The organism is Streptomyces sp. NPDC029466 (assembly GCF_055574515.1).
In genome coordinates this window covers 1-56759 of record NZ_JBVHZH010000051.1, presented here as the reverse complement: position 1 = coordinate 56759, position 56759 = coordinate 1, and the positions used below count along the sequence as shown (strand labels likewise).

50 protein-coding genes (1 of these 50 running past the window's edge) are annotated in these 56759 nt (G+C 71.5%); 18 read left to right on the top strand and 32 right to left on the bottom strand.

Going from position 1 to position 56759, the window contains the following annotated elements; genetic code table 11:
* On the bottom strand, window positions 1-672 hold the 5' portion of the coding sequence (locus ACZ4XD_RS31180) for an MFS transporter (RefSeq protein ID WP_468047579.1). The gene continues 636 nt to the left of window position 1, outside the view; 672 of the gene's 1308 nt are visible here — the first part of the coding sequence; its start codon is at window positions 670-672; its stop codon lies beyond the left edge, outside the window.
* Window positions 673-1056: 384 nt separating this feature from the next.
* Complete coding sequence (locus tag ACZ4XD_RS31175) at window positions 1057-1632, bottom strand: TetR/AcrR family transcriptional regulator (RefSeq protein ID WP_468047578.1); 576 nt, start codon at window positions 1630-1632, stop codon at window positions 1057-1059.
* Between the two features lie 93 nt (window positions 1633-1725).
* Between ACZ4XD_RS31175 and ACZ4XD_RS31170 the strand changes: the two genes are divergently transcribed.
* Window positions 1726-2895 carry an agmatine deiminase family protein gene (locus ACZ4XD_RS31170; RefSeq protein ID WP_468047576.1) on the top strand — a complete coding sequence of 390 codons (1170 nt, stop codon included), beginning with the start codon at window positions 1726-1728 and terminating at the stop codon, window positions 2893-2895.
* 45 nt (window positions 2896-2940) lie between these two features.
* Here ACZ4XD_RS31170 and ACZ4XD_RS31165 read toward each other — a convergent pair whose 3' ends face one another.
* The 4 genes from ACZ4XD_RS31165 to ACZ4XD_RS31150 are packed head-to-tail and all read right to left on the bottom strand — an operon-like array spanning window position 2941 to window position 8498.
* On the bottom strand, window positions 2941-3762 hold the full coding sequence (locus tag ACZ4XD_RS31165; protein WP_468047574.1) for a class I SAM-dependent methyltransferase: 822 nt from the start codon (window positions 3760-3762) through the stop codon (window positions 2941-2943).
* A 22-nt stretch (window positions 3763-3784) separates the two neighbouring features.
* On the bottom strand, window positions 3785-5113 hold the full coding sequence (locus ACZ4XD_RS31160; RefSeq protein ID WP_468047572.1) for an MFS transporter: 1329 nt from the start codon (window positions 5111-5113) through the stop codon (window positions 3785-3787).
* Window positions 5110-7125 (bottom strand): PEP/pyruvate-binding domain-containing protein, encoded by a 2016-nt coding sequence (locus ACZ4XD_RS31155; protein WP_468047570.1) that lies wholly within the window; start codon window positions 7123-7125, stop codon window positions 5110-5112. The genes ACZ4XD_RS31160 and ACZ4XD_RS31155 overlap by 4 nt, the downstream gene beginning before the upstream one ends.
* Window positions 7122-8498 (bottom strand): ATP-grasp domain-containing protein, encoded by a 1377-nt coding sequence (locus tag ACZ4XD_RS31150; protein ID WP_468047568.1) that lies wholly within the window; start codon window positions 8496-8498, stop codon window positions 7122-7124. The genes ACZ4XD_RS31155 and ACZ4XD_RS31150 overlap by 4 nt, the downstream gene beginning before the upstream one ends.
* 341 nt (window positions 8499-8839) lie before the next feature.
* Here ACZ4XD_RS31150 and ACZ4XD_RS31145 point away from each other — a divergent pair, with 341 nt between their 5' ends.
* The gene (locus ACZ4XD_RS31145; protein WP_468047566.1) at window positions 8840-10123 is read left to right on the top strand and encodes a PAS domain-containing protein; all 1284 of its coding nucleotides are present in this window, start codon (window positions 8840-8842) and stop codon (window positions 10121-10123) included.
* 164 nt (window positions 10124-10287) lie between these two features.
* Complete coding sequence (locus tag ACZ4XD_RS31140) at window positions 10288-10689, top strand: hypothetical protein (protein WP_468047591.1); 402 nt, start codon at window positions 10288-10290, stop codon at window positions 10687-10689.
* A gap of 85 nt (window positions 10690-10774) precedes the next feature.
* On the opposite strand, the gene ACZ4XD_RS31135 is transcribed toward ACZ4XD_RS31140, so the two are convergent.
* From ACZ4XD_RS31135 to ACZ4XD_RS31120, 4 genes are all read right to left on the bottom strand, one after another.
* On the bottom strand, window positions 10775-11146 hold the full coding sequence (locus ACZ4XD_RS31135; RefSeq protein ID WP_468047564.1) for a hypothetical protein: 372 nt from the start codon (window positions 11144-11146) through the stop codon (window positions 10775-10777).
* 177 nt (window positions 11147-11323) lie between these two features.
* Window positions 11324-12196, bottom strand: coding sequence for an HpcH/HpaI aldolase/citrate lyase family protein (locus tag ACZ4XD_RS31130; RefSeq protein ID WP_468047562.1), 873 nt, complete (start codon window positions 12194-12196; stop codon window positions 11324-11326).
* A 5-nt stretch (window positions 12197-12201) separates the two neighbouring features.
* Window positions 12202-13263 (bottom strand): HpcH/HpaI aldolase/citrate lyase family protein, encoded by a 1062-nt coding sequence (locus ACZ4XD_RS31125; protein WP_468047560.1) that lies wholly within the window; start codon window positions 13261-13263, stop codon window positions 12202-12204.
* 214 nt (window positions 13264-13477) lie between these two features.
* Window positions 13478-14779 carry a glycosyl hydrolase family 28-related protein gene (locus ACZ4XD_RS31120; protein ID WP_468047558.1) on the bottom strand — a complete coding sequence of 434 codons (1302 nt, stop codon included), beginning with the start codon at window positions 14777-14779 and terminating at the stop codon, window positions 13478-13480.
* A 41-nt stretch (window positions 14780-14820) separates the two neighbouring features.
* Between ACZ4XD_RS31120 and ACZ4XD_RS31115 the strand changes: the two genes are divergently transcribed.
* A complete protein-coding gene (locus ACZ4XD_RS31115; RefSeq protein WP_468047556.1) occupies window positions 14821-15552 on the top strand; it encodes a CDP-alcohol phosphatidyltransferase family protein in 732 nt (243 codons plus the stop codon).
* Window positions 15553-15596: 44 nt separating this feature from the next.
* Here the strand turns inward: ACZ4XD_RS31115 and ACZ4XD_RS31110 are convergent, their stop codons facing one another.
* The 5 genes from ACZ4XD_RS31110 to ACZ4XD_RS31090 all read right to left on the bottom strand — a co-directional run bounded on the left by ACZ4XD_RS31110 (window position 15597) and on the right by ACZ4XD_RS31090 (window position 22421).
* Window positions 15597-16025, bottom strand: a complete 429-nt coding sequence (locus tag ACZ4XD_RS31110) for an FAD synthase family protein (protein ID WP_042158396.1) — start codon at window positions 16023-16025, stop codon at window positions 15597-15599.
* A 22-nt stretch (window positions 16026-16047) separates the two neighbouring features.
* The gene (locus ACZ4XD_RS31105; RefSeq protein WP_468047554.1) at window positions 16048-17586 is read right to left on the bottom strand and encodes a fibronectin type III domain-containing protein; all 1539 of its coding nucleotides are present in this window, start codon (window positions 17584-17586) and stop codon (window positions 16048-16050) included.
* A gap of 88 nt (window positions 17587-17674) precedes the next feature.
* On the bottom strand, window positions 17675-19246 hold the full coding sequence (locus ACZ4XD_RS31100) for an oligosaccharide flippase family protein (protein WP_468047552.1): 1572 nt from the start codon (window positions 19244-19246) through the stop codon (window positions 17675-17677).
* Window positions 19243-20919 (bottom strand): polysaccharide biosynthesis tyrosine autokinase, encoded by a 1677-nt coding sequence (locus tag ACZ4XD_RS31095; protein ID WP_468047550.1) that lies wholly within the window; start codon window positions 20917-20919, stop codon window positions 19243-19245. Before ACZ4XD_RS31095 ends, ACZ4XD_RS31100 begins: the two co-directional genes overlap by 4 nt.
* Window positions 20916-22421: a hypothetical protein gene (locus tag ACZ4XD_RS31090; protein ID WP_468047548.1), complete on the bottom strand. Its 1506-nt coding sequence runs from the start codon at window positions 22419-22421 to the stop codon at window positions 20916-20918. Before ACZ4XD_RS31090 ends, ACZ4XD_RS31095 begins: the two co-directional genes overlap by 4 nt.
* Before the next feature lie 186 nt (window positions 22422-22607).
* Between ACZ4XD_RS31090 and ACZ4XD_RS31085 the strand changes: the two genes are divergently transcribed.
* Window positions 22608-23819, top strand: coding sequence for a glycosyltransferase (locus tag ACZ4XD_RS31085; RefSeq protein ID WP_468047589.1), 1212 nt, complete (start codon window positions 22608-22610; stop codon window positions 23817-23819).
* A 38-nt stretch (window positions 23820-23857) separates the two neighbouring features.
* On the opposite strand, the gene ACZ4XD_RS31080 is transcribed toward ACZ4XD_RS31085, so the two are convergent.
* From ACZ4XD_RS31080 to gmd, 3 genes are read right to left on the bottom strand one after another with little or no spacing between them, the layout of a single operon-like run.
* The gene (locus ACZ4XD_RS31080) at window positions 23858-24982 is read right to left on the bottom strand and encodes a glycosyltransferase (RefSeq protein ID WP_468047546.1); all 1125 of its coding nucleotides are present in this window, start codon (window positions 24980-24982) and stop codon (window positions 23858-23860) included.
* Window positions 24979-25515: a DapH/DapD/GlmU-related protein gene (locus tag ACZ4XD_RS31075; RefSeq protein WP_468047544.1), complete on the bottom strand. Its 537-nt coding sequence runs from the start codon at window positions 25513-25515 to the stop codon at window positions 24979-24981. Before ACZ4XD_RS31075 ends, ACZ4XD_RS31080 begins: the two co-directional genes overlap by 4 nt.
* Window positions 25512-26525: a GDP-mannose 4,6-dehydratase gene (gene gmd, locus ACZ4XD_RS31070; protein ID WP_468047542.1), complete on the bottom strand. Its 1014-nt coding sequence runs from the start codon at window positions 26523-26525 to the stop codon at window positions 25512-25514. The genes ACZ4XD_RS31075 and gmd overlap by 4 nt, the downstream gene beginning before the upstream one ends.
* A 178-nt stretch (window positions 26526-26703) precedes the next feature.
* Here gmd and ACZ4XD_RS31065 point away from each other — a divergent pair, with 178 nt between their 5' ends.
* Window positions 26704-27648: a GDP-L-fucose synthase family protein gene (locus ACZ4XD_RS31065; RefSeq protein ID WP_468047540.1), complete on the top strand. Its 945-nt coding sequence runs from the start codon at window positions 26704-26706 to the stop codon at window positions 27646-27648.
* Between the two features lie 70 nt (window positions 27649-27718).
* Here the strand turns inward: ACZ4XD_RS31065 and ACZ4XD_RS31060 are convergent, their stop codons facing one another.
* From ACZ4XD_RS31060 to dapA, 3 genes are all read right to left on the bottom strand, one after another.
* On the bottom strand, window positions 27719-29188 hold the full coding sequence (locus ACZ4XD_RS31060; RefSeq protein WP_468047538.1) for a sugar transferase: 1470 nt from the start codon (window positions 29186-29188) through the stop codon (window positions 27719-27721).
* Between the two features lie 489 nt (window positions 29189-29677).
* Complete coding sequence (locus tag ACZ4XD_RS31055) at window positions 29678-29830, bottom strand: hypothetical protein (protein ID WP_468047536.1); 153 nt, start codon at window positions 29828-29830, stop codon at window positions 29678-29680.
* Between the two features lie 133 nt (window positions 29831-29963).
* Window positions 29964-30878 carry a 4-hydroxy-tetrahydrodipicolinate synthase gene (dapA, locus tag ACZ4XD_RS31050; RefSeq protein WP_468047534.1) on the bottom strand — a complete coding sequence of 305 codons (915 nt, stop codon included), beginning with the start codon at window positions 30876-30878 and terminating at the stop codon, window positions 29964-29966.
* 71 nt (window positions 30879-30949) lie between these two features.
* Here dapA and ACZ4XD_RS31045 point away from each other — a divergent pair, with 71 nt between their 5' ends.
* Window positions 30950-31888, top strand: a complete 939-nt coding sequence (locus tag ACZ4XD_RS31045; RefSeq protein ID WP_468047532.1) for a LysR substrate-binding domain-containing protein — start codon at window positions 30950-30952, stop codon at window positions 31886-31888.
* A gap of 100 nt (window positions 31889-31988) precedes the next feature.
* Here the strand turns inward: ACZ4XD_RS31045 and ACZ4XD_RS31040 are convergent, their stop codons facing one another.
* Window positions 31989-32558 carry a GNAT family N-acetyltransferase gene (locus tag ACZ4XD_RS31040; protein ID WP_468047530.1) on the bottom strand — a complete coding sequence of 190 codons (570 nt, stop codon included), beginning with the start codon at window positions 32556-32558 and terminating at the stop codon, window positions 31989-31991.
* A gap of 115 nt (window positions 32559-32673) precedes the next feature.
* Between ACZ4XD_RS31040 and ACZ4XD_RS31035 the strand changes: the two genes are divergently transcribed.
* A complete protein-coding gene (locus ACZ4XD_RS31035; protein WP_468047528.1) occupies window positions 32674-33351 on the top strand; it encodes an AIM24 family protein in 678 nt (225 codons plus the stop codon).
* A gap of 76 nt (window positions 33352-33427) precedes the next feature.
* Window positions 33428-34153: a ribonuclease H family protein gene (locus ACZ4XD_RS31030; protein ID WP_468047526.1), complete on the top strand. Its 726-nt coding sequence runs from the start codon at window positions 33428-33430 to the stop codon at window positions 34151-34153.
* Between the two features lie 8 nt (window positions 34154-34161).
* Here the strand turns inward: ACZ4XD_RS31030 and ACZ4XD_RS31025 are convergent, their stop codons facing one another.
* A complete protein-coding gene (locus ACZ4XD_RS31025) occupies window positions 34162-35682 on the bottom strand; it encodes an MFS transporter (RefSeq protein WP_468047524.1) in 1521 nt (506 codons plus the stop codon).
* Window positions 35683-35785: 103 nt separating this feature from the next.
* Between ACZ4XD_RS31025 and ACZ4XD_RS31020 the strand changes: the two genes are divergently transcribed.
* Window positions 35786-36640, top strand: coding sequence for a helix-turn-helix transcriptional regulator (locus tag ACZ4XD_RS31020; protein ID WP_468047522.1), 855 nt, complete (start codon window positions 35786-35788; stop codon window positions 36638-36640).
* A 92-nt stretch (window positions 36641-36732) separates the two neighbouring features.
* Here the strand turns inward: ACZ4XD_RS31020 and ACZ4XD_RS31015 are convergent, their stop codons facing one another.
* A complete protein-coding gene (locus ACZ4XD_RS31015) occupies window positions 36733-37821 on the bottom strand; it encodes an RICIN domain-containing protein (protein ID WP_468047520.1) in 1089 nt (362 codons plus the stop codon).
* 268 nt (window positions 37822-38089) lie between these two features.
* On the bottom strand, window positions 38090-39313 hold the full coding sequence (locus ACZ4XD_RS31010) for a GDSL-type esterase/lipase family protein (RefSeq protein WP_468047518.1): 1224 nt from the start codon (window positions 39311-39313) through the stop codon (window positions 38090-38092).
* 92 nt (window positions 39314-39405) lie between these two features.
* Here ACZ4XD_RS31010 and ACZ4XD_RS31005 point away from each other — a divergent pair, with 92 nt between their 5' ends.
* Window positions 39406-40377 carry an NAD-dependent epimerase/dehydratase family protein gene (locus ACZ4XD_RS31005; protein WP_468047516.1) on the top strand — a complete coding sequence of 324 codons (972 nt, stop codon included), beginning with the start codon at window positions 39406-39408 and terminating at the stop codon, window positions 40375-40377.
* A 46-nt stretch (window positions 40378-40423) separates the two neighbouring features.
* On the opposite strand, the gene ACZ4XD_RS31000 is transcribed toward ACZ4XD_RS31005, so the two are convergent.
* Window positions 40424-42619 carry an FUSC family protein gene (locus ACZ4XD_RS31000; RefSeq protein ID WP_468047587.1) on the bottom strand — a complete coding sequence of 732 codons (2196 nt, stop codon included), beginning with the start codon at window positions 42617-42619 and terminating at the stop codon, window positions 40424-40426.
* Between the two features lie 468 nt (window positions 42620-43087).
* Here ACZ4XD_RS31000 and ACZ4XD_RS30995 point away from each other — a divergent pair, with 468 nt between their 5' ends.
* Complete coding sequence (locus ACZ4XD_RS30995) at window positions 43088-43624, top strand: DUF4232 domain-containing protein (protein WP_468047514.1); 537 nt, start codon at window positions 43088-43090, stop codon at window positions 43622-43624.
* An 88-nt stretch (window positions 43625-43712) separates the two neighbouring features.
* Here the strand turns inward: ACZ4XD_RS30995 and ACZ4XD_RS30990 are convergent, their stop codons facing one another.
* From ACZ4XD_RS30990 to ACZ4XD_RS30965, 6 genes are all read right to left on the bottom strand, one after another.
* On the bottom strand, window positions 43713-44669 hold the full coding sequence (locus tag ACZ4XD_RS30990) for a Rossmann-fold NAD(P)-binding domain-containing protein (protein ID WP_468047512.1): 957 nt from the start codon (window positions 44667-44669) through the stop codon (window positions 43713-43715).
* Between the two features lie 304 nt (window positions 44670-44973).
* Window positions 44974-45564 carry a hypothetical protein gene (locus tag ACZ4XD_RS30985; RefSeq protein ID WP_468047510.1) on the bottom strand — a complete coding sequence of 197 codons (591 nt, stop codon included), beginning with the start codon at window positions 45562-45564 and terminating at the stop codon, window positions 44974-44976.
* A 224-nt stretch (window positions 45565-45788) separates the two neighbouring features.
* On the bottom strand, window positions 45789-46460 hold the full coding sequence (locus ACZ4XD_RS30980) for a response regulator (protein ID WP_468047508.1): 672 nt from the start codon (window positions 46458-46460) through the stop codon (window positions 45789-45791).
* Window positions 46457-47827, bottom strand: a complete 1371-nt coding sequence (locus ACZ4XD_RS30975; RefSeq protein WP_468047506.1) for a sensor histidine kinase — start codon at window positions 47825-47827, stop codon at window positions 46457-46459. Before ACZ4XD_RS30975 ends, ACZ4XD_RS30980 begins: the two co-directional genes overlap by 4 nt.
* Before the next feature lies 1 nt (window position 47828).
* Entirely contained in the window at window positions 47829-48989 is a 1161-nt protein-coding gene (locus ACZ4XD_RS30970) for an acyltransferase family protein (protein WP_468047504.1), read from the bottom strand.
* Window positions 48982-49956, bottom strand: coding sequence for an alpha/beta hydrolase (locus tag ACZ4XD_RS30965; RefSeq protein WP_468047502.1), 975 nt, complete (start codon window positions 49954-49956; stop codon window positions 48982-48984). The genes ACZ4XD_RS30970 and ACZ4XD_RS30965 overlap by 8 nt, the downstream gene beginning before the upstream one ends.
* 281 nt (window positions 49957-50237) lie before the next feature.
* Between ACZ4XD_RS30965 and ACZ4XD_RS30960 the strand changes: the two genes are divergently transcribed.
* From ACZ4XD_RS30960 to ACZ4XD_RS30935, 6 genes are all read left to right on the top strand, one after another.
* Window positions 50238-51587, top strand: coding sequence for an MFS transporter (locus ACZ4XD_RS30960; RefSeq protein ID WP_468047585.1), 1350 nt, complete (start codon window positions 50238-50240; stop codon window positions 51585-51587).
* A 145-nt stretch (window positions 51588-51732) separates the two neighbouring features.
* Window positions 51733-52362 carry a dihydrofolate reductase family protein gene (locus ACZ4XD_RS30955; RefSeq protein WP_468047500.1) on the top strand — a complete coding sequence of 210 codons (630 nt, stop codon included), beginning with the start codon at window positions 51733-51735 and terminating at the stop codon, window positions 52360-52362.
* Window positions 52363-52680: 318 nt separating this feature from the next.
* A complete protein-coding gene (locus ACZ4XD_RS30950; RefSeq protein ID WP_468047498.1) occupies window positions 52681-53466 on the top strand; it encodes a thioesterase II family protein in 786 nt (261 codons plus the stop codon).
* Window positions 53463-55073: an MFS transporter gene (locus ACZ4XD_RS30945; protein WP_468047496.1), complete on the top strand. Its 1611-nt coding sequence runs from the start codon at window positions 53463-53465 to the stop codon at window positions 55071-55073. The genes ACZ4XD_RS30950 and ACZ4XD_RS30945 overlap by 4 nt, the downstream gene beginning before the upstream one ends.
* A 281-nt stretch (window positions 55074-55354) precedes the next feature.
* A complete protein-coding gene (locus ACZ4XD_RS30940; protein WP_468047494.1) occupies window positions 55355-55618 on the top strand; it encodes an acyl carrier protein in 264 nt (87 codons plus the stop codon).
* A partial coding sequence (locus tag ACZ4XD_RS30935) for a beta-ketoacyl-[acyl-carrier-protein] synthase family protein (RefSeq protein ID WP_468047492.1) occupies window positions 55618-56759 on the top strand: 1142 nt, incomplete at its 3' end. The genes ACZ4XD_RS30940 and ACZ4XD_RS30935, both read left to right, overlap by 1 nt.

Below are 56759 nucleotides of genomic sequence, written 5' to 3'. Positions count from 1 at the left end.
CCCGAAGACGAACCGCAGCCCCTCACCGATGTCCTGGCGCAGGGACGTCCCCGCGACGCGCTCCGGGCGGCTCTCGGGCTGCTTGATCCCCCACAGGAACAGCGCCGAGAGCACATAGCCGACCGCGTCGGCGACGATGGCGAGGGAGGCCCCGAGCAGCTGGACGAGACCGCCGCCGAGCCCGGGACCGGCCACCTGCGCCGAGGAACGGATGGTCTCCAGCGCCCCGTTGCCCGGTACCAGCTGGTCCTTGGGCAGCAGATGCGGCACGAAGCTCTGATGAGCCACGTCGAAGAAGACCGTCGCCACCCCGGTGACCAGGGCGACGAGATACAGCTGAGTCATCGTCAGCACCCCGGCGACGGCGGCCAGCGGGATGCTGGCCATCGCCACGGCCCGTACGACATCGGCCCGGATCATCAGCGGCAGCTTGCGCATCCGGTCGACCCAGGCCCCGGCCGGCAGTCCGACCAGCAGGAACGCGGCGGTCTCCGCGGCCGTGAGCAACCCCACCTGAAAGGCGGGGGCGTTGAGCTCCAAGACCGCGACGAGGGGCAGGGCGACCAGGGTGACCTGGGCGCCGAGTTGGCCGGCCGCGGCACCGGCGAGCAGAAGACGGAAATCGCGCAGGCGCAGCGGGCCGCTGGCCGCGGGTCGGGGTATGACGGGCATACGAAGGACCATCGCCGAGCGGCCGATCGATGGTCAAAAACCGATGCACACTTTCGGTCGCCTTTCTTCACTATTTACCCACCAAGACAGAAAATTTTCCGTCAGATACGGGCAACTGCCGGAGGACCGTCACCTGTCGCGCCCTTGGTGGGCGAGGGAACCCGTGGTGGGGCGCGGGCGGGAACGGGCGATCATGCGCAGAGCGTTACGTGCCGGACTCCGACCGAAAACAGTCGTTGATGTCCGCTTATTCACCGAAGCGCTGAGTTCATCCGCTATGGCGGCCGTGTCGACGCCGTAACCGTGTGGTGGCGGGGCCTCTCGCCGGTGCAAACATGCGGCTGCCCCCGCCGTGGGGCGGGGGCAGCCGGGGTGTAAGTCCGGTCACACTGGCCGGAGTTCCGTCTCGACGGCGCCGCGGAGCAGCTCATGGGCCCGCTGGAGCGAGGTGGTGCCGCTCAGCCAGCGTTCGCTCAGGCCCTCGACGAGCGCGGTGAGCCGCTCGGCCGCCGCGTGGGGGTCCGTCCCGGCCCCGTTCGGAACGGCTTTCTGAGCGCGGCGCAGCAGCCCGGCGAGGTCGTCCACCCACTCCTGGGTCGCGGCCGCCAGCAGCTCCCGCAGATCCGGGTCGAAGACGGCGGTGGCACGCAACTCGCCCCAGGCCGCGCTGTTCTCCCTGACCTGGGGGCTGTCCTGGAGCTCCAGCAGCAGCATCTCGGTGAGCTGCACCCGGGGATCGTCGGAGGTCTCCAGCGCGGCGTCCGTGTAGCGGACCGCGCGCCGGCTGATGAACTCCAGGGTGCGGCGCAGCAGTCCGGCGCGGTCCTTGAAGTGGTAGTAGATCAGCGCGGTCGAGACGGCGGCCTCCGCGGAAACCTCCTCGACACGCAGCCCGCGGACGCCCCGCCGGGCGATCAGCCGGGCGGCGGCTTCGAGGATCTGGGTGGGCCTGTCCGGCATCGCATGCTCCCGCTGTCCGAGGAAATCAAGGTGGCTCGGATCCGATCATGCCCTAACATCGTCCTGACCAAATTTTCAGTCAGGGAGCTGATCGTGGATATATCCCGACGTCAGACACTGCAAGCGGCGGTCGCCACCGCCCTCGGGGGAGCGCTGAGCGGCTGCGGCGAACCGGACCGCGACGGGGCCGCGGGGCAGGGGGCCGGTGCCGCCCCCGCGGCGGCGCGGACCGGTGGCGGATGGCGGCTGCCCGATGAGGCGCATCCGCACGAGGCGACGTATATGTCTTGGCCCAGCCGGCGGATCTGGGGGCCGTACACCGCCGGAGTGCGGGCCGACATCGCCCGGCTCGCCCGGACCGTCGCCGAGTTCGAGCCGGTGCTGCTGCTGGCCGGGGACCGGGACGCGAAGGCGGCACAGCGGGCCTGCGGGTCCGGGGTGGAGGTCGTCCCGGTACCGGTGGACGACCTCTGGATGCGGGACACCGGACCGGTCTTCGTGCTCGGCCCCGACGGCGTCGCCGGTGTCGACCTCAACTTCAACGGCTGGGGCGGCAAGCAGGAGCACGGCCGGGACCGCCGGGTCGCCCGCGAGGTCCTGGCCGACGCGCGGATCCCGCGGATCAAGGCACCGCTCATCGGCGAGGGCGGCGCCGTGGAGGGCGACGGCCGGGGCACTTTGCTGGCGGCCGAGAGCTCCCTCGTCAACGACAACCGCAACCCCGGCAAGACCCGGGCGGACGTGGAGCGGGAGCTCAAGGATCTGTTCGGCGCCCGGAAGGTGATCTGGGTGAAGGGCGTCAAGGGCAAGGACATCACGGACTATCACATCGACGCGCTGGCACGGTTCTCCGCGCCCGGCGTCGTGGTCCTCAGCACCCCCGCGCAGCACGCGCCCCGCAACGTCTTCACCGGTGCCTACGAACAGGCCCGCAGCGTCCTGGACCGGGCCGTCGACGCCCGCGGGAAGCGGATCGAGGTGGTCGAACTGCCCGAGCCGTCGGACTTCGGGCGGCGCGGAAAGGAGTTCCTGGCCTGCTACGTCAACTACTACGTGGCCAACGGCGCGGTCGTCATGCCCCGCTTCGGTGACCGGAAGGCCGACAGCAGGGCGGCCGCGATCCTGCGGGAGCAGTATCCGGGACGGAAGGTGGTGCAGGTGCCGGTCGACAACATCGCTGAGGGCGGGGGCGGTATCCACTGCTCCACCCAGCAACTCCCCACAGCGGACCGACCCGCACCGGACCCGGCGCGGTCCCGCTGACCGCGCCCCGCGGCTGACGGACCGTACCGTCCGGCCGGCGGCACGTCAGAGGTGCCCGTCGCGGACGGCCTCCTCGGTCCGCCAGCCCCAGGCGGTGAGCATCCCGGGGGAGAGCCCGGCGCAGTCGTCCGACGCCAGCTCGCGCCCGGCCCGCTCGATTCCATCCGCGTCCACCTGCCCGGTCGCCAGCATGGCGTCCCGCGCCCGGTCCCAGGTATCGGCCCAGAAACGGCTGAGGGGGCTGCCGGGCACCAACGGGGGAACATGGATCTCGGCGGCCACCCGGCTCAGGCCCTCCTCCCGCAACAGGTACGGACAGTCGGGCACCCAGGAGATGTCCGTGCCGATGGACTGCCGGAGCCCGTGCCACATCGCCCGCATGACCGTGGTGTACGGGGTGGCCGGCGCCCCGGCGGACGTCAGGTCCACGGCGTCGCTCAGCACCAGCACACCACCGGGCGCGACCAGCGAGGCCAGCTTGGTGATCATGCGGCGCCAGGAGCGCAGATGCATCAGTACGAACCGTGCGTGGACCAGCTGGAACCGGCCGGGGTCGAAGTCCGGCGCGGTGATGTCGGCGGTCAGCGTCGACAGCCCCGGTGTCCGGCCGGCGTCCAGGGACCGGGTGTCACGGTCGACCGCGAGGACCGCCGTGACACCCGCCGACTCCAGCAGCCACCGCGCGAGGGTGCCGGTTCCCGCGCCCACGTCCAGACAGGACCACCCGGGCCCGGCGCCCAGCGCCGCCAGCCGGGCCGTGCTCACCGCGTCATAGGCGAGCGCGCCCAGGTCGATACGGTCGGCCTCGCCGGTCTCCTCCGGACGGAACAGGCCGTCGCCGTAACGCCCGGCTTCGGTACCCCGCACGTCCCCAGTATGACCGTGCCGCTCAGGGGTTTCCTGCTGTGGTGACCAGCTCCGTTTCCGGCTCGGCCACCGGAGCGACCTTGCGGCGGCCCGGGGCACGCCGCAGGACCAGCTGGAGGACCACCATCACCACACCGGTGGCCAGCGCGCTGTGCCACAGCAGCGCGTCCAGCCGGCCCGCCGAGAGATAGGCCCCCGCGGCCACCGCCGCCAGCGCGCACACGCCCCGGTCCACGATGCTCTCGACGGACAGCAGGGTGGCCCGGGGCGCCCCCGCCGGGATGGCGTCGTTCACCAGCTTGCGCTGGAGCGGATAGGCGAAGCCGGTGACCGCGGCGAACACGCACAGCAGGGCGACCACGGTCCACGGTCCGCCCAGGGTGCTGCCCGCCAGCGTGCCCGCCATCGCCAGACTCAGCAGCGACACCCAGGCCACCGGGGACAGCCGCCTGCCGAGCCACTGCGGACGGGCCGAGGCCACCGCCTCCGCGACGGTCATCGCGGCCAGCACACCGCCGTGCGAGCTCTCCGGGATGCCATGGTCCAGCAGCACCGGCTGGAAGAGATTGACCTGGCAGATCCGGGAGAGCGTGAACACCGCGACGCCCTGCACCATGAGCAGCGCGAGCCAGGGAGTGGCCCACACCCAGCGCAGCGCGGAGACGGCATCGCGTAGGAACACCGGCCCGCCCGACGTCCCCTTGCCGCGGCCGGGGCCGCTGTGCCGGGCCGTCGCCTGCCGCGGCAGCACCACGGCACAGACGAGCGAACCCGCCGCGCTCGCGGCGCTCAGCACATACGGCGTGGGGTGCGCGACGGCCATCAGCGGACCGACCAGCGGCCAGCACAGCACCTTCGCCGCCAGCCCCAGCGCCCGCGCCTGACCCTCGGCCTTCAGATAGTGCTCGCCCGCGCCCTCGGCCTGCAGGCCGTCGTAGAGATAGGCGCTGGCGGCGCCGGAGGTCAGCGAGCGGCCCGCGGCGATGGCCAGGAAGTGCACCAGGAAGCCGGTGTAGCTGGGCGCGAAGACCGGCGCCAGGTTCGCCGCGGTCATCACGACCGCCCCGGCCCGCAGGCAGTTGCGGGCACCGATACGGTCGGCCACCATCCCGGTCGGGATCTCGAAGAGGCAGAACGCGACGTAGTAGATGCTCTGGATGCCGAAGATCTCCCCGTCGGAGAGCCCCGCCTCCCGCTGGTAGGCGTAGAAGACCGGCATCCACCACAGCAGATTGAACAGCAGCTGGAAGCCGTTGTTCAGCCGGATGATCCGTCGGGCCCGTGGTGGCAGCGGCGCACCCGCGGGCCGGGACCGGCGGGTGCGCAGCGGGCCGGTGAACCGGCGGATCACAGCGCGTAGGGGCGGATCTGGACCAGGCGGAAGTCCCCCTGATCGGTCATCAGCCATTCGATGTCGAGCGGATGGTCCACGTCGGAGTCGCTGAAGTGGGACTGGAGCAGCCGCCCGGTCAGCGCCAGCCGCGCCAGCTTGTCCCGGGTACCGACGGGCAGGTCCTCGCCGGACGAACCGAGCGCGACGGTACGGCCGCCGCCCTCCACCGTGTTGTACAGGTACTGGAGCGGCAGCGTCGTCCCGTCGACGACCGTCTCGGGTGAGCCGGGGGAGCAGTTGAGGTAGACGTTGCGGAAGTCCTCACGCCTGGTCGGATTGCAGGTGACCAGAACACCGCCGAGGTCAGCGGGCGCGTACTCCTGGATGATCACGCCCATATAGGTGTCGTCGAGGGAGATGCCCGCCTGGTGGCGCAGCCGGACGCTGCGCGGTGACAGCAGGGAGGCCCACACCTGGCGTACCGCGTCGAGGAGTTCGTCCGCGCCGTGGACCGTGGTGATCGACTCGTAGACCCCGGCCGCGGAGAACCCGGGCAGGTCCTCGGCGTTGGAGGAGGAGCGCACCACCAGACGCCTGCCGGTGGCCGGGCCGCCGGGCAGCGCCTGGGTGATCTGACGGCTCACGTCCTCGGGCAGCGGGGTGTTCCGGATGAGCTGCTGCAAATGCAAACAGAGCGCGTCCAGCACGTCGACGGCGTCGAGTTCGAGCGCCATCTTGAGCTTGCCCAGGCCCTGTTGCACGGCGGGCGAGGAGGTCAGGAAGCGGTGCTGAAGGGCGAAGGGGAGGGCGACGCCATCGGGTGCCGTGATGACCCCGGCCACGAAGTCGGCCGCCAGGGCCCGCAGTTCCTCGGGTGTCGCGTCCTTGACGCCGAGACGGGCCGCGAGATGGCCGTAGAGGTCGGCGCGGGGTGGCCTCGGCTGACCGTAGAAGGCGGTGAGGTCGGCGGTGCGGCTGTCGAGGACGTGATGGAGCTCGCCGAGGTTGGCCGCCTTGGTCCCGTACCGGTCCCGGTCGGCGCGGCGCAGCCGGTGCAGCCACAGCGCCGGCACGTCCTCCAGCAGCGGCGGTTCCATCCGGATCCGCTGCTGGTGCCAGGCCGGGGCCTCCAGCGTCGGGGCATGGGCCAGCGGGACGAGCGTGATCTCGTCGTCCTGGACCCGGTAGCGGACCCAGGCGCCGTCCAGCACGTCCGCGTCGACCATCCGCTCCAGGTCACGCACGATCGCGTTGGGGATGCCCCAGCCCGAGGCGAGGACATTGGTGTGCGAGAGCGGGGTGCCCGGCGCGGTGTTGAGGAAGCCGGCCACCCGCGGTACGTCGTCCGGCAGACACGGCATGGCCACGATGTCGGACCAGCCGAGCCCGTCGGCCGCGGCCGTGTACTCCTCAAGGGTCCGGAAGTAGCGGAGCCGGCCGACGGCCTCACCCGGGTTGAGCGGGGTGCGGGTGCGGTTGCCGAACAGCTGATGGCCGAGGATCCGCGGCACGTGTACGTCGCTGATCGCGGCGAGTTCGTGCTCCTGCCCGTGGTTCGCCGGCTTCAGCAGCAGCGGCAGGCGGCCGTCGACCCGGTGCCGGACGAAGGCGTAGAACTCCTCCAGCAGCCGGCCGTTCATGGTGTCGGCCTCGGTGGTCTCCAGCACGAGGAAGGGCCGCTCCCGGCCCTCGGCGTCCTCGTCGGTGTGCAGCGAGAGCACACCCAGCAGGAAGCGGCGCTCGGGGTCCATGTAGACCGAGGCGTTGAAGGCGTCCAGGCAGGAGTCCAGCTCCGTCAGTTCCATGCCGAGGACGCGGGTGGCGATGTAGTTGACGTGGAAGGGGTGGACGGCGGTGTCGAGCAGATGCCAGGTGTCCTCGATCCGGTCCACCACGACCTTGAGGTACGGGTGGCCGGCCAGCACACCCGAGAGCGTGCGGAACAGCGGCAGGGAGAGGTTCTCACCGATGACGGTGCGGTCGGTGACCGGGCCAGGGGCACCGGCGGGCAGAACGGCGGTGGTGGTCATGGGCGCACCTCCGTGGTGGGACCGGCCGTGGGGAGCACCCGCGGCAGGGCGTCCACCAGGTTCCGGAAGTCATGGATCACGGTCTCCGGGTCGGTGGCGGACAACAGGCACAGCGCCGCCATGGTGTTGGCGCCCGCGGCCGGGTCGTACACCGGAACCGGCGCCCCGTCCGGGAGCGAGTTCTCAGCGACCACGGACAGATGGCTGCCGGCGCTGAGCGGTACCGCGTCCCGCACCGTCGGGAAGTCCCAGACCCGCTGGTCCGGCCAGGCAGCACCGGCGCCGTCGACGGCCAGCACGACCAGGGAACCGGCCGCGCCGTGCGCCTCCTGCGGGGTGCGCACCTCGGCGGGCCAGGAGACCGGACGCCCCAGCAGATGGTCGGTGAGCATGCCGATCAGGTCCAGGCCGAAGACCTCCTCGATCTGCGGGACGGTCATCGCCCCGCCGAACCGGGCGGCGGTCTCGATCACCCACATCTGCCCGTCGGCGCCGAGCTTGATCTCGGTGTGCGTACCGCAGTTCTGCAGCCCCAGCGCATCGACGGCCTCGCGCGCCAGGGCCACGATGCGCCGCTGCGCGTCGTCCGGCAGCGCCGCCGGGGTGATCCCGGCGCGTTCGGTGAACGGCTCCACCGTCGGCATCCGCCCGCTGAGACAGACCGGACGGAAGTCGCCGTGCACGACGACGCCCTCGACACTGACGTAGTCGCCCCAGCCCTCCTGGTCGAACCACCCGGTGGCGGTGCCCGGCACGATCTCCTCGACGAGGAAGTCGGCCCCGGCGTCGGCCACATGCAGCTCGGCATAGCCCAGCTGCGCGGATTCGGCCATCACCTCCCGCGCCCGTTCCCAGGCCGCCGGGACGTCGTCGGCGGAGCGCAGGATCCGGTGGGCGGTGGAGCCGGCGCTCCAGGCGGCCTTCAGCAGCAGGGGGAAGCGGAGCGCGGCGGCCGCGTCGTGCAGATCCTGTGCGGTGGCGACCGGCCGGAACCGGGGCTGGGATATGCCCTGTTCCTGCCAGGTGCGCCGCATCATCCGCTTGTCGCGGGCCAGGGCGCAGCAGCTGCCCGCCCCGGCGAGGCCCAGCTTCTCGCACGCCTCGGCGACCGCGACGACGGCGTACTCGGAGAAGGTGACGACCGCGTCCGCGCCCACCGCCTGGGCCCGGGAGACGATCAGGGACACCAGGTCGCGCCGCTCGGACTCGGCGGGGCACAGCACCGAAGCGCACAGCCGGTCCGCGGACGCGGCGACGGTGGGAGGGAGCGCGCTGAGCGCCAGCAGGTGCACTGCCGACCGTGCGGCGACCCGTGACAGGGCGTACCCCAAGGGCGGACCACCCTTGGCATACACGAACAGCACCTTGCTCACTGGAATCCGACTCCTTTTCATACGTGGGAACCATCGGAACGGCTGGCAACGCCCGGCCCCCCGGATCCGAACGCCGTTCCCTCTAGCGAAGCAGCCGTGCGGCCCACCGTTCCCCTCTTCGGGCCGCAACCGCTCAGGCAAATGCCAGAGTTGTGGATACCGTCATTCCGTCGTGGAGGTTCCGTGATGCCGTATGGCGTCCCCGCGGCGCAGCAGATGTGAACGCGCGGATGTCGCCAGATCGGCCGAGAACCGGGCATGCCTGCCCGCACCGGGGGATACGCATGGCGGGGACGCGCCGTCCGAAACCCGTTGATCTCCTCACCACTAAGGGGCCCGTCGTGGACGAGACCAGTCTGAAGTCGCTGCTCGAACGCCTTCCGGTGTCCTGGTGGGAGGCCGACCGTGAGCTACGCGTGATCGACAGCGGCGGAGGTGCCTTCGGCGACACGGTGACCGCCCAGCGGTTCCTCGACACCGTGCGCAAGGAACTCGCCGGGCCGGCCGAGGCACCCGAAATCAGCCATTGGCAGGCCCGGTTCGACGGCCGGGTCTTCGATGTGAACTGGCCCCTCGGCGTGCCCCGGCAGGGCCGCTCCCGTGGACTGGCGGTGGAGGTCGGCCCCCATACGGCGGGACCCCGCCGCTACGGCGCCTTCGCGGACCTCGCCCCCGCCGCGGCCTTCATCCGGGACGTGAACGGGCGCTACCTCTGGGCGAACCACGCCTACGCCCATCTGTACGGCACCACACCGGAGCACATTATCGGCAAGGACGTCGCCGACGTCGACGGCCCGGCCGACGCCGACCGGGTCCTGAGCCTGGACCGGGAGGTGCTCGAACGCGGCAAACCGGTCCGGCACACCCTCACCTACCACCGCTTCGACGGCACCGGCGGCCAGGCGGTCGGCCATCGATTCCCCGTCCGGGAGGGCAGCCAGCGGTGCGTGGCGGGTATCTACATCGACATCAGCGACTACACCCGGGCGCTGCGCCAGCGCCGGGAGGCCGAGGAGAGCCTGCATGCGCTGCGCGACCACAGCGGACTGCCGTGCGCCCTGATCTCCGCGGGCGGACGCATCCAGCAGGCCAGCGCCGCGGCCGCCGACCTGCTGCGGACCCGGCTCTCCGACCTCGTCGGCCGCCGCGCGCACAGCGTGCTGGGCCCGACTCCGGAATTACCGGGGCTGCACCGCAGCTGGCTCGATCTCATAGCCCGCCGCAGCCGGCGCATCCAGACCACCGTGGTGCTCATGGACGCCCGCGGTCAGCAGCGCCGCGCCCGGCTGCATCTGACGACGGTGGGCCGGAGCGCGGACCGTGCCACCAGTGTCTGGGCGGTCGTCACCCACCAGGGGGTCGCCCACGATCCGCATCCGCCGCTGACGGCCAGTCAGGTACGCATCCTGTCCCTGCTGGCCGCCGGCCACAGCAACGCGGAGATCGCCACGTCGCTGCACCTCTCCCGGCAGACCGTCGACTACCACCTCAGCCGGCTGCGCGATCTCCTGGACGCCCCGACCAGGCCCGCCCTGGTCGCCCGCGCCTATGTCCTGGGCATCCTCGCCCCCCAGGCCTGGCCGCCCCGCTCGGCGACGGCCTGCCACCCGCACAGCGTCACCTGATGGCCCCGCCGCCGCCGGTACCTCCGGAATGTGGGCCACCCGGCTGATTGTGGCCGCCAGGGGTTTGCTCCCCGCGGGTTGAACGCCGATGCGGGCCGACCGCGGCAGCACGATACGTCTGGCATCAGAAGGCTGAAGAGGCGAGGAGCGTCGTGAGAAGAATTGTGCAGGCGGGAACGGTCGTCGGGGCGTGCGGGCTGGTGCTGTTCGGCGGCGGAGCGGCCCAGGCGGTGACCCTTCCGGACTCGCTGCTCTCCGCTGTGGCGGACGCCGATGTGGGCACCCTGAACGGCACGGTCAACGGGGTGGTCTGCAACAACCGCCTGGGTCAAATCCACTACAGGTCACCGGTGTTGGCGTCCCCCCACGCCTGTGTGAACGGGCCGGTGCACAGCGGCAACAGCCTGAACAGCGGCAACTTCATCAACCACGGGAACCCGAACAACAGCGGGAACCTCTCCAACACCAACGGAACCACCAACGGCGCCAACTCCGTCACGGGCGCTTCGTCGGGCAGCGGCAACAACATCCAGCGCATCCTCGGACTCGGACTCTTCCACCACTGAGCCGGACACCGCGCCGGCGGAGACGGCACCGCTCCGGCCCCGGAACGCCCGGGGCCGGAGCGGCTCGACGCGCCCGAAGCGCGTCTCATTCGCGGTGATGGTGGATGTGCTGCTCGTTGTTGCCGGACTTGGTCGCCGTGCCGGTCGTGCCGCCGGTGTCCTCGTTGGTGTTGCCGTTGGTGTTGGTCGGACTGCCGCTGTTGCTGACGGTGCCGGCGACATGCACGTTCTGCGATCTTCTGGGGTTTCCGCTGAGCACCGGGCCGTTGATACAGAATCTGGCCCGGTGCGCACAGCGGAATCTGGCATCGAAGCGGGCGACGGTGTCGCTGTTCGAGACCCCGTCACCGCCGGACGACGACTCGGCCCACGCCAGGGTGGGCGAGACCGTACCCGCGGCCAGGAGCAGACCGCAGGCTCCTGCCATCACGACATTGACGCGTGCCGAATTCTTCACTGTGTGCTCCTGCACTCATGGTGGGTCCCCGGGGATCTTGCTATCCCGGATGCCCCGCACCACCAAGCCTGAGCAACGGCCAGTCCCGATTGTTCACCCTGTCCGATTATGGGATTCACCGTGACGGCCCTGGAGCCGAGCCGCCCTTCCCGCGGCCCGCGGGAAGGGCGCGCGCTCCTACCGTCCGGCGATCGCCTCGGCGAGGGCGAGAACCCGGCGGGCGTCCTCGACATGCAGGTTCTCGATCATCCGGCCGTCGACGGTGACCACACCGCGCCCTTCGCGGGTGGCTTCGTCGAACGCGTCAATGACCTTCCGCGCATGGGCGATCTGGTCGGCCGACGGAGCGAAGGCCCGGTTGCACGGTTCGACCTGCGACGGATGGATGAGGGTCTTTCCGTCGAACCCGAACTGCCGGCCCTGCACGCACTCGGCCTCGAACCCCTCGGCGTTCTTCACGTCGTTGTAGACGCCGTCCAGGATCGCCTTGCCGGTGTCACGGGCCGCCAGCAGTGCCAGGGACAGCCCGGTCAGCAGCGGGGCCCGGCCGGGAACATGCTCGGCGTGCAACTCCTTCGCCAGGTCGTTGGTGCCCATCACCAGCACGGTGAGGCGTTCGCTGGCGGCGGCGACGGCACGGGCGTCCAGCATCGCGCGCGGCGTCTCGACCATGGCCCAGATCGCCGTACGGTCCGGAGCGCCGGCGGCTTCGAGGGCGCGCTCGACCTCCCGGACGGTGTCGGCGGAGTCCACCTTGGGCACCACCACCGCGTCCGGGCCGGCCTCGGCGGCGGCCCGGAGGTCGTCGGCGTGCCAGGCGGTGCCGGGCCCGTTGACCCGGATCGTCACCTCCCGGTAGCCGTATTCGCCCGAGGCCGCGGCGGCCGCGACCCGCTTGCGGGCCTCCGCCTTCGCATCGGGGGCGACGGCGTCCTCCAGGTCGAGGATCAGCGCGTCGGCCGGGAGGGACTTGGCCTTCTCCAGGGCGCGTTCATTGGCACCGGGCATGTAGAGCACGGAGCGGCGCGGTCGCAGGATCGCGTCGGACACGGGTCTTACTCCTTTTCGGCCGCGGCGTAGGCGTCGCGCAGCTCGGGGTCGCGGGCGGCGAGGGCATCGGCGAGTTCGGCGACCACCTGGCACTGCTTGTACGTGGCGTCGTCCTGCATCTTGCCGTCGATCATCACCGCGCCGGTGCCGTCACCCATCGCCTCGATGACCCGGCGGGCCCAGGCGACATCGGCGGGCGCGGGGGAGAACACCTTCTTGGCGATGGCGATCTGCACCGGGTGCAGGCTCCAGGCGCCGACACAGCCCAGCAGGAAGGCGTTGCGGAACTGGTCCTCGCAGGCGGTGACGTCCTTGATGTCACCGAACGGCCCGTAGTACGGCAGGATGCCGTGCGCCGCGCAGGCGTCGACCATCCGCGCCAGGGTGTAGTGCCACAGGTCCTGCTGGAAGGTGGCCCGCGGCGCGTCGGCGTCCGCGCCGTGCGGGTCCTCCCGGACCAGGTAGCCGGGGTGCCCGCCGCCGACCCGGGTGGTCTTCATCCGGCGGCTGGCGGCGAGGTCGGCGGGGCCGAGCGAGATGCCCTGCATCCGGGGGCTGGCGCCGGCGATCTCCTCGACATTGGCGACGCCGGTGGCGGTCTCCAGGATGGCGTGCACCAGGATCGGCCGCTGGATCCCTGCCTTCGCCTCCAGCTGGGCGAGCAGCCGGTCGACGTAGTGGATGTCCTCGGCGCCCTCGACCTTGGGCACCATGATCACGTCGAGCCTGTCACCGATCTCGGTGACCAGCGTCAGCAGATCGTCCAGCGCCCACGGCGAGTCCAGGCTGTTGATCCGGGTCCACAGCTGGGTGTCACCGAAGTCCGTGGCCTTGGCGATCTTCACCAGACCCGACCGGGCGGCTTCCTTGCGGTCGGCGGCGACCGCGTCCTCCAGATTGCCGAGCAGTACGTCCACGGTGGGCGCGATGGCCGGCACCTTGGCGGCCATCTTCTCGTTGCCCGGGTCGAAGAAGTGGATCATCCGGGACGGCCGGAACGGTACCTCGCGTACCGGTGTGGGCGCCCCGACTGCCAGCGGGCGGAAGAAGTCCTTCGGAGAACGCATGCAGTCTCCCTGGTCGGCTCGGAGGGAGGATCGCCGCCGGTGCCCGGCGGCGCCCTTGCGGCCCTCACTCTAGGCCCGACCAGCGGCAACATTACTGACCAGTATGTGTGCCGTTGGTCACCGTCGGCGAGGGGACGGCCTCGGGCACACAGGGCGTCAGCGGCGTTTCCGGACCCCCGGATTTCCGCCTCCGCGACCCGCTCAGGCCCGCCGCTCAGGACCCCAGACAGTCGACGAACTTCACCCGGTCGCCCGCACCCTTGATGAAGTCCTGCGGAGAGTGATTGCGCAACCGGCACATGTCATAGCGGGCCCGGGGGCCGGCGCCGCCGCCGTCCTGCTCGTAGGAGTGCTGCCCGGACAGCTGGCAGGAGTCGTACCGCACGAGCGGGCCCTGGGAGCCGATGCGGTAGCGATGGGGGCTGCTCTCCCCGGCGAAGGACTTGAAGGCGTTCGCGGTGTCGTCACAGTCGTTGAAGTGCACCGTGCCGCTGTCCCAGGCACAGTCGATCACGACGGTGTCCGGGTCACGCACCTCGAAGCGGATGTCCTCGGCGTGGAAGCGCTGTACGGAGTCATGGTGCGGACCGCGCGGGAAACGGAAGAAGGTGCTGGTGCGCCCGTAGTCGCCGGAATCCTCGGGGCGGCGGCCGGTGACGATATAGGAACCGCCGCGGCAGGTGATGGAGCCGCCGTAGGGGAACTCCAGGAAGTTGCCCCAGGCGTACTCGACCTTCATGTCGTTGAACCAGTAGTTGAGGAACTGGTCCTGCTGGCGGTGGCTCACCGACTTCTCGGAGAGCCCGGAGTACAGGAACGCCTTGCGGTAGGCCCCGCCCACCCGGCAGGCGTCCCAGCGCATCTCCGAGTTGGTGTTGCTGCCGTCGAGGGCCAGCCCGTAGGTCCACTCGCCGGTCCACTCACATTCGGTGAAGCGGTAGTCCTGCGCCTGACCGGTCGAGTAGGAGTAGAAGAACGAGGCACCGGGGGTGGCGGAGACAAAACCCAGCTGCTCGAACATCACATTCGCCCAGCTGTCCTCGTTGCGGCACAGGTAGGCCGTGTCGCTGCCCTCGGGCGGCGCGAAGAGCAGCTGCGTCATACGTTTGCCGGCCCCGCGGAACCGTAAGCCGTTGGCCTTGAGCTTTCCCCCGGTGGCGTTGAGCAGCGCATGGGGCTTGCGGATGAGATAGGTGCCGGCCGGTATGTCGATCACGGTCCGGCCGATGTGGTCCCACACCCGGCCGGCCGCGTAGGAGTACGCACGGGCGAACGCGCGGCTGTCGTCGGTGCGTCCGTCGCCCTTGGCCCCGAAGTCCGCGACCACATCGATGACGTCCTTGCCCTTGGGCTTGTGGCCGGTGACCACGGGGGCCCGGGCGTCGTCGGACGACTGCCGGGAGGCAGGGGCCGCCGGATCGCATCCGGTGAGGGCGGCCGCCAGCGCCGCGGCCGTACCCGCCAGCACCGTCCGGCGATCGGCGCCACCGGTTGACGAAGAGGTCCTGCCTGCCATGATGTTGCTCCTTCGGGGGTTCCATTCATCAGGTGGGGGACATGAGCCAGTTCGGATATGCGATCAGACAGCTGTCTGCGGCCCAGAAATCCGCGAAGGGAGTGTCCCTGTACTCGCGTTATGTGAACCGGCCGGCCGGCCGGGTGTTAGCCGCCATGGGCTACCACCTCAAGCTGACTCCCAATCAAGTCACCATGATCAGTGCGGTTTTCACCTTTGCCGGCGTGGTCATGATTGCGGTGCTGCGCCCCTCGCCCGCCGCGGCGGTGGCTATTTTCGCGGCGCTGGTCCTCGGTTTCGCCCTTGACTCCGCCGACGGGCAGCTCGCCCGGCTGACCGGAACGGGCAGCGCCGCGGGGGAGTGGCTGGACCATGTGGTCGACTGCGCGAAGATGCTCGCCCTCCACATGGCCGTACTCGTCTCGTTCTACCGCCACTTCGGCCTCTCCGACCCTCGGTATCTGTTCGTACCCGTCGCCTTCCAGTTCGCCGCGGTGATGGTCTTCTTCGGCGGCATCCTCACCGAACAGCTCAAGCGCGCCGACCGGCTGCGGAGCGGTGCGGGCGGGCCGGCACCCGCGGCACCCGCCTCCACACTGCGCTCCGTCGCCCTGCTTCCGGTCGACTACGGCGTCTTCTGCGCCGTGTTCCTGCTGTTCGGCAGCCGCGATGTGTTCCTGGTGCTGTACTGCGGCCTGCTCGTCGCCCATCTGCTGTTCATGGTGGCGTTCCTGGTGAAGTGGTACCGCGAGTTGTCCGCCCCCGGCCGCTGACCGGCCGGGGACGGACACTCACCAGGGCGGACGCCCCGGGCCGGTCACGCGGAATTCGCGAGCCCGTCGAGCACCTTGCGCAGCAGGGTGCTCGACGTGTGCACGGTGTAGGGGAAATAGATCACATCGACCCCGACCGTCGCGAAATCCCTTTCGAGCTTGTCGCCCTTACTCGTCCCCCGCCAGTCGTCGCCCTTGAAAATGACGTCGAACCGTACCTGCTGCCAGGTCTCCAATTTGTCGGGCACCGTCTCGACGAACGCCGCGTCCACGAATCGGACGCTGCGTACGATCTCCAGCCGCTCGGCCAGCGGAATGACCGGTGCCTGCCCTTTCGCCTGCACCGCCATTTCGTCCGAGACGACACCGGCCACCAGATAGTCGCACTGGCTTTTGGCGTGCCGGAGAATGTTCAGATGCCCGACGTGGAATAGGTCGTAGACCCCGGGCGCATAACCTACTCGGTGCGTCATTTACCCCCCACTCGGCATACGGTCAGTTTCTGGCGGTCACATAGACCGGGCCATTGCGCCCGGACACATTGGTGCCGTCGGTGACCTCGATCGAGTACCGGTGCTGCGCCCCGGGCTCCACGGTGTCCGTGTAGCTCATGTTGGGCCGGTTCCAGTAGCGCGAATCCTGGTTGAGCGAGGTCAGATACTCGCCGTCCCGGTAGATCTTGTAGGTCAGGACACCGTCGTCCCGGTCCCACGAGGCCTTCCAGTTCAGCGTGATCTTGCCCCGGGACCCGCTCGCACCGCTGAGCAGCGGCACCTGCGGCGCCCCGGTGTCCGGCGCCGCCGTGAACCGGGTCAGGCCCTGCTGCGGCGCGTCATTGACGGTGGTGAACTCGCCGCCCGCCCACAGCACGCCGTCCGCCATGGTCAGCGCCCGCGGGCCGATCTGCTCGCCGATCCCGTCGTTGGTGTCCGGGAACCACGGCAGGATCGTCTTGTCCGAGATCGACTGCGCCAGGAAGTGCTGACGGTTGCCGATGTCGGTGAAGCCGCCCGGGGTGTTGGAGCAGTCGTGCGCGTGGGAGCCGCTGTAGAGGACGCCCTTGTACGGCAGCACCGCCTGGGTGGCGCCCAGACAGGTGTCCTTCCAGAGCTGCCCGCCGTCCGACAGCCGGCCCGCCGCGCGGCCGTCGAAGACCCCGCCGCCGGTGCCCTCGGCGCCCAGATAGAAGTTGGTCCCGTCATTGACGAGCGACTTGACCGCCGAGCGGTTGGGGATCCAGCCGGTGAAGGAGTTGACGACCCGGCCGGTGGTGGCGTCGAGCCCGGCGAGCGCGTGCACCCCGAAGAGGCTGCCGTTCACCGAGGTGAACCGGCCACCGATGATGACCTTGTTGAGCTGAGGGGCGACCGTGATCGCGTTGACCGCCGGGGTGGGGTCGTTGCCGACCGAGGAACCACGGATCGTCGCCTTGAACGGGAGCAGCTCGCCGTCGGGCCGCAGCGCGGCGACCCGCTCACGGGTCTGTCCCTGGACGGTCCCGAAACCACCGCCGATGTAGACGGTGTCCTCGGTGACGTCGAGGGCCCGTACGGTCGAGCTGACCGTCGGCTGCCAGTCCGCCCCGATGGTGCAGTCGTCGGTGTTGAGGGCGGCCGTGTTGGACCGGCCCACCGGGCCGGCCTTCCCGAACGAGCCGCCGATGTAGACCTTCGAGCCGTCGGGCGAGGCCTTCATGGCCCGGATCGTGCCCGTACCGCCGGTGAACGCCGGGGCGCACGAGACCGGTTCACCGGTCTTGGCATCGAAGGCCGCGAAGTTCTTACGGGCGAGCTCACCGGTACCGGGGGCGGCGCCCGGCGGCCGGATATGGCTGAAGGTGCCTCCCACATAGACGATGCCCTTGGCGTAGGCCATCGCCCACACGATGCCGTCGGTCTGCCAGGTGCGCAGCGGATCGGCGGTGAGGGTCGTTTCGCCGGTGGCCTGAGCCGGGCCGGCGGAAAGGGCGGTTGACGCGGTGCCGAGCACCGCGGCCGCGAGCAAGAGATGGACAGGTCTGCTTCGTTGGCGCACAGGTCCCCCCTGGAAGCATGGCGCGATCGGAATTGTCAGGGTAGGACGTGGGAACGCGACGAGTTCTGTGCGGAAATGGGCCCAACGTTCACGGTGAGTTTCCCGAACCACGCTTGCGCAGCGCCCCGAAGAACTCCCCTACCCCCAGCGGCAAACGATAGCGCCAGACGGCGGCGCAGAAAGCCCCAATGGCTAAAACAATTCCCAAAAGCGCGCCGGGAACGGTGTCCCCGAAAAGCGCCCGCAGAGCGAACACCGGGAACGCCACCGTCACGACGCCGAGCACCGCGGCACACCGATAGCCCCGGTCGACGGTGCGAAAGCCCAGGCGGTAGCGGGCCAGCAGCGCGGAGGCACCGTTGTCCACCACGATCGCCAGGCCCCAGGAAACCGCCGCCCCCAGCACCCCGTAGCGCGGAACCAGCCAGATGCCGCTGCCCAGTTGGACCACGAACGCGGTGCCCGCAACCACCAGATTCCAGACGCTCCGCCCGGCCATGAGGATGACCGTCTGCGCATTGCCGACGCCGACATTGACCAGACAGGCGGCCGCCAGGACCACCAGCCCCGCCGCGCCACCGCCGAAGCCGGGCCCGAAGAGCGACAGCACGGTCCGGGGGAAGGCGGCGAGGACCAGGAACACGGGCCAGGAGAAGAGCGCGATCCAGCGGGTCGACAGCCGGTGCAGATGCCGCGCCCCGTGCCGGTCGCCGCCCGCCAGCAGCCGGCTGATCTGCGGTGCCACCGCCAGTCTGATCGCCAACTGGAGCAGGCTCCCGGCGGTGACCAGCCGTCCGATCGCCGTGTAGATGCCGGCGTCGGCGCCGGTGCCCAGCGCCGACAGCAGGATCACCCCGATCCACACCGCGGTGATGTCGAAGACGGAGGAGACCGCCCGCGGTCCGGCGAACGCCCAGAACTCCCCTGACTGCGACGGCGGTTGCCCGGAACCCGGGTGCGTACGGCGGGACCGGCGCAGCGAGACGCCGGCGGCCACCGCGCCCAGCACCCCGGGCGCCAGCCAGGCCACCGAGAGACCGGTCACGCTCGGCGCGACCAGGACCAGCGGCACCGCGAGCAGCACCCGCAGGGCCGGCTTGCCGATCTGCTCCACGCCCACGAAGGGCACCACCGAACCGTAGCCCCGGGTGGCCCCGAGCAGCACCAGCGCCACCGTCGTCACCGGCAGGAACACCGCGAACAGCCGGATGAGCGCGGCGGCCTGGCCCGGATCCAGCTCGGGCAGCAGCAGACCGGCGAGCCCGGGGGAGCACAGCAGCACGGCCGCACCCGCGGTGCTCGCCAGCAGCGTCGGCAGGACCGAGATCCGCAGCAGGGCCGGTACCCCGGCGCCGCCGCTGAGCTCCAGATCCCGGGAGACGAAGCGGACCAGCGCGGTATCGGCGCCCAGCTTCAGCGCGTTGCTCAGGATGGTGAAGGCCGCGACCCCCGTGAACACCGCGCCGGCCCCGCGGGCCCCGAGACCATGGGTGATGACGGCGACGAGGAGAAACCCGAACAGCGCGTTGGCGGCCGAGCCCGCCAGGCCGAACATGCTGCCGCGGGCGGTGCTGCCGACCCCGCGTCCGCCGGCCCCGGCAGCTCCCGCCGCCGGTGGCGCGGGCCGCCCGCCCGCCCCCGCCGGACGGATGGCCGTCATCCGCGCAGCGAGGTGGTGTCGGTGTCGACGGACGCGCCGTCCTGCGGGGCCGGTCCGAGAAGCGGCGGCGGCGGGCCCGGCCGCGGCGGCGGTGCCACCGGGGCCGTCCGCGCACGGCCCCGGCCGCGCTTGCGGTGGGTCGGTCCGCCGTCCGTCAGCCGGCGCAGCGACGTCCCGCGGCTGCCCTTGTCCAGGACGGCCCCCAGGATGTGCCCGCCGGCGCCGGTGATCAGCTCCCACACCCGGTCCAGATCGTCCCGGCGGACCTCGTTGAGATCACACACCACCACGACACCGGCCGCCTGCTTGGCGACGGCCAGCCCGTCCGCATGCGACAGCAGCGGCCCGGTGACGACCACGACATTCTCGTTCGGGCCGGACGGGGCGTTCAGCAGCCGTGCGAACTGCGGTGAGGACAGGGCACGCGCCGGGTTGGGCACCTCCCGGCCGGGCAGCAGATCGAACCGCCCGTCCACCCCCGCGTCCACGGCGAGCCGCTCGCCGTCCGCCCAACTGCCCGGCACCGGACGGCCGTGACCGTGGTGCAGCGGCAGCCGCCGGGCGAGCTGCGGAGTACGCAGATCGGCCTCCACCAGCAGGATGTCGTTGCCGATCTCGGCGAACGCGCCGGCCAGGTTGACCGCGACCGACACCGCCTCCGCATGCTCCCGGGGAGAGACGACCAGCAGACTGCCCCGTCCCGCGAAGCGCTGGTCGTGCACCAGCCGGAAAGCGATCGTCCGGTAGGCCTCCGCCCGGTTGCCGCGGCCGGTCCGCCCGACCTCCAGCAGCTCCGCGCCGCCCTGCCGGCGGGGCAGGATGCCGAGCACCGGTGCCCGCAGATTGTCCTGCACATCCGCCACCGACCGGACCCGCGGCTCCAGCACCGAGCGCACCCAGGCCGCCAGAATGCCCAGCACCAGCCCGACCACGGCCCCGGCCAGCAGCAGCACGACGAGACCGGGGCTGGACGGGAAGGCCGGCGGATCGCCCTTGCGGACGATGTCACCGGGCGTGGTGTCGAGGGACTTCAGGCTGGAGATCCGCCCTTGCAGATCCGCTATCTCCGACACCAGGTTGCTGCGCTCGGACTCATCGGTGGCCCGCCCCCCGCTCCCGGCCGCGATCCGCCGGTCCAGCACCTTGCGCTGCTCCTGGAGCGGCTTGAGTTCGGTGCTCAGCTTGCTGACGGTCTTGTCTATCCGCTTGGTCGCGGCGTCCTCCCGGTAGTCCAGATACGCATGCACGAAGGCGTTGACGAGCGCGGACGCCCGGTCCGGGGAGTCCGCGTCGTACTCGAACATCAGGGTCTGGGTCTCGGGAGGATTGCTCACCCGCAGATCCCGCTGGAGCCGGGCCGGATCGGTGGTCAGCTTCAGGGCCTTGGCCGCACCGGCCGCGACCGACGCGCTCTGCGCGATCTGCCGCTCGGTGCCCATGCTGATCTGCTTGTCCACCGAGACCCCGCCGGCCTCGAAGGGCGCCGTACTGATCGCATGCACCACGACCTCGCCGGTCGCGGTATAGGTCGAGCCGCCGAGCAGGGACACGGCGCCACCGCCGAGCATGCCCAGTACCAGCCCCAGCACGACCAGGGCCCGGTACCGGAAGAGCTGGCGCAGCTGGTCCCGGATCTGGTCCGGCTCCTCCGCGGGCTCGTCGAAGACGCTCACGTACGTGCTCCTCCTGTGGGTAGCGGCAAGGCGGTGCGGGGCGCGGGCGACGCCGAGGCGCCCGCGGGGTCCGCCGCGGACGGCGGAAGGGTCCGCCGTCCCGGCTTACGGGTGATCAGTAGCGGGATGCAGACCAGCAGGGCGAGCGGGCCCACGATGGCCATCAAACTGCCGCGCAGCAGTACCAGTTGATAGAAGCCGAAGGCCGGCACCAGCAGCGCGGCGAGGGTCCCCGGGCGCCGCCGCAGCCGGTGCCGGAGGTCGTCGATACGCCGCCCCACCGCGCCGATCAGACCGAAGACGGCGATGACCGACGGGAACCCGGCCCACATGTACGACTCGATCCACAAGGGCGCGGAGAGGTTCTCGAAGGTATAGCCGGCGTGCCGGGCGAGCAGGATGCCCGCGTCATCGGGCTTGCCGGGCCAGACGGCGCGCGGCACGAAGAACAGCGGGGGCCCCAGCGCGGCCGTCGGTGTGAAGCCATGCGCATGGACGTAGTCCACACCCGTCTCGATCTGCTGGAACGCGTCATAGTCACCGTTGGACGTGAACTGCTCGGCCAGCGACACGACATGGACCGGCTCCCGCTTGTCGTAGCGGAAGTAGTCGCTGTACGGGAAGACGATCAGGACCACGGCCGCCACGGCCGCCGCGCCCATCCGGAACGCCCGCGGCCCGCGCAGCCAGGAGGCGCTGAAGACCAGCGCCAGCAGGACCGTTCCTGCCCAGAAACGCGGCTGGCTGATCGGGTTGTTGACCACCACGTTCACCGCGATCAGCAGCGGCAGCAGCAGCCACCGCAAGCCGCGCAGGGTCCGGTCACCGGCGGTGAACCGCGGTACGTGCACCAGCCCCACCAGCGCCCAGAAAGCCGGTACCGAAAGGGCCCAGGCGGCCATCGCCCGGTCCGCGGACGCGGCCGGCGCGGCCTGTGCCGCGGCCTCGTTGGCGGCCTGCCGGCTGAGGAAGAACGCCGACAGTCCGCCCTGACCCGGGATCAGCGCGACCGCCAGCAGCAGCGCCAGACCGCACAGCAGCAGCACCCGTCCCGGCGACAGCCGCCGGGCCAGCACCGGTTCGAGGAGCACGGAGGCGCGCGACGACCGCCAGGACGCCACCGCCGACCCGGCGCTGTAGGCGAGAAGTCCCGTCTCCACCACGGCCGTTGTCAGGAACGCGGTGTTCGCGTCGACCATGAAGCCCCGGGGGTAGGCGTCCGTCGCGAGCATCGCCAGCGGCGCGAGTCCCAGCCACACATAGGAAAAGAGCCAGAAACCGAGCGCGATCAGCCGCGCCCGGACGTCCGTCAGCACCCGTGCCAGCGCCGCACCCGTGTGCACCACCACCACGCACTGCACGGCCAGCGCGGCGCCGAAACGGGCGTCGAGCGACTGAAGGATCAGCACCGGAAGCAGCACCACCAGCAGCAGCGCCCAGCAGCACAGTGCGGCGACGCCCCGCACCGGCACCGTGGCGCCCGAACGTTTCCCGCGCGGCATCGGCCCACCTCCCCCCAACTCCCCACCAGCGACCACAATCTAAGGGACATCGGGAAAACAAGGTCGCCTTCGGGACACAATCGCAACGCAATTCACAGCCCGCGGGCCCCGGCAGGCTCCTACGATGACCGCACATCCAGAGGGGGGCCATTCGTGGAAGACTCGTTCGCGGGCCGGTGCGTGCTCGTGGTCTCGACCAATTACGCACCCGAACACACCGGCATAGGGCCGTACTCGACCCAGATCGCCGAGCACCTGGCCGCATCCGGAGCCGACACCCATGTCCTCGCGGGCATGCCGCACTATCCCGCCTGGCGGGTCGCGGACGGCTACCGCGGCCGGTGGCGTGTCCGGGAACGCCGCGGCGGGGTGACCGTGCACCGCCGGCGGCACACCGTTCCGCCGCACCAGACCGCCCTTCGCCGGGCCCTGTTCGAGGCGAGCATCCTGGCCCACAGTGCCCTGACACCACCGCGTATCCGACCCGACGTGGTGCTCACCCAGATGCCGAGCCTGGCCGGGGGAGTGCTCGGCGGGCGGCTGGCGCGGCAGGCCGGGGTACCGCATGTCGTGGTCGTCCAGGACCTGATGGGGGCCGCCGCCGAGCAGAGCGGCATCCAGGGCGGGGGCCGGGCCGCGGCCCTGGCCGGGGCGGTGGAGGCGCGGGTGCTGCGTCAGGCGGCCGTCGTCGGCGTGGTGCACGAATCGTTCGTGGACCGGGTCACGGCGATGGGCGTGCCGCGCGGACGGGTGCATGTGGTGCCCAACTGGACCCATGTGCGGGGTCCGAGCGGTGACCGGGACCGCACCCGGGCCCGGCTGGGCTGGTCCGGCGGGGAGACCGTGGTGCTGCACGCCGGCAACATGGGCCTCAAGCAGGGGCTGGAGGTACTGGTCGAGGCCGCGCGGCTGGCCGGGCAGGAGGCCGCGCCCGTGCGCTTCGTGCTCATGGGGGACGGCAATCAGCGGGCGCATCTGGAACGGCTCGCCGCGGACGTCCCCGCGCTGTCCTTCCTGCCGCCCGCCGACGCCGAGGACTTCCCCGAGGTGCTGGCCGCCGCCGATGTGCTCGCGGTGACCCAGAAGGCCTCCGTATTGGACATGAGCCTGCCGTCCAAGCTGACCTCGTACTTCATGACCGGCCGGCCGGTGATCGCTTCGGTGGCCGCCGAAGGGGGCACCGCCCAGGAGGTGCTGCGCTCGGGCGCCGGGACGGTCCTCGCACCGGAGGACCCGAAGGCGCTCCTCGCGGAGGTCCGGGCGCTCGCCGACGACCCCGGGCGGGCGGCGCGGCTGGGAGCCCGGGGCCCGCAGTACGTGGAGCAGCGGCTCAGCAGCCGGGCCGGTCTGGAGCGGATCACCGAACTGCTGCGGATCGCGCGGGCCGCCGGACGGTAGCCGCGGGCGGCGGGGGCGCCGGGCCCCCGCCGCCCCGGTCACCGTGCGCCGGGCCGGGCGAGGGACCCGTACCACCCCTCCAGCCGGTCGGCGACGGCCGCCAGCGAGAACTCCGCCTCGACGGCCGCCCGGCCGGCCCGGGTGACGCGCTCCCGCAGCGGACGGTCCTCCAGGAGCCGCAGCACCGCGTCCGCCAGCTGCTCCGGCGAACCGTCGGTCACCACGGCGGCCTCGCGCCGCCGGAGCGTACCGGCGATCCCGCAGCTGCCGGTGCAGACCACCGGGGTGCCCACCGCCAGGGACTCCAGCACACTCATCGGGAACGGCTCGTCGACGCTGGGCAGCACGTACACGGTGGCCTGCGCCGTCCGCCGCACCGCGGCGTCGTGGTCGAGGGCCCCGCCGTACGTCACGACCTCGCCCAGCCCCTCCTCGGCGATCAGCCGCCGCACCTCCGCCAGCCGCCCCTCGTCCGAACCGTGCAGGGTGAAGGACACCTCGGGCCGTTTGCGGTGCACCAGCGCCGCCATCCGCACGAAGGCCTCGGGGCGCTTGCGGCTCTGCAGCCGGGCGAGGAAGAGCACATCGGTGTCGCTGCGCTCGCCGTCGGCCGGGCGGGAGCGGACCCCGTTGGGGAGTCTGACCAGCCGCGGTCCGCGCGGGCCCAGCACCTTCCGCAGCCCGGCCTCCTCCTCGTCGGTGAGCACCAGGGCCGCGGACGCCCGCCGCAGCAGCGGGACATACACCCGGTCGAAGAGCCGGGCCACCGCCGAGCCGCGGGGCTGGACCATGCCATGGGTCTGCACGAGGAAGGGCCGGCGGCGCACCACGGCCACCACGAGCGCGGCCAGGGACACCAGGTCCCGCCCGGCGTGCAGATGCACCGCGTCGGCCCGGCCCACCCGCCGCCAGAGCGTGGGCAGCAGCCCCGGGTGGAACAGGCCCAGGAAACCCTGCCCCGGCACCAGCGTGCGGGCGGTCCGGGCGCGCAGCGGCACCCCGTCCACCGACCGCGGGGGCGCGCTCCGGCCCCGCCACAGCGAGACCAGCTCCACCTCGTGCCCCCGTGCGGCCAGTTCGCCCAGCTGTCCGGTGGCCACGCTCACCGGACCGCCGTAGGCCCCGTCGTCGCTGACCAGCGTCACCACATGGGTGATCCTCATACGGCACCTCCGGTGGTGTGCACGGCCCCCGGCGGCACATCGCGGTGGGCGACCACACCGGCCCCGACCACCGCGTCCGCTCCGACGGTGACACCGCGCAGCACCATGGCACGGGCCGCGACCCAGGACCCGGGCTCCAGCCGGATCGGTGCGTTGTCGAACTCGAAGGTGGGCGAACGGCGTTGGTGGCTCCCGGTGCACAGCACGGCGCCCTGGGACACACAGACATCATGGCCGATAGTGATCGGCTCCAGGTTGATCAGCCAGGAATCCTCTCCCACCCAGACGTCATCGCCGACCGTCAGCTTCCACGGCCACTGCACCCGTACCCGGTGCCGGATGAGCACCCGTTCGCCGACCCGGGCGCCGAAGAGCCGCAGCAGCGCGGGCCGCAGCCGCGGCGGGAACCACCACTTCATGAACAGGACGTTGAGCACGACGAACCAGGCGACCTGGGTCAGCAGTCCCCGGCCCTTGTCATAGCCGGCGCCGGTGAAGCCGCGCAGCCGGCGGTCGGTGGCGGTGACCGTCATCGGTCCACCCGCACCCGGTGACCGGAGAGCTCGTCCGCCAGCTGCCGGATGTCCGACTCGACCATGATCCGGGCGAGTTCGTCGTACTGCACCTTTGCCGACCAGTCCAGCCGGCTCTTGGCCTTGGACGCGTCACCGATGAGCGCGTCCACTTCGGAGGGCCGCTCGTACTTCGGGTCGAAGCGCACACTGCGCTCCCAGTCCAGCCCCACCGCGTCGAAGGCGGCCTGGAGGAAGTCCCGTACGGTCGCGGCCACTCCGGTCGCCACCACATAGTCGTCGGGTTCGTCCTGCTGGAGCATCAGCCACATGGCCTCGACGTACTCCGGGGCGTAACCCCAGTCGCGGACGGCGTCGAGGTTGCCGAGGTAGAGGTGCTCCTGAAGGCCCGCCTGTATGCGGGCCACCGCGCGGGTGATCTTACGGGTCACGAAGGTCTCACCACGCCGCGGGCTCTCGTGGTTGAAGAGGATCCCGTTGACCCCGAACAGGCCATATGCCTCGCGGTAGTTGACCGTGGACCAGTAGGCCATGACCTTGGCGCAGCCGTACGGGCTGCGCGGGTGGAAGGGCGTCGCCTCGTTCTGCGGCGGCGGGGTGGCGCCGAACATCTCCGAGGACGACGCCTGGTAGAGCTTGGTCTGCACGCCGCTGGCGCGGATGGCCTCCAGCAGCCGTACGGCGCCCAGCCCGGTCACATCGCCGGTGTAGAGCGGAGCGTCGAAGGACACCCGGACATGGGACTGGGCCCCGAGGTTGTAGACCTCGTCGGGCTGCACATCGCGCAGCAGATTCACCAGGGCCACCCCGTCCGACAGATCGACGTGGTGCAGCAGCAGTCGCCGGTCGGGGGTGTGCGGGTCCTGGTAGATGTGGTCGATGCGCTCGGTGTTGAAGCTCGATGAGCGTCTCATCAGCCCGTGCACCTCATAGCCCTTGCTCAGCAGCAATTCGGCGAGATACGAACCGTCCTGACCGGTGATTCCGGTGATGACCGCGGTTTTCGGCATGGCTTCCCCCCACGAGAAGTGATGTACATCGGTTCTGACTTGCTGGATTACCCACGCGCCGGCGGACCGCGGGGCGTGGACGCTACCCGCTCCGTTGCCGCCGGTCGAGGGCGAGGAGCGGCAGATATTTCCTGAAATAGCCGGTGGACGTATCGGGTTGACTGGCACAATCCGGCCCATGGATGACTTGCTGCCCACACCCGCTCGCGTCTTCGTCGCGGGCCACCGAGGCCTGGTGGGATCCGCCGTGGCCCGTCGGCTGTCCGCGCAGGGCTATGACGTGCTGACCCGTACCCGCGCGGAGCTCGACCTGCGGGATGCCGGGGCCACCGAGGCGTATCTGCGCTCGGCGCGGCCCGACGCCGTCGTCCTGGCGGCCGCCAAGGTCGGCGGAATCATGGCCAACAGCACCCACCCCGTGCAGTTCCTGGAGGACAATCTGAGCATCCAGCTCAGCGTCATCGCAGGCGCGCACCGGGCCGGGGTGCGTCGGCTGCTGTTCCTCGGATCGAGCTGTATCTACCCCAAGCACGCCGCCCAGCCGATCACCGAAGACGCCCTGCTGAGCGGCCCGTTGGAGCCCACCAACGAGGCCTACGCGATAGCCAAGATCGCCGGTCTCGTCCAGATCCGCTCCTACCGCCGGCAATACGGTGCCTCCTTCATCTCCGCCATGCCGACGAACCTCTACGGGCCGGGCGACAACTTCGACCTGGAGACCTCGCACGTCCTGCCCGCGCTCATCCGCCGCTTCCACGAGGCGAAGGAACAAGGGCTGCCCGAGCTCACCCTCTGGGGCACCGGCACCCCGCTGCGCGAGTTCCTGCACGTCGACGATCTGGCCGCCGCCTGCGAGGTGCTGCTGCGCCGCTATGACGGCGACGACACGGTCAACGTCGGCTGCGGCAGTGACCTGACCATCGCCGACCTGGCCGCCCGTGTCGCCGCCGCGGTGGGATACGAGGGCCGGATCACCTTCGACCCGTCCCGCCCCGACGGCACCCCGCGCAAGCTGCTCGACATCAGCAGGATGCGGGCCCTGGGCTGGACGCCCACCATCCCGCTGGCCGAGGGCATCGCCCGGACCTACCGGGCCTGGCGGGCGGAGCCGGCCGCGGTGTGACCGCCCTGGATCCGTACCGTGCACCCGGCGCCCGCCGCTCGGCGAGGCGCCGGACGCACACCGTGGCGCGCTAGTACGCACCGCGCCCGTCCACGACGGCCCGCACGGTACGGACCAGCACATTGATGTCGCGGACGTAGGACCAGTTGTCCACATAGCTCAGATCCAGCGCGACGGTCTCGTCCCAGGAGAGATCGGACCGCCCGCTGACCTGCCACAGCCCGGTCAGTCCCGGCTTGACGGACAGTCGGCGCAGCTCGGTCCCGTTGTACCGCTCCACCTCTTCGGGCAGCGGGGGCCGCGGGCCGACCAACGACATATGGCCGGTCAACACGTTGAACAGCTGGGGCAGTTCATCCAGGGAGAAGCGGCGCAGCAGCCGGCCCACCGGCGTCACCCGCGGATCCCGCCGGATCTTGAACATCGCCCCGTCGTGCTCGTTCGATGTCTCCAGCGCCGCCCGCATCCGGTCGGCGGTGACCACCATCGTGCGGAACTTCCACATCCGGAACGGCCGCAGATCCTGGCCGACCCGGATCTGCCAGTAGAACACCGGCCCGGCGGAGGAGAGCCTTATCGCCGCCGCCACCAAGGCGAACACCGGGGAGAGCAGTGCCAACAGCAGCAACGCCCCCAGCCGGTCCGTGAGCTGCTTCAGCAGAACCGGCATCCCGCGCCGCGCCGCGGGGTCTATATGCATCACCGTCAGGCCCGCCGCCTTCGCGAGCCGGACCCGGTGCTGCGACACATCGATCAGGCCCGGAAGTATGGCCAGATTCCGACCCCCGTCGTGCAGGGCCCAGGCCAGCCTCCGTATTCGCCCCGCGGACAGCCGGCGGCCCGGCGCCACGAAGACGAGATCGGCGTCGAGGTCGGCGGCGCACCGGAGCACGGTCTCGCCGTCCAGTGCCGCTTCGGGCGCGCTTCCGTCCGACGCGAGCCGGGCCGGGACCGGCACCGCCGAGTCGATGGCCTCCTCGCCGACGAGACAGCTGCCGACCACGACATATTCATGATCGGTACGGTGTGCCAGCTCCGCGAGCACCACATCGACGGTGCCCGCCTCCCCGACGATCAGCACCCGGCGCAGCGCCTGCGCACGGCGTCTGGCGGCCACCAGATACCGGTGCACCAGGCGGCGCCGGGCCACGCCCAGCGCCAGGCACGGCAACAGGGCGAGTATGCAGATCTTGAGCGAGACCTCGACCCGCGCCACGACGCAGACGACGGCGAGTACGCCCAGCATGGTCAGCCAGTCACGTAAGACCGGCAGCGCGGCGTCGTCTCCGGCGGGCTCCTCCCGGCTGTAACGATTCTTCGATGCGCCCACGGCGAGCCATGAGGCGCCGGCCAGCACCGCGGTGAGCAGCGGCTGGGGCTGCTCTGTCACGGCACAGAGCAGCCCCACCGGCAGCAGGGCCCCCACGGCATCGACGGCCGGCGCCAGCTGTCGCAGCCGGCGCTCCGTCGGCCTGTGCCTGCTTTTGTCGTCGCGTTCCGGTACGCGGTCCAACTTGGCTGTCCCGGCAGGTGAATCCATCACCCTTGCTCCGGCAGCTTCGAACAACCCCATGGCCCCCCACTTGGTCGTCCCCTTCACTTCCGGCGCGGCTGGAGCCCCCCGGCCCCACAACCGCCCCCGTGTCGGACGTGACGCTAGAGCACGCTGCGCCCGACTGCTGTGGTTTACCTATTTTGAGTGTTCTTGTGTCCGATTGTTTACAACGGGACGAGCGCGTGATCCGGTCTCGGCCAATGTGCCGGGGGGCGAACAACCCTTTTGCGGAACGGCGAATCGCCCGGCAGGCCGGCCGTCAGCCGCGGCCGGGAGGGACGCTGGGCGCCCACGAGTTGTTCCCGGGCGCCATGTGTGTGCGCTCCCGCGCCCGTGCCCTGACCGGGGCGGAGCTGCGTCGCGTGCGGCGGTCGGTCAGCCGGCGGCGCGTAGGGAAGCGTCCAAGGTGCTCATGAGTTGCGTCCACGCGATCCTTGGCCGTGGGTGCGAGAGGATAACGGGAAAGCACAGCGATCAGTACCGGCGTGGCACGTTGCCGAGCCTCGGATCGCCGGGAACGGTCTCCTCGAACACGGGGAGGACTTCCTGGGCGCTCTCCGCCACGTAGCGCGCCACCACTCGCAGCTCGTCCATGGTCAACTCGAAATCACCGGACACGGTCGTCATGGACCCGATCCTCCCACCGCGTGGAGCGCTGCCCGGTGGCCTTCGTGGCCGCCGGGACGTCGGAGGCCCGTCCGTCCACAGCGGCCGACACCAGGTACCGGAGGGTCCCGACGGCCACCGGGAGCAGCGCCGGTCAGATCGCGGACACATGGCGTATCCGGCTGTTGGCCAGGTTCTCCGCCCGGCGGACCGTACTCGTGGAGGCGGCCAGCAAGGGCAGCCGGACGGCAGGGCTGGGAATGCGGCCCTGAGCGTGCAGTACTCCCTTGATCACTGTCGGGTTCGGTTCGGCGAACAGGGCAGCCGAGAACCGGGCCAGCTCGGCTCCGAGCCTGCGGGCGGGTGCGGCGGAGCCGAGATGCCACAGCGAGATCAGTTCGGCGTAGTCGGCGGTGCGGACATTGGCCGAGGCGACGATTCCGCCGTGGGCGCCCGCCGCGACCAGCGGGGAGATGACGACGTCGTCGCCGCCGAGCACGGCGAAGCCGGGCGGGGGACAGTCGAGCAATGCCATCGTGGTCGCGTCGATCGCACCGGTCGCGTGCTTGATTCCGACGATCCCTGGCAGGCGGCCGAGTGCGGCGATCGCGTCGGCGCTGAGAGTCTGTCCGGTGCGGTAGGGGATGTCGTACACGAGCAGCGGTAGGCCACCGTCTTCTGCCAGCGCGGTGAAGTGCGCGAGTGTCCCCGCCTCACCGGGCCGGGTGTAGGGCGGCGCGGGAACCAGCGCCGCGGCGACGTCACCGGTGGCCGCCAGCTCGTGCAGCGACGTGATGGCGGTGGCGGTGTCGTTGGTGCCGACCCCGACGATGAGCGGGGCGCCGTGTTCCCGGCAGGCGGCCGAGCAGATGCGCACCACGGTCCGCTTCTCCTCCGCGGTCAGCGTGGCTGCTTCCGCGGTGGTGCCGAGGGCGACGAGTCCGGAGGCGCCGGCCGACAGCGCCTCGTCGGCGAGTCGGGCCAGCGCGTCGGGGGCCAGACGCAGGTCGTGGGTGAAGGGAGTCACCAAGGGGACGTACAGGCCGGTGAAGAGGGGATTGGGCTTCATGGCTCCACCCTGGCTCACACCGAACCGGTAGATCCATTTCTGATTTCTACCTTCATGGCTAAGCTGAACTTATGCTTGATGTGCGTCGTCTCCACCTGCTTCGCGAGCTCGACCGGCGGGGCACGATCGCGGCCGTGGCCGAGGCGCTGACCTTCACCGCATCCGCCGTCTCCCAGCAGCTGGGTGTGCTGGAGCGCGAGGCGGGTGTGGCCTTGCTGGAACGCAGCGGCAGGCGGGTGATTCTCACGCCCGCAGGCCGTTCCCTCGTCGCACACGCCGACGCCGTGCTGGAACGCCTTGAGTTGGCGGTCGCCGAGCTCGCCGGCGCGCGGGAGGGGATCGGCGGGCCGCTGCGTATCGGGACCTTTCCCTCCGGTGGCCACACCATCGTGCCCGCCGCGCTGGCCGAGCTGACGCAACGGCATCCCGCGCTGGAACCGATGGTGCAAGAGATCGACTCAGCGCGCGTCTCCGACGGCCTGCGGGCCGGTGAACTCGACGTGGCCCTGGTCCATGACTACGACTTCGTACCCGCGTCACCGGACACCACGGTGGACGAGGTGCCCCTGCTGGAGGAGCCGGTGTACCTCGTCACCAGGACCGCGGCCGAGACCACCGGCCACAGCGGCACGCTGGCGGAGCTGCTCGGCCCGTATGCCGAGGCCCCGTGGATCACCGCGCGGGACGGCACGACCGGGCACGCGATGGCCGTGCGCGCCTGCCAGGCGGCCGGGTTCCAGCCGAGAATTCGCCACCAGGTCAATGACTTCCGCACCGTGCTGGCCCTGGCCGCCACCGGGCAGGGGGCCGGATTCGTGCCGGAAATGGCCACTGCGCAAAGCCCCGCAGGGGTGGTGCTGACCAAGTTGCCGCTGTTCCGACGATCGAAGGTCGCCTTCCGCGCGGGCGGCGGTACTCATCCGGCGATCGCCGCATTCGTGGCCGCGGCAACAGCGGCAGTGGGCTGTATGAGGGGTTCAGGGCCCGGTGAGAAGACCGCGATGCGCTAGCGGACTCCGCACCGGCGCTGCTGGAGCAGGGTGCCGACGCCCCGGCGAGTTGACCGCGAACCCGTGGGCCGGATGCTGAAGGGGGCTGTCTGTCGGCGGCTCAGGGACACGGCATGCTCATGTAGAGGGCCTGTTCGCCCGATGAGGGCGTGCCGTCGTAGAGCGTGGTGTCCAGTCCGCAGAAGGTGAATCCCATCCGCCGGTAGGCGTGGATCGCCGGGGCATTGATGTTGGTGACTTCCAGCCAGAGGTGCCCTGCACCGCGCTCACGGGCGAACTCGACGGCATGGCCCACCAGGGCCCGGCCGAGGCCCCGACTCCGATGGGGCGGAGCGATCTTGATCTCCTCGATGGTCAGCCGCCGGTTCCACGCGGCGTAGGAGACGGCGGCGAAGCCCGCCAGGCAATGGTCGGAGCCAACGGCGACGAAAGTACGGCTGTGCGGGTCCTCCTCGCCGGCAGGGCCGTCGTCGGCGTCGGCATCCTCCGCTGGGAAGACTTTGTGGAGGGGCGGGTCCACCGGGATCTCCTGGAGGGCGAACCCGTCCTCGGTGCCGGCCACATGGAAGACCGTGCGGGTGGTGAAGGATCCGTCGAGTGCCTCCATGGCCTGGGTGTCCTCAGGCCGGGCAGCGCGGAACTCGTAGTCCATGTCGTCAATGGGCGTCATGGCATGAACCTACGACCAGCGACCGGAGGGATCGGGGCCGGGGCGGGGTCTTCCGACGCCCGAACTCCCCGACGTTCCCGGTGCGCCCAGCAGACCTCCGGCTAGCATTCCGGCCATGAACAGTGACCTCTTCGCCTCGGAGAACATGGCCGCACCGGCCACCGCGCCCGGGATGACGCAGCAGAACGCCAAATCCCTCAAGTACGCGCTGGACGGCGAGTGTTATGCCCGGCAGGGCTCGATGATCGCCTACCGCGGCGACCTGCAATTCGAGAAGCAGGGGCAGGGCATCGGCAAGTTCCTCAAGCGGGCGGTCACCGGTGAGGGGCTGGCGCTGATGGCCGTGCAGGGCCGCGGCGAGGTGTGGTTCGCGCACGAGGCCGCCAACTGCTTCATCATCGACCTCGCCCCGGGCGACGGCATCACCGTCAATGGCCGAAATGTGCTGTGCTTCGACCCGTCCCTCTCCTACGAGATCAAGGTCGTCAAGGGTGCCGGCATGGTCGGTGGCGGGCTCTTCAACTCCGTCTTCAGCGGCCAGGGCAAGCTCGGGGTGATGTGTGAGGGCAACCCCATCGTCATACCCGTCTCCCCGCAGGCCCCGGTCTTCGTGGACACCGATGCCGTGGTCGGCTGGAGCAGCGCACTCCAGACCACGCTGCACCGGTCGCAGAGCCTCGGCTCGATGCTCCGGGGCGGCTCCGGGGAGGCCGTCCAACTCCGCCTCGACGGCGAGGGCTTCGTGATCGTACGGCCCAGTGAACTCCGCCCGGAGAAGGAATCCGGCAACTGATCCGGATCAGCCCGGGGCCGGGCGACCGCGGGCCGGCCCCGCGGAGGCGGCTTCGCGCGGGGGGCCGCTGCCTGGCATGATCGCGCGCATGGCTGAACGCGTGATCGCCGCCTGTGACGGCGCTTCGAAAGGAAACCCCGGGCCCGCCGGCTGGGCCTGGGTCATCGCCGACGGTGCGGGAACCGTCGTCCGGTGGGAGGCCGGGCCGCTGGGCACCGCGACCAACAACGTCGCGGAACTCACGGCCCTGGAACGTCTGCTGGCAGCCACCGATCCGGCCGTCCCGATCGAGATCCGGATGGACTCCCAGTACGCGATGAAGGCCGTCACCACCTGGCTGCCCGGCTGGAAGCGCAAGGGGTGGAAGACGGCCGCGGGCAAGCCGGTCGCCAATCAGGAACTGGTCGCCGGCATCGACGCGCTGCTCACGGACCGCTCCGTGGAGTTCCGCTATGTCCCCGCGCACCAGGTGGACGGTGACCCGCTCAACGACTTCGCCGACCGGGCGGCGAGCCAGGCGGCCATCGTCCAGGAGGCCGCCGGCAGCGCACTCGGCTCCCCGGAACCGCCGTCCGCCCCCGACACCGTGCGGCCCGCCGGCACCCGTCGACGGGCCTCCGGTCCGGCGGCGAAGACCGCCTCCGCACCGCAGCGGCGTACCTCGGGAAAGACGCGGACCCTGAACGCCAAGTTCCCCGGCCGCTGCCGCTGCGGGCGCTCCTACGCGGCGGGCGAGCCCATCACCAAGAACCCCGACGGCTGGGGCCACCCCGCCTGCCGTTCCGGGGCGGGGGACGACTAGGCCACCCTTTATGCGTTCGCCGAAGCTCCTCGATGTGGCTCACCACCGTGCTGGGCGTCGCCGGTGCTGGTGAAGGCCCTCGGGAGGTGGCGCAGGGCGAAGACGCCGAGTGCGGCGTGGAGGATGCCTGCGATAGCGGCAGCAGCGTGCAGACCGGTGACGAAGGCTGACTTCGCCTCGCCGATCACCGCGGCCGCGAGGCCGGGGATCTGGAGTGTCTCGTTGAGGGTGCCGGCGAGGTCAGGTCCCTGGAGCCGGAAGATCAGGGCGGCCAGCGAGCCGAGGAGTGCGATCCCGAGGGCGTTGCCGATCTCGTTGCTGGTCTCGGCGATTGCTGCCGCGGACCCGGCGCGCTCTGCGGGCACCGCAGCGACAGCGGTGTCGGCCACGACGCTGAAGGAGATGCCGTAGCCGACGCCGGCGATGAGGGTGGATGCCACGTACCAGCCGCTGCCGCCGGAGGCGCTGGTGGCCGGCAACAGGAGCAGCCCTGCGGCGATGAAGAAGTGGCAGGTGATGAGCGCTGCGCGGGTGCCGATCCGCGCGACCAGTGCCGGTGTGACGATGCAGGTCACGGTGAGCACAGCGGCGCCGGGGAGCGCGACGAGAGCTGTGTCCAGCACTGTCAGTCCGAGGACGGACTGGAGGTAGATGCCGCCGAGGTAAGCCGTTGCCGACCATGCGGCCAGGGGCAGAAGCCCGGTGATGGCCGCGATCGTGAACACCCGGTCGCGGAAGAGGCGGAAGTCGATCAGCGGGTATTCGAGGCGGAGTTGCCGCCGGACGAACCACCGCAGGGTGACGACGCCGACGATCCCGGTGACCACCGGGGCTGCTCTCAGCCCCGCCGCGGCAGCGTGCTTGATCGCGTAGACGGTCAGCAAGATGCCCGCAGCGGAGAGCAGAACACTCAAGACGTCGATGCGGCCGGTCCGGGTGGCACGTACCTCGCGGAGCAGGGCCGGGGCCAGGAGCAGGAACAGCACGACGACGGGGAGATTGATGAGGAAGACCGACCCCCACCAGAACCTGCTCAGCAGCTGTCCGCCGACGACCGGACCGATCGCGAACCCGGCGGCAAAGGTGGCTGCGAAGATCCCGATCGCGTGTGCCCGCCGGCGTGGATCGGTGAACAGTTCGCTGAGTACCGCCAGCGCCGACGGCAGCAGCGTGGCACCGGCCACGCCCATCAACGCCCGGAACGCGATCAGCAGTTCCGGCCCGGGAGCGAACGCCGCTCCTGCCGAGCCGGCACCGAACACCGCCGCGCCGATCATCAGCAGCTTCAGCCGACCGTACCGGTCACCCATGTTCCCGAACGCGATGATCAAGGACCCGACGGCGAATCCGTAGACGTCCAGGATCCACAACGCCTGATCGGCAGTCGGTGACAGAGCCTCGGAGACCTTGGCCGTCGCCAGGAACAGGACCGAACCGTCCATCGCGACCAGCAGTACCGGGCCGAGCACCACCAGCAGACCGAGCCACGCACGCAAGCCCGCTGAGTGAGAAACACGCTGTTCATTCATGCGTCCGACGGTGCGGTACGTCGGATGCGGCAACCATCCCCGCGCCGTGGGTACACCTGGCAGGGGCACCCGGAAACGGACCGTCGCCCCTATGCTCAACGTCATGGAACTGGAGAGCCTCGGGGCCTACCTCAAGACCCGCCGCGACCGGGTCACGCCTGCCGACGTCGGACTGCGCACTTACGGCACCGCCCGCCGCGTACCCGGCCTGCGTCGCGAGGAGCTCGCCCAGCTCGCCGGTGTGAGCGCCGGCTACTACACGCGGCTGGAGCAAGGTCAGGCCGGTACTGCCTCTCGGCAGGTCCTCGATGCGCTTGCCGGCGTGCTCCAGCTCGATCCGGCAGAGACCGTCCACCTGCACAACCTCGCCCGTCAGCCCACCACATCACGCCTGGTCCGGCAGCGCCCTGAAAGTCCGCACCCACGCGTCCTGGCGCTTGTGGCGTCCCTGGGCGAGAGCACGCCGGCCGTCGTGCTCGGCCGCCGTGGCGACGTGCTGGCCTGGAACCGCACCGGACATGCCCTGGTCGCAGAACACATCGACTTCTACGCACCGGGTGATCTCGCACGACGGCCGTCCATCCCCCGGATGTTTTTCCTCGATTCCCTCACCCGTGATCTGCACCGCAACTGGGATGAACTGGCCCGAACCCATGTCGCCTACCTGCGGCTCACCGCGGGCAGGTATCCCACTGATGCCCGATTGGCCGAACTGATCGGCGAACTCGCCATGTACAGCGGCGACTTCGCCAAGCTGTGGGCCGAAGGCAACGTCGCGGACTGCACGGTGGGCACGATGCATCTGCAACACCCAACCGTCGGAAGGGTCGACGTCGACTACCAGGTGTGGCTCCAGCCCGACAGCCCCGACCACCGCCTGGAGCTCTATACACCCAACGACAGCGCCTCGGCCGACGCGTTGCAACTGCTGTCCAGCCAAGTTGCCGATCACCCGTAACCCGGTCTCGCGGCGCAACCGCCGTTGAACGAAGTCGAGCGGCCGGGGAAGGCCCGCCGTGGCACCGCAGCCCCGGCCGGGACCGGCCCGGGTCAGTCATGGCGGTCCAGGTCGGTGATCTGTTGCACGGCGAACATGCCCGCCCCCATCGTGGTCGTGGTGCTCTCGTACAGCCGCTGCGGCTTGCTGGTGCCGTCCACGCTGCCCAGTGCCGCCAGGCGGAAACCGAACTCGCCGCTGAGCGACACACCGCTGCGCTGGTCGGCGATCCAGTCCTTGACCGACTTGTGGGAGTAGACGTCGACCTGGTTCGGGTTGCCGCCGGAGCGGTCTCCGAGCACGATGCCGTCCATGCCCTTCGCATGGAACTCCACAACCTTGGGCACCCGCGTCAGACCGAGCACGTAGTCCGTGACGCTGGTGTACGGCTGCGCGCCGGACTCGCGCCGGAGGAAGGTGGCCTCCGCCTTGTGGTGCCCGCCCCGGTCCATGAAGAAGCGCACGGTGAGGTCGAAGACGCCCGACAGGAGACGGGCTGTCGCCTCATCGCCCGGTACTCCGCGGCTCAGCTCGCGGCGGAACGTGCCCTTGTACGTTCCGTAGTAGGCGTCCATGTGGTTCCCGATCTCCTCGCCGCCCTGCTCCGGGCGCCCGGTGGCGGGTTCCGGTTCGAAGAACCAGCTTCCGGTGTTGAGGGCGACGGACATGGTGTCGGTCGACAGCGGGGCTCCGGCGTCCTTCCGCTCGTCCGGCACGTAGCCGTAGTAGCACTGTCCGATGTTGCCCAGCAGCAGGCCCTTGAAGTCCCAGTACTTCTTCGGTGTCTCCTCCACCATCCAGGTCGCGTTCTCATCGAAGGAGAGGGCGCCGTGCGGGGTCACCTGCTCCACCGACGCTCCGGCCTTGTCGCCGGGGGCACGGAGATATTTGCCGCTGTAGACGTTCCGCAGCGAAAAGGTGCGTACGGCGTGGTACTGGGAGTCGGCACTCCGCCACCGGTCCAGGTAGAACTTGCCGTCGCCCCGGTCCTCGACCGTCCAGAGCTGACGTTCCCGTTGCCGCCAGTCCGTCGCCGGCTCCTGGAGCTCGACCGTTGAGCCGTTGTCGCCGTCGCGCACGCCCAGGTACAGGGCGCTCGCTTCGTTCTTGAGCAGGTACGTTCCCTCGGCCATCTTCGTCACGGAATCTCCTCCAGAGCGTGGTGCGGCCCAGTGGCGGAGCAGCCTAGGTTGGCGACCAAAGAAGAAGGAAGTATGCCTTTTCGGACATTCCGTGGGTGGGGGACTCTGTGCAGGGTTTCCGTGCATTCCTGTCGGAGCGGTTCACTCGATGGGGGTCAGACGGGATGCCGGTCCTGTGACGGTGGGCGTCCGGACGGTGCCGTCTTGAGGCACCGTCCCCAGGGTCACCCGTCCTCAGGGGCGTCGAAGGGCGAGCCCCGCCGCCGGACTAGGCACCCTCCGCCGCGAACGGGCCGGTGGCGCCGAAGGCCAGCGCGGCGAAGCGTTCGCCGATGCGGCGGTGGGTGGCGGCGTCCGGGTGGAGCTGGTCGGGAAGCGGGAGGTCGGCGAAGTCCGCTTCGCCGTAGAGGTCGCGGCCGTCGAGGTGGTGCAGGTTCGGGTCGTCGGCCGCCCGCTGTTTCACCACGCGGGTCAGTTCGTCCCGGATGACGTTGAGTGTCAGCTTGCCCATGGCCCGTTCCGCGGGGTCGCCCGCGGCCTTGAACTGGAGCTTCCCCGCGCTGAGGTTGCTGAAGTCCGGGGCGGTGGGGCCGGGGGTGTCCTCGTGGATGGGGCACAGGAGGGGGGAGACGAGCAGCAGCGGAGTGGTGGGGTGGCCCTCGCGGACGGTGTCGAGGAAGCCGTGGACCGCCGGGCCGAAGGCACGCAGCCGCATCAGGTCGGCGTTGACCACATTGATGCCGATCTTGATGCTGATCAGGTCAGCGGGGGTGTCCCGCAGGGCGCGGGCGGTGAACGGGTCGAGCAGGCCGCCGCCGCTCAGGCCCAGGTTGGTCAGTTCCACACCGCCGAGGGTGGCGGCCAGCGCCGGCCAGGTGGTGCTGGGGCTCGCGGCGTCGGAGCCGTGACTGATCGAACTGCCGTGGTGCAGCCACCTCTTGCGGCCCCCCTCCGGGAGGGGCTCGACGGGGGCATCGGTGCGCAGCTCGATCAGCTCGGTGATCTCGTTGTGCGGCAGCCAGATCTCGACGTCCTTGACGCGGTCGGGGAGACCGGTGAACCGGACGGTGCCGGCCGGGCCGGGCTGGATCTCCGCGGCCCCGGTGGTCATGTCCACCAGGGCGACATTGCCGCCGGTCACACTGTCCTGCCCGGTGAGCTGCCCGTCGACGAACAGGTCGTACACGCCGTCCGGGCGGGGCGGGGCGCCCTCGTAGGCGTTCTTGGTGCGCAGCGCGTCCAGTTCGACGGCGGTGGCCCGGGTGCGGAACACCAGTCGTACCCCCGAGGGCTGGGCCTCCGCCATGGCCAGCAGTCCGTCGGCGCACTGGGCGCGGGCCCGGGCGGGCAGCCGGTGCGGCAGCACCCCGTGCGCGGTGTGCTCCAGCTCAAGCGCACCGCGCAGCAGATCCGCGGTAACGGGCGTGCTGATCCAGCCAGTTGCCGGGGGCGTGGTGGCGGTGTGCGGGGCGGAGGCGGACTCAGAACTCATGATCCCAGTCTGTCAACCGGATACCGGATGCGCACCTCAATTTCCGGCCCCCTGCCTGCTCAGGGACGTCATGGTCGGTAGCGTCGGGGACCATGCGGATTCTGGTATTGGGCGGGACATTATTCGTGGGCCGCGCCATTGTGGACGAGGCGCTGCGCACCGGCGCCGAGGTGACGTTGTTCGGCCGGGGAAAGACCGGGGCGGAGCTGTTCCCCGGGGTGCCCCGGCTCTTCGGGGACCGGGACACCGGCGACTACCGGGCCCTGCGCGAGGGCAGTTGGGACGCGGTCGTGGATGTCAGCGGCTATGTGCCGCGCCATGTCGGACAGGCGATGGACGCGCTGGGGGACCGGGCCGGGCAGTATCTGTTCGTCTCCAGCCATGCGGTCTACCAGCGCGAGGGGGTGGGGCCGGGGTCGACCGAGGACACCCCGCGCCGGCCGCCCGTGCGGGACACCGAGGAGCTCACCGAGGACACCTACGGCCCGCTCAAGGTGGCCTGCGAGGACGATGTGGTGGCCCGGTACGGCACACGGGCGACGCTGGTGCGGCCGGGAAGGGTGGCCGGGCCGTACGACCCGCAGGGCTCCTTCACTTACTGGGTGCGCCGGGCCGCGAGCGGCGGACGGGTGGCCCTGCCCGCCGACCCCCGGCAGCCGGTGCAGGTCATCGACTCGCGCGATCTGGCCCGGCTGGTGGTGCGGTTGCTGGTCGACGCGCGTCCGGGCGCGTTCCACGCGGTGGGGCCGGACGAGCCGGCCACCCTCGGCGGGCTCATCGAGACCTGTGCGCGGGTGGCGGGCACGGAGGTCGAGATCGTACCGGTGTCGCCCGAGGGACGGCCGCCGATGTTCCCGCTCGCGCGGCCGGAGTGGTCGACACAGCAGCGCAGTCCGGCGCGCGCCCGCGCGGCGGGCCTGCCCGCGACCCCGCTGGAGGTCACCGCGGCCGATGTCCTGGCGTGGGACCGCGCACGTGGCGAGCCGCCGCTGGAGGTCGGCTACACCCCGGAGGAGGAGCGGGCGGTGCTCGCACGGCACGACGCCGGGGCCGTCGGCGGATGACCGGCACGGGCCCCGGGGAGCCCACCGGTCACGGACCGGCCGCCGCTCAGCCGGCCTTGCTCCCCTTGCTCCCCTTGGGGCCGGCCACCGGCACATCGAGCGGCCGGGCGAGACCCACCACTCCCTCGTCGAGACGCTGGAGATGCCGCAGCACGCGGAAGGTGACCGTGCCCGACTGAAGCGCCCCCGCGCCGGCCGCTTCCAGCATCGCGGCGATGCTGAAACCGGAATCGACCTCGCCCTCGGTGCTCTCCTCCAGTACCCGGGCGACGAGGAGATCGATGTTCTGGCCGATGCGCCGGCCGGCCCGGGCGAGCCGCGGGTCGGCCGCGATGGTCTTGCTGTACGGCACGAGTTCCGCCGTCGCCGCCAGGGAACGGGCGTGATACGCGCAGGTCTCCAGCAGCGCCACCAGATAACGAACGGTCCGGCGGCGGCCGCGCAGCGGGGTGATCGGGTGCGTCAACGGCTGGGTGGAGGCGCGCAGCTCGTCCAGCGCGGTGTCCAGATCGCGCGCCTTGCCCAGCAGATCGACGGCGGGCCCGCCGCTGAGCTGCTCCACCGCCGCGGACACCACGTCCCGCAGCCGGACCAGCACGGTGCCCAGCAACTCGTCCGTGCGGCGGTCGGTGTGCACCGGCAGGACCACCACGGCGCCGATGATCCCGCAGGCCGCGCCCAGCGCGGTCTCCTCGATGCGCAGCACCAGCACGTCGAGGCTGTAGGTGTTGAGCAGGGTGTAGAGCAGCCCGAGCATCGCGGTGGTGAAGAAGGACATCAGGGCGTACGACAGCGGCGCGGTGAACCACATCCCGAAGATGCAGAGCAGCACCAGGGCGAACGCGGTCCAGGTGTGGTTGCCGACCAGCCCGGCCAGCGCGACACCGGCCACCACGCCGAGGACCGTGCCGACCAGCCGGCGATAGCCCTTCACCAGGATCTCGCCCGTGGACGCGGTGTTGAGGAAGACCACCCAGCAGGTCAGCACCGCCCAGTACCAGCGCTGGCTGGACAGGAACTCACCGCCGATGATGGCCAGCGTCGAGCCCACCGCGACCTGGAACGCGGCCCGGGTGGTGGGCCGTTCGAGCCCGGTGCGGTCGTCCGCCGGCTCCTCGGTCTCGTCGGCCCCGACGATCGAGAGGTCCTCGGCGTCGAACTCCTCACGCGAGCGTGTGGTGGCCGGGGAGTCGTCCGACTCGTCCTGTGGCCCGTCCAGCGCCAGCCGCAGACCCAGGACGGCGCGCGCGGCCTCGCCGAGCCCGCGGAAGACGTCCTGGACGGCGGCCGAGGCACGCGGCAGATCGTCCTCTTCCCGGTAGCCGAGCAGCCGGTTGCGGACGAGGGCCAGTGCGGTGCCGCGGTCGTCGGGCGCGCGCCGGGCGACCAGCAGCAGCAAGGCGCGCAGATCCCGCCGCAGTATGGCGAGCGCCTCCTCCTCTGTCCCCAGCCGGGTGCCGGTGGCCGGCACGGGGGCGTGCGGCAGATGCATGGTGATGGTGTCCGCGCGCTCGGCACTGCGGGCATTGAGGATCAGCATCCCCAGTCGTTCCGCGGCGATCTCGGCCTCCGCGACGCGGCGTTCCACCAGCCCCGCCGTGGCCGCGTCCCGGGTGCCCTCCTCCAGGTGCCCCTGGATCATCAGGGCCGCTTCGTGCAGCCGGGCGGTGTGCCGCCGCAGGTCGTCGAGGACCCCGTCGAGGTCATCGGGCCCGGCGTCCAGAAGCTCCATCTGGGTCGCCATCAGCTGGGCGAGACGTGCCCGGAATGCCTCGCGCAGCCGCCGCAGGGTGCGGGTGGGGGTTTCCGGGACGACGGCGAACCGTACGACCGCACTGCATACGAAGGCGATGCCCAGCGTCAGGCACAGCTCGGGCAGGGCCGGGCCGGTGGCGTGCACGAACAGCGAGACGAAGTAGACCTGAAAGCCGATCAGTCCGAGCGCGGTGCCACGGTCGCCGAACCGCCGGCAGTAGACGGCGCCGAAGATCAGCAGGACGAAGAACAGATCGCCGGCGATGACCAGGGTGTGCAGCAGCGCCCCCAGCGACATCGCGGTGAGTGCGACGGGCAGGCCCAGCGCGAGGGTGACCGCCTGGCCGCGCACCTCCTTCTCCTTGATCGCGAAGGTGGACACCATGGCGGTCATGGCGCCCGCGACCATCAGCGTGACGTCGGTGTCCAGCAGCGCCAGTACGACGAGGGTGAGCACGATCGCCCCGACCGTGCGCAGCCCTGCCATCAGCCGCAAGAGCCCTGGGTCGGATGCCGCGAAGCGGTCCCAGCTGTGCGTCCCAGTCCGCCGTATCGCTGCCAGCACGCTGCCGTACACTCCCCATTTTTTGCCATGATCCGCAGTGCACCAGCATCGCACGCCTGCTCGGACCGGCTTCGGCCGCACTGCCCTCGACAGCGTCGCGGCCCCGCCGTTCCCCCAACTCCCGGCATTACACGTCTTCTTCGCATGGCGCGCATAAGTAATTCTCCGCTTATTCCCTCCTTATCGGGTGTTAGTGAGGCGTTAGTCGACCATCAGTGGGGGCGCTCAGGGTGGGTGGCGCGTAAACGAACGAGAACGCACCGACTGTCCTTGAGGCCGGGCTCGTGCGCTCCCGGCCCCTTCGCGGGGGTGCGGGGCCGAGCCGGGCGGACGGTCGGACGCGTTCCACCGAGGTTCTCCGGTCGCCGGAGAAGAGGGAGTTGATGACTGATGACGATGCGTGGTCTGCGCACCGCCGCCACCGTCGCCGCCGCCGTCGCGCTGTTCGCGGGCGCGAGCGCCGGGATGGCCTCCGCGGCGGGATCGGGCGCGTCGGCGGCCGGTGCGTGCCGGCCGGGGACGCTGAAGGTCACGACCACCGACGCGGGTTCGGGCCAGGCCGGAATGAACCACGAGGGCACCTATCTGAAGGTGACCAACACCGGCAACAGCACGTGCGGGATAAGCGGCTACCCGGGGCTGGCGCTGGAGGGCGCCGGACACACGGCCATCAAGACCACCGCGCACCACGGTGACACCTACTTCGCCAAGGACCCGGGCGTGCACCAGGTCAGCCTGAAGCCGGGTAAGAGCGCCTACGCGGACCTGGTCTGGACGCACGCCGGTCCGTCGTCCGCACAGGCCAAGTACCTCCAGGTCTCGCCGACGGGGAGCAACGCGCACAGCGTCGTGGGCTTCGACAAGGCCGTCGACGGTGCCGCGCTGTCGGTGACCGCCTGGTCGGCGACGCCCCCGAGCGCTTCCTGACCCGGAATGCCGGACCGAGGGCCGACGCGCGGTGCGTCGGCCCTCGGTTGTCTGCCTGCCGCTCCCGGCCTCCGGCCGGGCGGCCGGGTCAGCTCCGGGAGCCGGCCAGCAGTGCGCGGTACCACTCGACGGTGGCGTCCAGGGTCGCGTCCAGCGGTGTCGGGCGGACGCCGAAGGTCCGCTCGAAGGCCGTGGAGTCCACGATCTGCGGCTCGGTGTGCTGATAGAACATCTCCGCGTACTCGTCCATGAACTCCGCGTCGAACGGCCCGAAGGGGCGGGGTTCGGTGAGGACCACCCGCTGGAGCGGGTGACCCACCCGCTCCTCGATCATCGCGTGGATCTCGCGGGTGGTGACGGCGGGCGCGGTGGGCAGGTGCCAGACCCGGCCGTCGCCTTCCGTGCGGGTGCCGAGCGTGGCGAGTCCGGCCGCCACGTCCCGGATGTCGGTGTAGCTGTGCGGCAGATCGATGTCGCCCAGGCCGAGGACCTCGCCGCCGCCCAGTGCGGCCGGGAAGACCGCTCCGCCGAGCGTCGAGTTGAGCACCCCGGGACCGACGAAGTCGGCCGACCGGCCGAGGGCGACCCGGGCCCGCCCCGCCCGGTGGGCGTCGAGATAGCGCTCATCCAGCTGCGCCCGCATCCGCCCCTTACGGCTCGTCGCCCGCCACGGGGTGTCCTCCGTCATCACCTCACCGCGGGTCGGCCCGTACGGGTACAGCGTGTCCAGGACGACCAGCCGGGCCCCCGTGGCCTCGGCGGCGGCCAGCACCGCGTCCTGGATCCGGGGCATCACCTCGACCTGGCGGTGATAGGGGACGTTCACGCAGTGGTAGATGGCGGCGGCGCCCGCGACGGCGGCCAGCGCCCCCTCGGCCGTGCTCACATCGGCGGCGAAGGGCTGGACGCCCTCGACGGTGTTCTCCGGCGCCGAGCGGCTGACCAGTCGTACGGCGTGACCGCGGCGCACGAGCTCACCGGCGAGCGTGGTGCCGGCGGGGCCGGCGCCCAGGACGACGTGCAGCGGTTCCGAGGCAGCAGACATGGCGATTCCTTCTCTCCGGGCCGAGGGGCCGAAAGGCGGGGGAGCGGCGAGCGGACCGGGTGATGCTTCGTTCCGCCCTCTCACTTCTGTTATAGACCATAACTGTTGCGATGGGTCATGGCAATTACTTTGTCGGCCGGCATCGGCAAGGGCCGCTCATGCTTGCTTCGCGCCTGCCCGGCGGATACCGGAGGAGGAGACATGGCTGCCGAGGCGCGGAGCCCCCGGGTGCGCGCGGTTGGGCATGGCCACCGGGCGCCGCGCGCGTCGGCGCAGGGCACCCGGGCCGGTGGGCGGTGGTGGTTCACCGTTGGGCGGACTCGCGCGGCGGCATCCAGTGGTGGACCTTCAAGTCGCCCTTCTCCAGGGTCTCGAACGGGGCCGAGCCCAGGCACTTGCCGACGCTGTTCTTCGGTACGCCGTCCATCGCCCAGCTGTAGCCCAGCCGGTCCTTCTTGCCGCTGTCCAGGACGGTGAAGCCGAACCGCTTGCCCCGGAGGTCCCCGATCTCCGGCATGCCCGGTGCGTTCGTGAAGTGCGACTCGGTCACCACGCCGGTGGCGACGGCCGCCGGGCCGCCGGTCAGCAGGCAGTCGATCCGGCCCTTGAAGTGGCCGCCCCAGGTCTTGCCGAAGTGGTGGCTGACGTAAAAGGTGCCGCGCGCTTTATCGGCGAAGCCACGGGCGTCGATGCGGAAGTGGACGTTGTCGCCGGGCTGCCGGGCGAGCTTGACGGAGCCCTTCAGTGACGGTGCGTCGGCGGTGTGCCGGGCGGCGGCCGGTACCTCGGTCTGGGCCGCGGCGGCCGGTTCGGTCGTGCTCAGGGGCAGCACGAGCGCCGTGCAGACGGCGAGGGCGGCACCGGCCACGAGGAACGGGCGGCGAATTCGGGACATGGCGTCCTCCTGCGGATCAGAGCGGCACCGGACTCGGTGCGGCAGGGCGTCGGTTCCCCGCTGATCACCACGGTCCCGTCCGCCGCGCCGCCGGGCATCGCTCCACAGACGGGTGCCGCTCCGCCCCGCGGCGGAGCGGGAAGGAGTACCCAGGGCCGATGCCGGAACGCGGCCGCCTGCCGCCTCGGCCGGTTCCCCGTCCGTCCGCCGCGCACTCGGGCCACTCAATACCCGGTCGGGCGGACCACTCCCGTCTCATACGCGAAGACGGCGGCCTGCGTCCGGTCCCGCAGGCCCAACTTGCCCAGGATCCGGCCCACATGGCTCTTCACGGTCTGTTCCGCCAGCACCAGCCGCTCCGCGATCTCGCCGTTCGTCAGGCCCTGGGCGATCAAGGACAGGACCTCGGTCTCGCGTTCCGTGAGGTCGCCGACGCGCTCCTTGAGCGGGGCCCGCGGTGAGCTGGTCACCCGGGAGAACTCGGCGATGAGGCGCTTGGTGAGGTTCGGGGCGAGCAGCGCGTCACCGGCCGCCACCACCCGTACGGCCTGGGCGAGTTCATCCGCCGAGGCATCCTTCAGCAGGAATCCGGAGGCACCCGCGCGCAGCGCCTCGTACACATACTCATCGAGGTCGAAGGTGGTCAGGACGAGGACCTTGACGGTGGCCCCGGCCGGACCGGTGAGACGACGGGTCGCCTCGATACCGCCGAGCCGGGGCATCCGGACGTCCATCAGGACGACGTCCGGCGCGAGTTGAGCAACCTGGGCGAGGGCATCGAGGCCGTCGACGGCCTGGCCGACGACCTCGATATCGGGTTCGGCGTTGAGCAGCACAGTGAAGCCCTGACGGACCATCATCTGGTCGTCGGCGATCAGCACGCGGATGGTCGTCATGGGGCAGGCTCACGGGGGTCGGCAGGCTGCGCGGCCTGGGCGGGCAGGATCGCGGTCACTTCGTAACCGCCGTCGGGGGTGGGGCCGGTGGCGAGTTCGCCGCCGAGCATGGCGGTGCGCTCATGCATCCCCAGCAGGCCGTGGCCGGCGCCCGGCGAGGGCGGGGCGGGCCGGTCCGGCGCGGTGTTGGCGACCCGGATGGTGAGACCGCCGGACCGGTAGGCGAGGGCCACCCGCACCGTCGCGCCGGGCGCATGCCGGAGCGCGTTGCTGAGGGCCTCCTGGACGATACGGAATGCCGACAGCTCGACTCCCGGGGACAGCGGGCGCACCTCACCGGTGATCTCGGTGGTGACCCTGAGCCCGGCACCCCGCACCGTGCCGACCAGTTCGTCCAGCCGGCCGAGAGTGGGCTGCGGGGTGTGCCGCACCCCGTCCGCCAGGGCTTCCTCCGAGCGCAGCACGCCCAGCACCCGCCGGAGTTCGGTCAGTGCCTCCACGGCGCTCCCGCGGATGCCCGCGAGGTTCTCCTTGAGCTCGTCGGTGGGGTCCTTGACCAGATGCGGGGCGACCTGCGCCTGGATCGATATCACCGACATGTGGTGGGCGACCACGTCGTGCAGTTCGCGGGCGATCCGGTTGCGCTCCTCCAGCAGGGTGCGCCGGGCCCGCTCCCCGGCGGTGAGCACCTCCTGCTCGACGAGCTGGGTACGGGCCACCCGGCGGCCGCGCAGCGAGGTGCCCACCACCACCGCGAGCGTGAAGGTCACGATGTCCTGGACGACCGTCACGTCCTGGGCGGAGGTCGCGAGGACCGGAGCGGCCGCACCTGGCAGGGGCAGCTCCGGGGCCGGCGTCACGAAGACCAGGGCGGCCACCGCCGCCAGGAGCGAGAAGCCCAGCGCCTCGGCCGCGATACGGGGGCGGACCCGCAGCGCGAGAAGGAACAGCACCAGGGCGTGCAGGGCGATGCCCGGGATGCTCCAGGACCACAGCGGGGCGTGGCTGACCTTGAGCGAACCGGCGTTCCTGGCCAGGAAGAGCGCGATCGTCGACAGCCACCAGGCGGGCACCGGACGGGACAGGGCGAGGACCACGGCGCCTGATTGGAGCACCGCGAGCACCAGGACGGACGTCATCGCGGCCGGCCCGAAATCCCCTGCGCCCTGCACCGCGTTGAGCCAGCCCATCAGCACCGCGGCCAGCACCACATGGGCGTGCGGCAGCCGGCCCAGCCAGCGCAGCCGGGGCAGTGGATCGCGTGCCACCGTCCACAGATCCTCGCGCAGGGTAGGCGGAATCCGCCGCACGGCCGCCCACAGCCGCGGCCCCCCGCTCTTCCGGCCCCCCTGGCTCACACGGTGCATCCTAAGCACGCCGCACCGCCCTGGCCTCGGCGGGACGCCCGGCCCGGATAACCGTGGTGCCGCGGCGTTGCCCCTGCTCGTACGTGCGGAACGCGGCCCAGCACACCATCAGCGCGAGCGCGAACACCGGCAGCCAGACCAGCCGGGCGAGGACCCAGCCGGCACCGTCGGGAAGGGTGTGCAGACCGGGCAGGAACCCACCGGAGAGCAGACCGACCGCGGTGACCGCCATCATCGCGGTCTGGTGCCACAGGAAGAGCGTCATCGCCGAGAGGTTCATCAGCGCCACCGCCGCCCAGAGGGCGGGGCGTTGGAGCAGCCGCCGCAGGGGGCCGAGCAGCAGCAGGGCCGCCCCGCACTGGGCGAGACCGAAGGTGACCGCCGCGAGGGTGGGCGGGTTGAGGTTGGACATGCCGGCGCCGGGCACCCCGACCATGGCGGCCGGGTAGCCGGCCCACAGGACGAGTCCGGCGGTGGTGGCGGCGCCGCCGAGCAGCAGCACCCACGCCGTCGCCCGGCCCCGCAGCCCGCCCCGGGCCCAGGCCGCGCCCAGGCAGTACGGCACCAGCCAGCCGGCCGCCACATTGGTCCAGCCGAGCCAGGCCGGGCCGCCGAGGCCGAACCGGATCAGATCGATGTGCAGGACGACGGCGAGCGGCCACAGCGGATGCAGCCGGGCGACCAGCGGAGTCGCCGCCGTCAGCGCGGCGAACACCAGCAGGAACCAGAGCGGGGACAGCGCCAGTTGGCCGAGTGTGTGGACGGTGTCCAGACCGGCCCCGGCGACCAGCAGCGCCCCCGCCACCACGCTCCAGACGGCCAGCATGGCCACCACGGGACGGAACAGCCGGGCCGTCCGGGCGCCGAGCCATCGGCGGTAGGTTCCGCCCCGGGCGCGGGCGGCGGCATAGCTCGTCGCCGCCATCTGACCGCCCACCAGGAAGAAGACCGCCAGGGTCTGGAGAAGCCAGGAGACCGGGGTGAGGTGCGGCAGCCGATGGAGGGGGCTGGCAACCCGCACCGTGCCGCTGTCGGCGACCAAGGCGGTCACCAGCCAGTGTCCGAGCATCACCCCGAGAAGGGCGAGCGCACGCAGGGCGTCGACGCCGCGGTCACGGTCGGCCGGTGTCGCGGCGGCGATCCGCCGGATGAGCTCACGCATCGCTTCGCTCCCCGGAACCGGACGGGGCCTGGCCGGACACGATCCGGGCGAGGTTGCGCAGGGACACGGAACCGGGCTTGAGGTAGTCGCTGTGGCCTCCGGGGCCCGCCGCGAAGACCCGGGCACCGAAGTCGGGTGTGACCGGGTCGGCGCCCAACCCGAGCGTGCCGAACGGGAGTTGCAGCTCCCCGTGCGGCACATCGGCGATCCAGTCGTCATCGCCCCGGCCGGCCCACACGGTCGCCGGGGTGTGCAGCGCGGAGACGTTCTCGGCGCCCGCGCCGGGGCTGCCGAACAGCACCAGGTCCGTGGCGTTCAGCCCCGGCGCGGCCCGGCCGCAGACCACGGCTCCGTACGAATGGCAGAGCACCGAGAGCCGGGCCGTGGGACGCAGCTTCGCCACGGCACCGACGAAGGCCCGGAGCCCGGGAGCGGCCTCCGCCGCGCGGCCGGGGGTGAGCACATCGGGACTCACCGTGCTCGGCGTCCGGTACCCCACCCAGGCGAGGACGGCGGACCGGCCGCCCAACTCCCGCTGGAGCGCCAGCGCACCGGACCGCAGACGTGCGTACCTGTCGAGGTGGGTGTCCGACCCCGGCACCAGGACGGCGATCCGCTCGGCCCGTGCCAGGTCGCCGTACACCTCGATGGTGCGGCCTCCGTTGCGGCCGTCGAAGAACAGGAACTGCCGCGCGGGGCCGGCCATCCCGCGCAGTGTCCCGGCCCGCGCCCGGTCGCCGTGGCCCTCGGCCATCCGCTCCGCCGCACGGATGCCCGCACGGTTGACGGCGTAGCGCTCGGCGAGCGCACCGGGTGCGGCGGACCGCAGCGGGGCGAGCGCCTTGGGGGCGGGCGCCGGGACAGCCGCGGGCCGGGCCGCACCCGACACGGGCACCACCACCGAGGTGACGACGAAAGCGGCGAGCAGAGTGCGCAGCGGACGGCTGCCGCGCGGGCGGGACGCCATGATGAAAGGTCCTTCCGTACCGGAAGCCGTTCGTGGCTTCCGGTACCGAAGCTATGGAGCAGGGCACTTGGTCGACGTCCCGCCGGGGAGCGTACTTCCGTTGTAGCTCTCAGGTATCAGGGGTAGGGGGCATCGACGCGGTGTCGCGTGCGGGCCCGGCACGCCGCCGTACCCGGCACCTGCGCGCGGGGCGGTCGTCCCGGCCATACCGTGTCGCCATGGTGCGTGCCGACCGGCCCCGGGCCGACCGACCGGGCGGACCCGCGGCGCCGGGCCGGCCACTGGCTCCGCTTCTCGCGGTCTGTGCGGGCTACTTCATGGTCATCCTGGACGTGACCGTCATCAACGTCGCGGTTCCGGTGGTGGGACGGGACCTGTCCGCCTCGCTCACCGGGATCCAGTGGATCACCGACGGCTACACCCTGGTCTTCGCCGGTCTGCTGCTCACCGGTGGCGCGCTGGGGGACCGGCTGGGCAACCGCCGGATCTTCTGCACCGGCGTGGTGGTCTTCACCCTCGCCTCGGGCGGCTGCGGCCTGGCCCCGACCAGTGGGGTCCTGATCGCCGCCCGGCTGGTGGAAGGACTCGGCGCGGCCCTGATCGTCCCCGGTTCGCTCGCCCTCCTCCAACAGGCGTATCCGGCACCCGCCGAGCGCTCCCGGGCCTTCGGCCTGTGGGGCTCCATGGCGGGCATCGCGGCCTCCGCCGGGCCCCTGCTGGGCGGCCTCCTGGTCACCACCGTGGGCTGGCGCTGGGTGTTCTTCCTCAACCTGCCCGTCGGATGCGGCTGCCTGCTGCTGACGCTGCGTCATGTCTCCGCTTCGGCCCGGCGTGCGGACCGCCCGCTGGACTGGCCGGCCCAGTGCGCGCTGATCGTCACGGTCGCCCTGCTCACCACCGTCCTCAACGAGGCCGGACGACGGGGCTGGACCGACCCGCTGATCCTCACCGGAGCCGGTCTGTGCCTGCTGTCGGCCGCCGCGTTCGTCCTGCGCGAGCGCCTGGCCCGGACCCCCGTGCTGCCCTTGCGGCTGCTGCGCTCCCGCCCGATGAGCGGGGCCGCGGCCATCGGGCTCCTCTTCAACTTCGCCTTCTACGGCATGATCTTCACCGCCAGCCTCTCCTTCCAGCACCACCGCGGCCTGACCGCGCTGCGCACCGGGCTCGCCCTCTTCCCGGCGGTGGCCATGACCATGTTCGCCTCCGTCCTGTCCGGGCGGCTGGCCCGCCGTACCGGCCACCGCCCGCTCGTGGTCACCGGCATGCTCCTGGGCGCGGCAGGTCTGGCCGGCTGGGCGGCCGTCGGCCCGGATCCGGACTACCTGCTGCTCGTGGGACCGATGATGGCGGCGGGCTTCGGCACGTCCTTCGCCCTCACCGGAGCCACCGCCACGGTGATGTCGGCAGCCCCGGACGCGTACTCCGGCACCGCCTCCGCGCTGTTCAACACCGCCCGCCAGGTCGGCAGCGCGGCAGGCGTCGCGCTGGGCGGCTCCCTGCTGGCCTCGGCGGCCGGCTTCCCGGCCGGGCTGCGGACGAGTATGGCCATCGGCGCGGCCGCGTATCTGATGGCTGCCGCGCTCGCGTTCTTCTGCGTCCCGCCGAAGGGGCAGCGCCGGGCCGCCGCCTGATGGGCGGCGCGCCGCGACGTACGGCCTGCGGCGATATGGCGTGGTATGTACCCAGGGCCGGCCGGTCGCGCGGCGAGCGATGAGTTCTCGCCGGCCCGGGAGTCCACCCCTGTACCGGCAGCTTCCGCACCCGAAGGGCAGCACCATGAGCACACTGATCGTCACCGCGTTCGTCACCCTGGACGGCGTCATGCAGGCCCCCGGCGGCCCGGACGAGGACGTCGAAGCGGGCTTCCCGCACGGCGGCTGGCAGGTCCCGTATGTCGACGACGACTTCATGGACCTCATGACCGGGATCTTCGAGCACACCGCCGACCATCTCCTGCTCGGCCGGAAGACCTACGACATCTTCGCCACCTACTGGCCCCGCGTCACCGACCCCGACAACTCGATCGCCGTGAAGCTCAACAGCATGCCCAAGTACGTCGCCTCGCGCACCCGGACCAGCCTGGAGTGGAACAACTCCCAGCTGCTCGCGGGCGACGCGGCGGAGGCGGTCGCACGGCTCAAGGAGGAGCTCGACGGGGTGCTCATGACCCAGGGCAGCAGCGACCTCATCCGCACCCTCCAGCAGCACGACCTCGTCGACGAGTACCGGCTGCTGATCACCCCGGTGATCCTCGGCACCGGCAAGCGGCTGTTCGCCGAGGGCGCCGCCCCCACCGCCTGGCGGCTCACGGAATCCCGCACCAGCGGCGTGGGCGTCCAGTACTGCGCCTACCAGCGGGCCGGGAAGCCCGAGTACGGCACCTTCGAGCTCGACGAGCAGGACTGAGGACACGGCCGGACTCCCGGCTCCCGCGCGGCGGCCGGGCCCGGCTGCCGCCGTTGGTGTCAGAGGGGGACGGCGCCTTGCGTGGTGTGTGGAGTGCGGCGGCGGGGGAGGGCAGGGTCGGCGTGGGCACCGGTCCGGTGTCCGGCCGGAGGTCTCCGGACCCCGCCGGCCGGCGGGCCGCGCGGCCGGAACGCCCCGGGCCGACGGCCGCACCCGGCCGGTCCGGGGCCGGCGGTGCACGGGCGGAGCCCGGACCAGTGGAGCGCGAGGCGAAGGGCGTGTGTCGTGGGTGTCGGTTTCGCAGAAGAGTCGGCGTCGGTGACGGTAGCGGCGTCGGCGGTGCCGGAGCGTGTCGTACTGGCCGCCCGTCCGCAGGCGGCGCTGCGCTTGTATTGCGTGCCGCCCGCCGGGGCCGGGCCGGACTGCTATCTGCGCTGGGCGCCGCTGCTGCCGCCCTGGATCGAGCCCTGCTCCGTGGCGCTGCCCGGCCGTGGCACCCGCGCCGCGGAACCCTCGCTGACCGACCCGGCGTATCTGAGCGCCCGGCTCGCCGCGGTGCTGGACGACTGGACCGACCCCCGGCCGTTCGCGGTCTTCGGACACAGCGCGGGCGCCCTGCTGGCCTACGAGGCGATCCGCCATCTGCGGCGCACCCACGGCCGGCTGCCGTCGCTGCTGGCGGTGTCCTCCCTGTCCGCGCCGCATCTCGACGCCTACAGCGCCGGCCTGCCGCCCCGGCTGACCGCCGGGCTGGAAGGCATCCGCGAACTCGTCGGCCCGATCCCCGACCAACTCCTCGCCGACGCCCGCCTGATGGCCGCTGCCTGCACCCCCCTGCTGGCCGACTGTCTGCTGCTGCTGCACTACCGGCACCGCCCCGAGCCGCCGCTCGACGTACCGCTGGCCCTCTACGGCGGTGAACACGACCCCGTCACCAGCGTGCCGGACCTCCGGGCCTGGAACGACCTGGTCACCACACCGGCCCCGGTCCAGCTCTTCCCCGGCGGGCACACCTACCTCCAGACGGAGACGAAAGCCCTGGTCGACCGGCTCACGGAGACCCTCGACCCGGCCCTGTACACCCGCCCCGTGGCGACGGCATGACGGCCGCCGCTCCGGCCCGCACCCCGGCCGCACCCGTACGCCGGGCGGCAGCGGCCGCCGTGGTGTGCCTCGGACTCTTCATGCTGGGCCTGGATCTGACGGTCCTCAATGTCGCGGTGCCCGACCTTCAGGGCGGCCTGGACACCTCCACCGCGCAGGTCCAGTGGATCGTCGACGGCTACGCCCTGGTCCTGGGCGGCACGGTGCTGGCCGTGGGTGCCTTCACCGACGCCTGGGGCCGGCGGCGTTCCTTCGTCTGCGGGGTAGCGGTCTGCGCGGGCGCCTCGCTGGGCGGCGCGGTCTCCGCGCAGCCGTGGCAGGTGATCGCCGCGCGCTGCACCATGGGGGCCGGGGCCGCGCTGCTGATGCCGGCGACGCTGGCGGTCATCCACCAGCTGTTCCCCGAGGCCCGGTTGCGCAGCCGGGCGATCGCCGCCTGGGCCGCGGTCGGCGGCATGGGCGGCCTGTGCGGTCCGGTCATCGGCGGCTGGCTGGTGGAGCACTTCTCCTGGCGCGCCGCCTTCTGGATCAATCTGCCGCTCGCCGCCGTCATCATCGTCCTGGCCCTGCTCCTGGTACCCGAGTCCCACGCCCGGCGGCGCGGCGGCTTCGATGTGCCCGGTGCCGCGCTGTCCGCCGCGGGTCTGCTGGTCCTGGTGTGGTCCATCACCGAGAGCCCGCACCGCGGCTGGACCAGCCCCGCCGCGCTGACCGGATTCGCCGCCGCCGCGCTGCTGCTGGCCGCGTTCGTCCGCCGCCAGCTGCACACCCCCGCACCGATGCTCCCGCTGTCCCTGCTGCGGGTGCCGGCCATCGGGGTGGCCGCGGCGGCCCTGGCGCTGATGTCCTTCGCCATGTTCGGCGCGCTGTTCGTGCTGACCCTCTACCTCCAGGGGGTGCTGGGCTTCAGCCCCTGGCAGGCCGGGCTGCGGACGCTGCCCCTGCCGGCCGGGCTGGCGCTCGGCGCGGTGTGCGCGGTGCCGGTACGGGCACGGCTGGGCGGCCGGGTCCCCGTCGTGGGCGGACTGGCCCTGGTGACGGTCGGGTTCGCGATCCTGGCGACCACCACCCCGGACTCCGACTATCCGCACTGCGCGGCCTTCCAGCTGGTGGCGGGGGTCGGGGCCGGGCTGGTGGCGGCCGCGGCCACCGAATCGGTGATGGGCTCGGTCGCCACCGAACGAGCCGGACTCGGCTCGGCCATCAACGACGCCACCCGCCAGGTCGGTTCCGCCCTCGGGGTGGCCGTGCAGGGCTCCCTGCTCGCGGCCGTCTTCACCTCCCGGCTCACCGCCTCCCTCACCGATCTGCACGCCCCCGCGCCGGTGGCCGCCGCGGCCCGGCACAGCATGCTGTCGGTCCCCGCACAGGCGATGCGGCTGCCCGGCCCGCTGCGCAGCAGTGTGCTGTCCGCCGCGCGCCGCGCCTTCACGGACGCCATGACGCTCACCGCCGTCGTCGCCGGAGCCGTCACCCTGCTCACCGCCGCGGCCGCCGCACGCTGGCTGGGCCGTCCTGACCGCCCGGACGGCGCGCCCCGGGCCGGCGGTGCCCGGCTTCACGGACCGCAGCCGGCGCCCAGGGAAGAGCAGCGTCCGGCGCTATAGAGCGATAAGTCACTCGTTCAGAGGTGCCTTCATGACCCTGGCAGGAGGAGCCGGTCGGCGACAGTAGAGCGCGAGCCCGACCCCTGCGCACCGGCCCCCGGTGCCGGCCGCCTCCGCCCGCCTGGAGCCACGATGCACACCCCGTCCGCACCAGCACCTCCCACGGTGCCCCGGGCTCCTGCCGCGCGGCCCCGCGGCACCCGTCCGCAGCGACCCCTCGCGCCCGGACGGCGCCCCGCCCGCGGCGGCCGGCCCCACCACCCCAACCGAAGGAGCCACCCGTGCCCACCAGTGCAGAGCTGATCACCAGCACCCTCACCGAGACCTTCGACCTCGACCCGGCCGAGGTCACCCCCGACCGCACCTTCGAGGACCTCGGCCTGGACTCCCTCGCGCTGGTCGAGATGGGCCTGATGCTTCAGGAGCGCACCGGGATCTCGCTGGACGACGTGCCGCTGCGGACGACCCTGGGCGAACTCGCCGCGCTGATGGACAGCGGTACGGCCGACCAGGCCCTGACCACCGCGCCGAACAGCGGCAGCTGATGCCCGGTCAGTGCCGTGAGGCCGCCGTCACCGGTCTGGGCGTCATCAGCCCGGCCGGGATCGGCGCACGGGCCACCTGGGACTCCCTGCTCACCGGCCGGTCCACCGCCGCCCGGGACCCGGGGCTGGTGGGGCTGCCGGTGGACATCTCCTGCCAGGTGCCCGACTTCGACACCGCACGCCTGGTCGGCCGGAAAACCTCCTGGCGGCTGGACCGTTTCGTCGCCATGGCGCTGCTCGCCGCCCGGCACGCCGTCGCCGACGCCGGTCTCGACCCCACCGAGTGGGACGCCTCGCGGGTCGGCGTGGTCATCGGCACCGGCACCGGGAGCATGGAGCGCTATGTCACCGAGTTCGCCAAGCTCGCGGCCGGCCGTCCGCTGGACATCTCGCCCCTCGCCATCACCCGCAGCGTGCCCAACATGGCAGCCGCCGAGATCGCCCTCGATCTGACGGCCACCGGGCCCAACTTCGCCGTCTCCACCGCCTGCGCCTCCGGCAGCAGCGCCCTCGGCGTGGCCCGTGACCTGCTGCGCGCCGGGACCTGCGACCTCGTGCTGGCCGGCGGCGCGGAATCCGCCCGCCACCCCATCCCCGCGGCCTGCTTCCACCGCATGGGCGCGCTGTCCCGGCGTACGGACGACCCCGCGGGCGCCTGCCGCCCCTTCGACGCCGCACGCGACGGTTTCGTCCTCTCCGAAGGCGCCGCCGTCCTGGTGCTGGAACGCCCGGAGCACGCCCGCGCCCGCGGTGCCCGCCCGCGCGCACAGCTGGCCGGCTACGGGGCGAGCTGCGACGCCTATCACTACGCGGCTCCCGACCCCGAGGGCCGGGGAGCCGCGGCCGCCCTCACCGCCGCCCTGGCCGACGCCGGACTGGCGCCCCGGGACATCGATCACGTCAACGCGCACGGCACCGGCACCCGCCTGAACGACCTGGCCGAGGCCAGGGCCCTGCGCGCCGTCTTCCCCGAGCCGCCCGCCGTCACCTCCCTCAAGGGCGCGCTCGGCCACGCCATCGGAGCGGCGGGCGCCATCGAGGCAGCCGTCACGGTCATGAGCCTCCAACACGACACCATCCCGCCCACCGCCAACCACGAGGACCCCGACCTCGATATCGACCTGGACATCGTGGCCAAGGC

Coding starts and splice junctions, on each gene's coding strand:
- ACZ4XD_RS31175 (WP_468047578.1), bottom strand. CDS start 1,632: ATGCCGGACAGGCCCACCCAGATCCTCGAAGCCGCCGCCCGGCTGATC.
- ACZ4XD_RS31155 (WP_468047570.1), bottom strand. CDS start 7,125: ATGACCACCACCGCCGTTCTGCCCGCCGGTGCCCCTGGCCCGGTCACC.
- ACZ4XD_RS31125 (WP_468047560.1), bottom strand. CDS start 13,263: ATGCGTTCTCCGAAGGACTTCTTCCGCCCGCTGGCAGTCGGGGCGCCC.
- ACZ4XD_RS31120 (WP_468047558.1), bottom strand. CDS start 14,779: ATGGCAGGCAGGACCTCTTCGTCAACCGGTGGCGCCGATCGCCGGACG.
- ACZ4XD_RS31115 (WP_468047556.1), top strand. CDS start 14,821: ATGAGCCAGTTCGGATATGCGATCAGACAGCTGTCTGCGGCCCAGAAA.
- ACZ4XD_RS31110 (WP_042158396.1), bottom strand. CDS start 16,025: ATGACGCACCGAGTAGGTTATGCGCCCGGGGTCTACGACCTATTCCAC.
- ACZ4XD_RS31100 (WP_468047552.1), bottom strand. CDS start 19,246: ATGACGGCCATCCGTCCGGCGGGGGCGGGCGGGCGGCCCGCGCCACCG.
- ACZ4XD_RS31090 (WP_468047548.1), bottom strand. CDS start 22,421: ATGCCGCGCGGGAAACGTTCGGGCGCCACGGTGCCGGTGCGGGGCGTC.
- ACZ4XD_RS31080 (WP_468047546.1), bottom strand. CDS start 24,982: ATGAGGATCACCCATGTGGTGACGCTGGTCAGCGACGACGGGGCCTAC.
- ACZ4XD_RS31075 (WP_468047544.1), bottom strand. CDS start 25,515: ATGACGGTCACCGCCACCGACCGCCGGCTGCGCGGCTTCACCGGCGCC.
- gmd (WP_468047542.1), bottom strand. CDS start 26,525: ATGCCGAAAACCGCGGTCATCACCGGAATCACCGGTCAGGACGGTTCG.
- ACZ4XD_RS31065 (WP_468047540.1), top strand. CDS start 26,704: ATGGATGACTTGCTGCCCACACCCGCTCGCGTCTTCGTCGCGGGCCAC.
- ACZ4XD_RS31060 (WP_468047538.1), bottom strand. CDS start 29,188: ATGGATTCACCTGCCGGGACAGCCAAGTTGGACCGCGTACCGGAACGC.
- ACZ4XD_RS31055 (WP_468047536.1), bottom strand. CDS start 29,830: ATGACGACCGTGTCCGGTGATTTCGAGTTGACCATGGACGAGCTGCGA.
- dapA (WP_468047534.1), bottom strand. CDS start 30,878: ATGAAGCCCAATCCCCTCTTCACCGGCCTGTACGTCCCCTTGGTGACT.
- ACZ4XD_RS31045 (WP_468047532.1), top strand. CDS start 30,950: ATGCTTGATGTGCGTCGTCTCCACCTGCTTCGCGAGCTCGACCGGCGG.
- ACZ4XD_RS31040 (WP_468047530.1), bottom strand. CDS start 32,558: ATGACGCCCATTGACGACATGGACTACGAGTTCCGCGCTGCCCGGCCT.
- ACZ4XD_RS31035 (WP_468047528.1), top strand. CDS start 32,674: ATGAACAGTGACCTCTTCGCCTCGGAGAACATGGCCGCACCGGCCACC.
- ACZ4XD_RS31030 (WP_468047526.1), top strand. CDS start 33,428: ATGATCGCGCGCATGGCTGAACGCGTGATCGCCGCCTGTGACGGCGCT.
- ACZ4XD_RS31025 (WP_468047524.1), bottom strand. CDS start 35,682: ATGAATGAACAGCGTGTTTCTCACTCAGCGGGCTTGCGTGCGTGGCTC.
- ACZ4XD_RS31020 (WP_468047522.1), top strand. CDS start 35,786: ATGGAACTGGAGAGCCTCGGGGCCTACCTCAAGACCCGCCGCGACCGG.
- ACZ4XD_RS31010 (WP_468047518.1), bottom strand. CDS start 39,313: ATGAGTTCTGAGTCCGCCTCCGCCCCGCACACCGCCACCACGCCCCCG.
- ACZ4XD_RS31005 (WP_468047516.1), top strand. CDS start 39,406: ATGCGGATTCTGGTATTGGGCGGGACATTATTCGTGGGCCGCGCCATT.
- ACZ4XD_RS31000 (WP_468047587.1), bottom strand. CDS start 42,619: ATGGCAGGGCTGCGCACGGTCGGGGCGATCGTGCTCACCCTCGTCGTA.
- ACZ4XD_RS30995 (WP_468047514.1), top strand. CDS start 43,088: ATGACGATGCGTGGTCTGCGCACCGCCGCCACCGTCGCCGCCGCCGTC.
- ACZ4XD_RS30990 (WP_468047512.1), bottom strand. CDS start 44,669: ATGTCTGCTGCCTCGGAACCGCTGCACGTCGTCCTGGGCGCCGGCCCC.
- ACZ4XD_RS30985 (WP_468047510.1), bottom strand. CDS start 45,564: ATGTCCCGAATTCGCCGCCCGTTCCTCGTGGCCGGTGCCGCCCTCGCC.
- ACZ4XD_RS30980 (WP_468047508.1), bottom strand. CDS start 46,460: ATGACGACCATCCGCGTGCTGATCGCCGACGACCAGATGATGGTCCGT.
- ACZ4XD_RS30975 (WP_468047506.1), bottom strand. CDS start 47,827: ATGCACCGTGTGAGCCAGGGGGGCCGGAAGAGCGGGGGGCCGCGGCTG.
- ACZ4XD_RS30970 (WP_468047504.1), bottom strand. CDS start 48,989: ATGCGTGAGCTCATCCGGCGGATCGCCGCCGCGACACCGGCCGACCGT.
- ACZ4XD_RS30965 (WP_468047502.1), bottom strand. CDS start 49,956: ATGGCGTCCCGCCCGCGCGGCAGCCGTCCGCTGCGCACTCTGCTCGCC.
- ACZ4XD_RS30955 (WP_468047500.1), top strand. CDS start 51,733: ATGAGCACACTGATCGTCACCGCGTTCGTCACCCTGGACGGCGTCATG.
- ACZ4XD_RS30945 (WP_468047496.1), top strand. CDS start 53,463: ATGACGGCCGCCGCTCCGGCCCGCACCCCGGCCGCACCCGTACGCCGG.